Origin of the sequence: Wolinella succinogenes DSM 1740 (assembly GCF_000196135.1) — a bacterium.
Taxonomy (GTDB): domain Bacteria; phylum Campylobacterota; class Campylobacteria; order Campylobacterales; family Helicobacteraceae; genus Wolinella; species Wolinella succinogenes.
In genome coordinates, this window is record NC_005090.1 from 287,571 (window position 1) to 343,657 (window position 56,087).

Consider the following 56,087-nt stretch of genomic DNA (forward strand, 5'->3'; position numbering starts at 1 on the left):
GCGATGACCACACGTTCACGCTCGTGAGCGAATATCTGGACGAGCGAACCCCCTCCTCTTTTGAAAGCTATGTCAATAGCAAGGGAGAGCTAGTCGCTGATATCAAGACGATCATGTCGCATCCTGATGAGAAGTTTGACAAAACACAAAAAATCATCGGTTTTGATTTAGATAGCCGCTTTGGCACATGGAAGTCGAATCTCAAATATCGATATGTGGACTATCTAAGAGATAACTACAATGTCCACATCCCCTACGCCTATGTAGAAGCGACCAATCAAGTGAGGCGATTCTTTGCAACGCAGAAATATGACTTCACCGAGCACGCGCTGCAATACACGCTCAATAAAGAGCTGGAGATTTTCAATCTCAAAAACAAAATCACGATGGGCGCTGACTTTGGCCGTGCCTCTACGACTTTCACGGGATGGATGGATATGGGCACAATCTATGCGCTCAACCTCTCCAATCTCAAATATGAAGCCCTCACCGATCTCTCTGACCATCCAAGCGCGGTGACCTATGGAAACACAGGAGAGAAGATCACCACCACCAAGAAAGGAATCTTTGCGCAGGACAATCTCTATCTTTCAGAGAATCTCATCCTCAGCACAGGGGTGAGATACTCCACGGTCAAATCTGACACAAGCGATAAGAGTAGCGCTTGGACGCCTCAAATTGGGCTAGTCTATAAGCTCACGCCCGAAACCTCTCTCTACGCGAACTACTCCGAATCGTTCACGCCTCAAAGCGCCACGGATATCAACGGAAAGATTCTCGACCCTGAGGAGGGAGAGGGGGTGGAGCTTGGGATTAAGCAAAAGCTTTTTGGTGACAGGCTAGCGCTCACCGCTGCGGTTTTTAAAATCGAAAAGGTCAATGTCGCGATGCCCGATCCCATCAATCCCCTCAAATCAGTGGCTAGTGGCAAACAGGAGAGCAAAGGGTTTGAGTTTGATGTGAGTGGTGATATCACTTCAGATTGGTCTATGGCGGCCTCCTATGGCTACACTTCAACAGAAGACAAAGCAACCAATCAAGGCAAAGAGCTCTCAGGGATTCCTAAACACACGGCGAATCTCTTCACCACGCACTATCTTACGGCGTTTGGATTGCCGCATTTTTATGTCGGGGGTGGCGTGCGATATCTTGGCGAGCGATACGCCAATAGCACCAACACGATCAAGCTCGATTCAAGCCTCATCTATAGTGCGATGGTCGGATACAGAAAAGGAAACTGGAGGGGCGCTTTGAGTGTGCAGAATATCACCGATGAGGTCTATGTCGAGAGTGCGAGCAACTCAAGGGTGAGCGTGGGCACACCAAGAACAGTCGTGGCGACTCTGGGGTATCTCTTTTAATATCCCGCCAACAGAGCCACTCCTAAAAAACGCCCAATACGCCTCCTTAGCTTGTTTGTAAGAGCAGGACAGGGAGGCCCAACAAGACAAATCTGCACTCCTTAGCCAAATCAATCCAAAGAGGATGTGCTATTCTTATATTTAATATATTTTAATTTAAAATGAAAAATAAGATAGATAAAACCCTAGAAAATAGGCGATTTTTTGCTAAAAATTTTAAAAAATGCTCATAATAAAAGACCTATAGCAATATATTAAAAGTATAATTTGACTTACAAATGAAAGTGTATTAACATAAATTTGATAGCGTTAATTACTTTATTAATTTTAAGTATTTAATGCGATCTATTTATTTTAAGGATGGGTTTATGTCTAGATTCTTTTCTAAAATAACATCGGTTGTGTTATTAAGCCTGCTTCTTGTATTGGGTGTGCAAGCCGCCACGATTGAAGTGATCAGTTCGGGCGCATTCTATGCTACGATGGAGGAATTGAAGCCTCTTTTTGAGAAAAAAACAGGGCACGAAGTCCACCTTCAGTCTGGCTCCTCAATGGGTGCGTCTGAAACTTCTATACCCAATCGCTTAAAGCGTGGAGAAACATTTGATCTTATCATTTTAGCGAGTGGCCAGCTTGAAAAGATGATTGCCGATGGATATGCGACTAAGGGTAGCAGGGTTGATCTTGTCCACTCTTCAATTGGCATGATGGTTCGCAAGGGTGAACCAAAACCAGATATTAGCACGCAAGCAGCTTTTGATAAAGCTTTAAAAGATGCAAAATCAATTGGGTACTCTGCGAGTGCCAGCGGCACACATCTTGCTGAAAAAGTATTTCCAGGCTTTGGTGAGAGCGTCACTAGCAAAACAAAGCTGATTGTGGGGGATCGTGTTGCAACTTGGGTTGGGCGTGGTGATTTGGAAATAGGTTTTCAGCAAGTAAGCGAAATTACACCTTTTACAGGGGAAAAGGGTAGCGTTGATCTCGTGGGACCCATTCCTGCTCCCTATCAAAAAGTGACTATTTTTTCTGTCGGGGTTGCTAATGGTAGCAAGGAGCCACAAGCAGCTCGTGAGCTTGTAGAATTTCTCACTTCAAAGGAGAATTACTCTCGTTTGATGGAGCAAGGATTAGTTCCCGCTGCGATGGCTGTAGAAACAGCAAAATAAGCCCTGTTTTGATGCTGCATAAGCCCGATTCGATACTGGATTGGGCTTAAAAAGTTAGGTGTTTTATAGGTGTATGAAATTAATAAAAATAGGATGGAGCACGGCTAAATAACGCGGAAGAAAAAAGAGAAGATGAGTGGTGGAGTGTAGGGGGATCGAACCCCTGACCTCGACGCTGCCAGCGTCGCGCTCTCCCAGCTGAGCTAACACCCCAAAAACCGCCAAAGCGATTAAAGAGGCGTAATTCTACAAGAGAGAAGCTTAAAAATTCTTAGATTTTTCCTTGTTTTTTGAGGTAGATCCAGCCGATTCCTCCGAGCATGACTAAAAGAGCCGCCATGATAAGGTGGAGTGATTCTTGAATTAGGGCTTCATTTTGTCCAATAAAGTAGCCAAGAAGCGTGAGGATGATCACCCATATCCCCGCCCCAAGCCCTGTAAAAAAGAGAAAAATGGGCAGATTCATCCTCGCCAATCCCGCAGGAAGAGAGATGTATTGACGCACCACGGGGATGAGGCGACCGCTAAAGGTGGAGATATGACCATGCTTGTGGAAAAACTCCTCCATCTTTCTCATCTTGACCTCATCGAACATCACATAGCGACCATATTTGAGGAGGGTTTTGCGTCCTAGAGTGAGGGCAAGATAATAGTTGAGTAGCGCTCCAGCAAGGCTTCCAGCGATTCCCCAAAGAATCGCTAGCACGATATTCATCTCTCCTTGGTGGGCTAGATACCCCGCAGGAATCATCACCACCTCGCTAGGAAAAGGGAAAAAGCTGCTCTCTAGGAGCATCATGATGAAGATTCCCACATAGCCAAGCGATGAGACACCTTCCACGATAAAATCGATAATAGAGTGCAAAGAAAACCCTTTTTAAATGGAATTATAACAGAGCGTTCTGCTATAATTCAAACCAAAAAGAGGATGCGATGGCCAAGAAGTGTCCGCCTTGTGATTGCAAAAAAGGTCTCCCCCTTTGGCTTGGGACTTTTGGCGACCTCATGAGCTTGCTCCTCACTTTTTTTATCCTGCTCCTCTCCATGGCCACCTTCGAGAAGCAGAAGATTGAGCAGGCGATTGGCTCGATTCAAGGGGCGCTTGGAGTGCTGGAGAAGGGACAAATGACCGAGATCATGCCGCCTAAGAGGATTCAAGCCCTTCCCATCCAGCAAAATGTCGACACTCCCGAGGCAATCAACGCCTTTGCAAGTATGATCACTGAATATAGCGAAATGACAAAAATATCGGATGGCCCCGCGGTCAAGATGGAGGAGGCGGAAGATGGATTCATCCTTAGCATCCCTAGCGAGCTTCTTTTTGAGAGTGGGAGCGCGACCATCACCAATAAAGAGGGGATTTTATTTCTCAAACGCACGGCGCTAGAGATCAACAAACTCTCCAATGACATGCACATCAAAGTGATCGGACACACCGATAATGACCGCCTAAGACCCACCGCCACTTACAAGGATAACTGGGAGCTCTCTATCGCTAGGGGAGTGAATGTCGCCAAGATGCTTCTAGAGGAGCGTGTCAATCCCGCTCGAATCTCTGCAGGAGGCAATGGAGAGTTTGACCCAGTCGCCTCTAATGCGACGCCTGAGGGCAAGGCAAAGAATCGTCGTGTTGATCTCTACTTCTTTTCGGTTTCCAAAAACGAGGAGGAGATTAAGAAATCTCAAAAAAATTCAAACTAGGAGGCATACGACTGATGAAATCGCTCTTTGAAGGGGCCGTCAAGTTTAGGGAAGAGGATTTTAAAGAGCACAAAGAGTTGTTTGAACGCCTAGGCCAAAAGCAAGAGCCCCATACGCTATTTGTTGGATGTGCTGATTCTAGGGTCGTCCCTAATCTCATCACCAACACTCTCCCCGGAGAGCTTTTCGTCGTGCGAAATATCGCCAATGTCGTGCCCCCCTATCGAGAGGCGGAAGAGTTTTTGGCGACGACTTCAGCGGTGGAGTATGCGCTCAATGTCCTCAATGTGCGCAATGTGATCATCTGTGGACACTCCAATTGCGGGGGATGCTCAGCCCTCTATCTTGAGGAGAGCAGTTTCAAAAAGACGCCTCATGTGAAAAAATGGCTAGAGCTCCTAGAGCCCACAAGGAAGAAGGTGCTCTCTCTAGAGCCAGACACCATCGCCAAGCGTTCTTGGATGACCGAACAGATCAATATCGAAAAGCAGCTGGAGAATCTCTTCACCTACCCAGGGGTTAAGGAGCGATTTCTCAAAGGCGAGCTTGGGGTCTTTGGCTGGTATTACATCATCGAGACGGGAGAAGTATTTAGCTATGATTTCGACAAACATCAGTTTGTGCTGGTGGAAGAATCGCCAAAAATAGAACAGGAGAGATAGATGATTCTAATTGCAGGCCCTTGTGTCATTGAGAGCCAAGAGATGTTGCGCAAGATCGCCTCAGAGCTTCAGCCTTTGAGTGAAGACGCACGTATCGACTTTTATTTCAAGGCGAGCTTTGATAAGGCCAACCGCACGAGCCTAGAGAGCTATCGCGGACCGGGATTAGAGAAGGGCTTGGAGATGCTAGGGAGAATCAAAGAGGAGTTTGGCTACAAGCTTCTTACGGATATTCACGAGACTCAGCAGGTTGCAAAGGCGGCGCAAGTGGTCGATATTTTGCAGATTCCCGCCTTTTTATGCCGCCAAACTGATCTGATTGTCGAGGCGGCCAAGAGCCAGAGCATCGTCAATATCAAGAAGGGGCAATTCATGAATCCCGCCGATATGAGCCACTCCGTACTCAAGGCCATCAAGACCAGAGGAGGGAGTGAGGCGAGCTATGAAGAGGCAAAGCGTCTGGGGATTTGGCTCACTGAGCGGGGCAGTAGCTTTGGCTATGGGAATCTCGTCGTGGATATGCGCTCGCTCATGATCATGCGCCAGTTTGCTCCTGTGATCTTTGATGCCACACACGCAGTGCAGATGCCAGGAGCCGCAGGGGGCAAAAGCGGGGGCGATTCTCGTTTTGTGGCGCCACTCTCTCGTGCTGCGGCTGCGGTGGGGGTCGATGGATTCTTCACAGAGACTCATGTCTCACCCAAAGAGGCGCTCAGTGATGGGCCCAATATGATCACCCCTCAAGCGCTCAAAGTTCTCGTCCATCAACTGCTCGCGCTGAGCGAAATTTAAACCACGCCAAGGAGTTTTTATGAATGTCATTGAAGGAAAATTAAACCTCACAGGAAATGAGCGAGTCGCCGTGATCGCTAGCCGTTTTAACCATCTCATCACCGATCGCTTGGTCGAGGGAGCACGAGACTCTTTTGTGCGCCATGGCGGCAAAGATGAGCATCTAGATTTGATCTTGGTTCCAGGAGCGTTTGAGCTTCCTTTTGCCCTAGAGAAGGTGCTAGCACAGGGGGATTATGATGGTGTGTGCTGCCTTGGAGCGATTATTCGTGGATCCACTCCTCATTTTGACTATGTGAGCGCGGAGGCGACCAAGGGGATTGCCAATGTCACACTCAAATATGGTGCAGCGGTCACCTTTGGTGTACTCACAACTGATAATATTGAGCAAGCGATCGAGCGAGCAGGAACAAAAGTCGGAAATAAAGGCTTTGAAGCGATGACAGGTTTGATTGAGATGATGAATCTTTATAAGAATATTGGAGCCTAGATGGCGACTCGCGCACAGGCCAGAGAGGCCGTTGTTTCACTGCTTTATGCTTATGACATGGGTAACACCGAGATTCGGAAGTTTGCCATAGAGCTTTTAGAGGAGAAGAGAATCAAGAATCGTCAGCAGGAGTTTGCTCTAGAGCTCTTTGATGGCACGATTGCCCATCTTGGCGAGATTGACGAAGAGATCAAAAAGCATCTCAAGGAGTGGGATTTTTCTCGAATTGGAGATATGGAGCGGGCGATTCTTCGTCTTGGAACCTTTGAGATCGTCTATTCGGGCGTGGATAGGGCGGTCATTATCAATGAAGCGGTGGAGCTCTCTAAAACCTTTGGCAATGACAACTCACCTCGATTCGTCAATGGTGTGCTTGACGCCCTGCGCCCCGACCTAAAAAAAGGATAAACCATGCAGCTCTGCATCGCGCTTGACCTTCCTAGCCAAGAGGAGAATCTAAAGCTCTTGGAATCTCTTGTGGGGCTTCCTGTGTGGATCAAGGTGGGTTTGAGGAGTTATATTCGCGATGGAAAGGAGTTTTTAGGGAGAATCAGGCAGATTGATCCTCGCTTTGAACTCTTTCTTGACTTGAAGCTCCATGATATTCCTAACACCATGGGGGATGCAGCTGAAGAAATCGCCTCTTTGGGGGTGGGCATGTTCACACTCCATGCTAGCAGCGGAGGCGAGGCGATGAGAGAGGTGGCGGCTCGTTTGGCGCGATTCCCTAGGCGTCCCTTGGCTTTTGCGGTGACGGCGCTCACGAGTTTTGGCGAGGAAGGGTTTAGGGAGATTTATAACGCCTCTTTGGAGAGCAAAGCGTTGGATATGGCGATGTTGGCGGCTCAAAATGGAATGGATGGTGTGGTCTGTTCAGTTTTTGAAAGTCAGAGAATCAAATCCTATGTCGCCCAGGATTTTCTAACCCTCACTCCGGGAATCCGCCCCTTTGGAGAGCCAAGTGGCGATCAGAAGCGTGTGGCGGATCTCCATGAGGCTAAAAGCGCCTCCAGCGATTTTATTGTCGTGGGACGACCCGTCTACAAGCATCCTCGCCCTAGAGAGGCGGTAGAGAAGATTCTAGAGGGAATCGCCTAGAGGCGCGAGAACCAAAAGGGGAGATTTTTCTGCTCTTTAGCAATCGTGCTACTCTCTCCATGCCCCGGGAAGAGAGGTTTGTCATAGGTGAGTGCACCAAAGCGCTCTAAACTCTCTCTCATGAGCTCGCTAGAGGAGTAGGGGAAGTCGCTGCGACCGATACTGCTTTTGAAGATGAAATCCCCGCTGAACATCCACTCTCCAATCTCAATCGTGCTGCATCCGGGCGTATGTCCGGGAAAGTGGCGATAGAGCACCTTGATTCCTCCAAATTCCAACTCCACGCACTCGCCCTCCACCAAAAGATCAGGAATCGAAGGGGTTAGTCCTGTGCCAAAGCAGTCAGAGGCGAGCATGAAGGCGTCCTCTTTGGGAATCACCAAGGGAGTGTTGGGAAGCTGCTCTTTGAGGGCGTGGTTGCTCCAGACATGGTCGAAGTGGCCATGAGTGTTGAGAATCGCCAAGGGATTGGAGCAGTTCTCTAGCACCCACTCTAGGGCTCCTTTGCCTGGATCAATGATGATTTCGCCTTCGGGAGCTTGGATGAGATAGCAATGGGTGGCGTATTCGCCAAAGGGATGAGAGAGGAGTTTCATGATGCTAAAAGCCTTATTAAGGGTGGTTTTGTCTTCCCAATCATAGGCAACTTTGGATAAAATCATGCTAACAAGCTAGACTCAACCCAAAGGGAATGGATGCGGCCGCACGAGAGATTTCATGATTTTTTGGATGATTTTAGGAATCCCTACTCTAGGGATCGAGACCGAATCATCCACTGCTCCTCTTTTCGGAGGCTAGAATATAAGACGCAAGTCTTTTTGAACAGCTCAGGCGACTACTTCCGCACGCGCCTCACTCACTCTATTGAGGTGAGCCAAATCGCTCGGAGTATCGCCTCTCATCTAGGGCTCAATGAGACGCTCGCTGAGGCGATCGCGCTCTCCCACGATTTGGGGCACACCCCTTTTGGGCACGCAGGAGGTGATGAGCTGGATCGACTCCTCAAAAAACATGGCTTTGAGGCGGGCTTTGATCACAATTTCCAATCCTTTCGCGTGGTGAGCAAGCTAGAGAAGCGCTACCCAAACTTTGAGGGGCTCAATCTCACTTTTGCCACCCTGGAGGGAATCCTCAAGCACTCCTACCCCTACCAAAAATCTTTTTTGGATGCGGCGATGAATGAGATTTTTGCGCTGGATTATCACCCCAGTCTAGAGGCGATTGTGGTGGATCATGCCGATGAGATTGCCTATGTGAGCCATGATATTGATGATGGAATCAAGTATGGGCTTATCAGGCTTGAAGATTTGGAGGAGAGCGAGCTTGTGGGCGAGATGATTGATAAGGCGGAGCAAGAGGGGGTGAAGAGGAGTGAGAAGGTGTTTCGCTATCGCTTTGTCTCCAACCTCATCAATCATCTCGTCTATGGCTTTTTAGAGGGAAGCCAAGAGGCGAGGCTCCACCAAGGAGAGGTGAGGAGCGCGATGATTCCAAGTGGCGAGAGACTACCGCTAGGATTCTCGCCTGAAATGGGGCGAAAACTCAAAAAACTCAAAAAACTCCTCTTCACCAAGCTCTATCGCCATGAGCAGGTGAATCGGAAGATGTTCTTTGGCAGGGGATGCATTAGGGCTCTTTTTGAGGATTTTATGAATGAAAAAAATCTTCTCCCCAAGGAGCTTCAAGAGCGAATCAATCAAGGGGGCAAAGCGCATCGCGTGGTGGCGGATTATATTGCTAGCATGAGCGACCGTTACGCTATGAATCTCTATAAAGAGCTGCATATTGGCTAAAATCTTCTTCTGGATAGGAATCTGGCTAAGCCTTGCAAGCGCTCAAGGCGATTCTTATATGACACATGAGGTGAGCCTCGCCACACCCTATCTTCATGAGGGGATTGATTACACCGCTCGTTTTTACACCAAAGAGCAGGGAAGCTTGGAGGCGTTGGAGTTTAAAAAGCCTCTTTTTGAAGGCTTCAGGGTGGAGGAGCGAGGGATAAAGGAGGGAATCAAGGAGGGAAGCTACACGCGCTACGAGCTCCTCTATCGTCTCTACCCTCTTCAAATCGGGGAGCTGGAGATTCCCTCTCCTGTGGTGGCAGTGTTGAAACGCTCCTTGGAGAGCAATGCCTTTTTGCTCACCCAGACGCAATCCCAAAGGATAGAGTATCAAGCCAAACCTCTAAGAATCAGCGTCAAGCCTCTGCCTCCAGAGGCTCAAGGAATTACATTGGTGGGGGAGAGCACGATCGAGGTGAGAAGCGAGCGTGAGGCGTTTGCACCCTCTACTCCGGTGGGACTTTGGGTGAAGATTCGCTCTCAAGGATTCCTAGAGGCTCTGCCCGAGCCGCTCTTCTCTCTCCCCCATGCGACGCTTTACACCAAAGAGAGCTCTTATGCGCTTGGGGTGGATGAAGAGGGAAATGCGGTGCGAGAGTTTCACGCTCATTTGGAGGTCGTGGCCAAAGAGGCGGTGGTGATTCCCCCTCTGGTGATCCACTTCTTTGACCCCAAGGAGGCGCGATTGAGGGAGGCGAGAAGTGAGACCATCGAGCTTCAGCTTCAGCCCAAAGAGGGTGTCTCTCAAGAGGAGCCAAGAGCTAGTGCCTCTAAGCCTCTTGAGCGAGCCTCTTTGGCGTGGGGAGAGGGGATGCTCTTTTTTGGGATGGGGATGGTTTGGGGAGGATTCTTGCTCTTTTTTCTTCTTCGTTCAGTGCGTCACACCTCTTCCTCAAAGCGTTCTCCCTCCTCTTTGCGAGAATTTAGAGATGCAAAGGAGCTTTTGGGAATGATGTTGTCTTCTAAAGAGAAATCCACTCGTCTCAAAGAGGCGATAGAATGGCTAGAAGAGAGGCTCTATGGTCCTTTGAAGCGACCCTTGAGCCAGCAAGAGATTCGAAGCTATCTTAAAGAGAAAGGAATTTTATGAAAACCTCCTTGTTGGCTTGGCTGATTCTACCCCTTGCATTGATGGCACAAGGGCGCTCTTTTTACGCCAAGGTCGAGCCTTATGAGACTTATGAGATCAAAGCAGCCACTTCAGGGCTTGTTGTGAGTGTGCAAAAGAGTCTAGAAGGGAAGCTTGTTTCTCAAAGAGAAACGGTGATAAAATTAGATGATGCTTTGGAAAAAAGCCTATTGGCACTGGATAAAAAGAGTCTTCAGACGACCAGAGAGAGGGCGGAGGCGCTTCTAGCGGCCGCCAAGATCAAAGAAGAGAATTTCAAAGATATTCAATCGCTCAAAACCAAATCAAAATTTCAGAAAGACACCGAAGAGGTGAATGCCATCAGTGCGAAGATTAGCTATCTTCAGGCGCTAGAGCAGATATACTCTTTAGAGAGCCAGATCGCTCAAAGGGTGGATGTGATCCAAAAAAAGAGCCTAGAGGCGCACAATCGCTATGTCTATAAGATTCGCGTGAGTGAGGGTGACTATGTCAATGCAGGAACAGCCCTCATGGATCTCATGGATATTTCGCAGGCGAAGGTGGTCTTTTTTGTCTCAGAGGAGGAGGCCAAAAGCCTTCCTTCTAAGGTGCTCTATGTGGACGGAAAAAAGGGCGAGGCAAAGATTGAGAAGCTCTATCGGGTTGCTGATAGCGAACATGTCTCTGAGTATAGAGTCGAGGCGGTTTTGCCCTCGGCGAAATTTTTTTCCAAACTCGTGAAAATTGAACTAAAGGATGAATGAGATGATGGGCGAAGCCTTGGATAAGGAGTATGTTCTCCACTCTTATGGACGCAATTATGTCCAATTCACCCAAGGGAAAAATGCAACCCTTTGGGACAGCGAAGGAAAAGATTATATTGACTTTGCCTCGGGGATAGCGGTGTGCAGTGTGGGGCATGGGAATGAGCGACTCGCAGGGGCGATTTGTGACCAAGCCAAAAAGCTCATTCACACCTCCAACCTCTACTATATTGAGCCACAGGCGCGACTGGCTGAGAAGCTGGTGAAGTTGAGCGGCTATGATATGCGTGTCTTTTTTGCTAACTCTGGAGCCGAGGCGAACGAAGGAGCGATCAAGATCGCGCGGAAGTTTGGCGAGAGCCACGAGGGCGAGGTGAAGCGCTATAAAATCATCACACTAGAGAGCTCTTTCCATGGACGCACCATCACAGCACTCAAAGCCACAGGCCAAGAGAAGATGCATCACTATTTTGGCCCCTATCCTGATGGATTTGTCTATGCTAAGAATCTTGACCATGTCTTTAAGCTTGTGGATGAGAAGACCTGCGCAGTGCTTTTGGAGTTGGTGCAGGGCGAGGGGGGAATCGAGCCTCAGGATAGAGAGGGAATCAAAAAGCTAGAGCGATTCCTTAAAGAGCGAGGCGTGCTTCTTATGGTGGATGAGGTGCAGACAGGAATCTATCGAAGCGGCGAGCTCTTTGCTTCTCAGGCGTATGGAATTGTGCCTGATGTGATCACGGTGGCCAAGGGATTAGCAGGCGGTGTGCCCATTGGAGCGGTGATGACCACGCTTAAAGATATTTTTGCTCCAGGGGATCATGGGAGCACCTTTGGGGGGAACTTCCTCTCTACGCGCGCAGGACTTGAGGTGCTCTCTATTCTTGAATCGCTTTATCAAGAGGGGACGCTCCAAAAGAGTATAGATCGCTTTAGCGCTGAGCTTCGAGCCCTTTGTGTAGAGTTTCCCTCTCTCTTTGAGTGCGAGGTGGGACTCGGACTCATGCGAGGAATTCGCGCCAAAAGTGCTGAAATTCAAAAGAGCGTGATTGATGAAGCGTTTAAAAAAAGGGTGTTGGTGCTTCGATCGGGGCGCAATACAGTTCGATTCTTGCCCCCTTTGACGCTAAGTGAAAGAGAGATGCAAGAGGGATTTTCTCGATTGCGCGAAGCCTTAAAGGGAATCTGATGAAAAGAGGGGCGAGGGAGCTCTGCTGGGCACTTCTTTTAAGCGGTGGATTGCACGCCGCCTCTTTGGAGGCAGAGCGCTACTTAAGCCCGCTAAAACTAGAGAGTCTAGAGCTTTTAAAGGAACAGAATGAAGAGGATAGCCAGAAGCTCCTTTGGCAATGGGTGAATCCTCTCAATCTCACCTACAGTGAAAGCCGAAACTACGACTACTCGCCCTCCACTCGCACCAAAAGCTATGCTATTGGAGTGAATCAGCCTATTTTTAAAAGCGGAGCGATCTATCACAGTATTCGCTATGCCAAGAGCTCAAAGAGATATGGAGAGGCAGAGATTAGCCTTAAGGAAAGAGAGCTCATTGTTAAGGCCCTCAATGCGCTTTTCACACTTCAAAAACTAGATCGCGAGATTCAAAAGCAGAAGCTTCTTGTTGAAAACGCCGCGATTGATGTGGAGCGCAAAAAAGAGCAGTTTCAGGCAGGATTTGTAGATAGTGGGACGCTTGATAATGCAATTTTGGATAAGAATCAAGCCGAAATCAGGGCATTGGAGCTAGAAGATAGTCGCCTTGAGGCGTTAAAAAATCTATCGGATGTAAGTGAAATTAGAGATTATCGCACCATCGAACTTCCCCGTTTTTACTGGATCGACAAAGAATCATACCTCGCCCAAAACCTTGAGCTTGAGCGTCTGAGATGGGATGAAGAGCGTCAAGGAGCGAAATACAAAGAGACAGTCGCCTCTTTTTTGCCTCAAATCTCGCTTCAAGCGGACTACTATCATCAGCACAATCAAAATACCCGACTTCTATCGGATGGCTGGAATGATTATAAAACCGCAGGGGTGGTGCTCTCGATTCCCTTTTTTGATTTGACGATGAGTCATCAGGTGCAAAGCGCCAAGATTAACCATCTCAAAGCCTCACTAGAGCGCGCAGATGCAAAGAGGAGTGAGGAGAATCTTTATGAGCGCCAAAAGGCCAAACTGAACATTCTGGGAGAGCGAAAGAGAAACGCTAGCGAGGATTTAAAGCTCTATAATTCTCTTCTTCAAGACAGTATTGATCGCAGTGCGGTGGGTGATCTCACGGAGTATGATGTGAAGACGATGCAAAACTCAAAACGCTCCAGAGAGATGGATATTCAAATCTATGAGCTTGAGGAGCAGATACTCTTTTTGGACCTTTACGCCAAGATTCCGGAGGCCTCTTGAGGCCTTTTGGCGAGGTGATGCAAGAGTGGCTCTATGGGGAGAGCGGGTATTATCGCCACGCCAAAGTAGGTAGGGCGGGAGACTTTTATACCTCTGTCTCGATAGGGCGATACTTTGGAAGCACCATCGGGAATGGATTGGCTCGATTCTTAGAAGAGGGCGAGGCGAGCTTTGTGGAGATTGGCGCCTCCAGGGGGGAGCTAATCAGCGATGCGGCGCTTTTTTTGCGGCGCTTTTTTCCCGAAAAGATTCCTCTTTGTCGCTGGGTGATCATAGAGCCTTTGGAGGAGTTGCGTGCCCTGCAACGCCAGCATTGGGAGGAGAGGATCGGCGGGGCATTGCCCTTGGAGATTTTTCCCTCCTTGGAGGCGTTTAGGTGCTCTAGGGCTTTTTTTGTGGCCAATGAGCTTTTGGATGCTTTTCCGTGCGAGCTCTTTTGGGAGGGGAAGCAAGGATTTGTGAATCCTAGCGGCGAGGTGGTTTTTTTGGAGGCAGAGGAGTGGCTCAAAGAGCGCGCTCTGAAGGCTGGAGTGAGCAAAGGAGAGCTGGCTTTAGGGGTGGAAGAGCTAGTCTCTTCACTCTTTAAGTCTGCCTCTTCGTGGAGTTTTTTGACCTTTGATTATGGGCAGGATTTCCCTAGAAATGACTTCTCGATTCGACTCTATCAGAATCACCAGCCCTTTAACTTCGCCGACTTTAAGGGGGATATTCGACCCTTTTTTGCCCAGAGCGATATCACAAGCGATGTTAATTTTGAAGAGGTTTCGCGATATTTTAAAGAGCAAGGGGCTCAAAGAATCTACTTCAATCGTCAAAATCGAGCGCTTCTAGAGATGGGCTTGGTGGAGGTGGTGGAGAAGTGGAATAGTGAACTAAGCGGCGAAGCCTACGCCAAGGAGATGCTTAGTGTGCGGCCATTGCTTGATCCAAGTCTGCTTGGGGAGCGCTTCAAGTGTGCATGTTTTGCCACAGATGAGAGGCTTTGCTCGAAGCTTTTTTGGGGGCTTTAACCACCTCCAGCTCTCTAAGATCGAGCTCCAAAGTGGCAACCGTCCCTTGAGAATCGATACGGTTTTCAAGCTTGATGGTTCCATTGAGTGCGTCTGCGGCACTCTTGGCGAGGAAAAGTCCAAGGCCTGCGCCACTTTTGTTGCCTGAGCGTTTGAAAGGCGCAAAGATATCGATGCTTCCATCTAGCCCACACCCCTCATCAATCACCTCGATTCTGAGCTTGGTTTTGTAAAAAATTGCGCTTCTAAAAAGGACACTTTTCCCCTCAGGAGTAAATTTGAGCGCATTTTGGAGGAAGTTTTGGATGATCTGCGTCAAAAGCGTGGGCTGGAGATGCACCATCAGCGACTCAGGTTTGAGGTCAAGAATCAAAAATTTCTTCTCTTCTCGCGCCAAAAGCAAAAAATTTTCACCAATATTTCGCAAGAAAGCCATGATATCGAGGTCTTCACTCTTCTCAAATTGAGCCCCCTCTTGACGACCGATGTCAAGCACGCTTTTGATCATGCTGTTCATCTCGTTGATGCTTTGGATGTTGCTTTTGAGAGTTTCAACATATTTTTCAGTTTCACGCGGCTTGATGAGCACCACTTCGCACTTGGTCTTCATCACCGCTAAGGGGGTTTTGAGCTCGTGCGCCACTCCGATAAAGAGCTCCTTTTGGTAGAGCATATAGCGCTGAAGGCGAGCGATGAGGCTATTGAGCGACTGCCCAAGAGGAGTGAACTCCTCAGGAATCTTCTCCATCTCTAGGGGTTTTAGCATATTTTCGTTCATTTTTGCAAGCGTGTTGGAGAGCTCTAGGATGGGCTTGGAGAGGATTTTAGAGAGGGTGAAGGCGTAGATTTGAATGAGAATAAGCCCCCCAAAATTGATGATCATGATGCTATTGAGAATCATGCTAAGAAGCTTGTGAATCCCGCTCACATCCTTGGTGATGGAGACATAACTGTTTTCATGTTTGTCATAGGGATATTGAATTTGAAAATAGCTTTTTTCGCTATCTTTGAACTCTCTAAAAACCACACCGCTCTCGCGTTTGGGGGCTGAAGTGATAAGAATCGTGATCTCTCCCGCTCTCAAGGAGGCGATGCTGTAGGCGTTAATTTGAGTTCCGATGGGATATTTAGTGCCTGAGCTCGTCACATAAGTCGCCTCAGTGATGAGCTCCTCTTTGAGCTCGCCATAGAGCGAGCTCTTGATGTAGGCATAAAGAATAAAAGAGAATACCGCAATAAGCGCGACGGAAGAGAAGGCGAGCTGTTTAGCGTATTCGCCCTTTATACTCCTTTGGGATAGCAAAATCGATAGCCTCGTCTGCGAACGGTTTCAATCGTGGAGATATTGAGGGGTTTATCCATTTTTTGGCGGATTTGGTTGATGGCCACTTCAATGACGTTGGGGGTGACGAGCTCTGGCTCTTCCCAAATTGCGTCAAGGAGTTGCTCTTTGGAAACGATCTGATCGCGATGACGCGCTAGGTGGGTGAGCACTTCAAAAGGCTTGCCCTTAAGCTCAATCTCTTGGCCTTTATAGGTGATCTTCTCTTCGTCAGGGTTGATGATGAGGTCTTCGATTTCGATGAGATTGGTGCCACCGAATCGTAATCTAGCTTCGATTCTTGCAACCAATACATCAAAGTCAAAAGGCTTGGCGATAAAGTCGTCCGCGCCTCCACGCAATGCTTCAATTTCGCTCTCTTTGTCATCGCGCGCTGAGAGAATCACTACGGCCGTGCGAGGAGACTTGCTCTTGACTTGACTAATAATATCTAGCCCGCTACCATCAGGAAGCATCCAGTCAGTCAAGACCAGATCGTAGTTTCGAATGCTGATATAGTATTCGCCATCTTTGAGATTCTCGGCGACATCGGTTTGGTAGTTAAATTCGTTGAGGCCTTCGGCAAGGGTTTTATTGAGGGTGATTTCATCTTCAATGATGAGGATTCGCATACGCTTCCTTTGTGGGGTGTTTTAAGGAGAATTATAGCATATTCTTAGAAATTTTTAAAGAAAGTTTTATCGAAAATTAAAACATTTCTCCTCTTGCTTTTGACACCAAAAATCACTCAAGATTTTTGAGTGCCCCTACGACTCTGCCAATGACCTCGATTCCATCTCGCTCTAAGGTTTGCGTGGGGTAGAGGGAGTTGTCTGAGAGGATATCAACCCCGCCATCAAGACGCTCTTGAAGACGCTTCACAAAGATTCCATGAGGGGTTTGAATGACAAAGATTCCCCCTTTGGAGATTTGTCTTTTTTGGCGATGAATAAAAATGAGATCGCCATCCTCTAGTGTGGGCTCCATGGAATCGCCCGTGACAGCGATCGCCTCGATCTGCTTAATCTCTTTTTCGCCCCCTAAGCGCTCCACCCAAAAAGCATCCAGTTTGATTCTTTCACAAGCTTCGGTGTCATTGAAGGCTCCGCCCCCTGCGGAGGCATGGACTTGTGAAAAATAGCGAATGTAGCAATATTGATTGGTGGTATCAATGAGGCTTTCGGGGGCTTGATTGTAAAAGAGCCAGTTGGCAGAGATTTTTCGCTTAGCACAAAAGGCGAGAATCTCTTCATAGGGAATCTTTTGACGACTCTTCATGCAGGCAAAGCTTTGGGGGTGGATATGAAGTGCTAGGGCTACATCGCGATCCAAGACTTTCTGCCCCTCCTTCTCTTCTGAGAGAATATCTTTGAGCTTTTCAATGATCTCATTTAAATCCATGATTCTTCTCCTCTTGGGGCGAGCAATCTTTCAAATTGTAGTTTTTTATCCTATTACTTGGGGAATAAAATTACAATTTGCAATGTATTCTAGCAAAAAATTGGCAAATCGATAGAATTTTTGAAAAACCTAGGAGGAGCCAATGAAAAAGGTAGAGAAGATTTGGAATTCTTTGGAGAGACGCTTGGCGGAGATGGGGATGAGAATCTTTTGAGAGAGGGGGAGGAGAGGGGGGATTACATCATCCCGCCCATGCCTCCCATCCCACCCATGCCACTCATGTCGGGCATAGCAGGTTTGTCTTCTTTAATCTCACTGATAGTTGCTTCGGTAGTGAGGAGCAAGCTAGAGACTGAGACAGCGTTTTGGAGGGCGATTCTCGCGACTTTGAGGGGGTCAATGATTCCCTCGGCGAACATATCGACATACTCTCCATTGGCGGCGTTGAAGCCAAAGTTTTCATTGCCGTTTTGCTCTACATTGTTTGCAACGACACCTGCGTCAAAACCAGCGTTTTGAGCGATTTGCTTCAAGGGAGCAGAGATGGCGCGTTTGATGATCTCATAGCCGATTTTCTCATCACCGCTTAGCTCTAGTTTCACTTTAGCAGCGGCTCGAATGAGGGCTGCGCCCCCGCCGATAACAATTCCTTCTTCGACAGCTGCTTTGGTTGCAGAGAGGGCGTCATCCACGCGATCTTTTTTCTCTTTCATCTCCACTTCGCTAGCTGCACCCACTTTGATGACTGCGACACCGCCGCTTAGCTTGGCCAATCGCTCTTGGAGTTTCTCTCGGTCATAATCAGAAGTGGTGGCTTCGATTTGGGTTCGGATTTGAGCCACGCGAGCGTTCACTTCATCCTTGGAGCCTTTTCCATCCACGATAGTAGAGTTGTCTTTGTCGATTACCACTCTAGCGGCTTGGCCTAGATCAGCGATAGTTGCGCTCTCAAGGGTTTTGCCAATCTCTTCGCTGATGACGCTTCCACCTGTGAGGGTAGCAATGTCTTTGAGCATCTCTTTTCTTCGATCGCCAAAACCAGGGGCTTTAACCGCGGCCACATTGAGGACGCCTCGAAGTTTGTTGACCACAAGCGTGGTGAGAGCTTCACCTTCAATATCTTCAGCCACGATAAGAAGAGGTCTGCCGCTCTTCATGGTGCCCTCAAGAAGGGGAAGAATATCTTTCATGGAGGTGATTTTCTTGTCTGTGAGCAGGATATAAGGATTTTCTAGGACGGCCTCCATCTTGTCGCTGTTGGTTACAAAATAGGGAGAGAGGTAGCCTCGATCAAACTGCATTCCCTCAACCACATTGAGTTCATCGTTGATTCCTTTGGCCTCTTCAACGGTGATAACACCATCTTTGCCTACTTTTTCCATAGCTTCAGCGATGAGACTACCGATGTTTTCATCAGAGTTGGCGGAGATGGTAGCCACTTGTGCAATCTCTTTTTTGTCATTAACTTTCTTGGAGAGTTTCTTTAGCTCATCAATGATTGCAGCGGTGGCTTTGTCCATTCCTCTTTTGACTTCGATAGGATTCGCGCCCGCGGTGATGTTGCGCAAGCCCTCTTTGAAGATTCCATGAGCCAAAACGGTCGCTGTGGTGGTTCCATCACCTGCGGCGTCTGCGGTTTTGCTTGCTACCTCTTTGACGAGTTGAGCCCCCATGTTGCTGATCGCATCGGCTAGCTCAATCTCTTTGGCAACAGAGACGCCATCTTTGGTGATAGAGGGAGCACCAAAGCTTTTTTGGATAAGGACATTTCGTCCTCTTGGTCCCATGGTCACTTTGACCGCATCAGCGAGTTGTCGAACGCCTTCATAAAGCTTGTTGCGTGCGCTGTCAGAGAAGTTAATTTCCTTAGATGCCATGACAAATCTCCTTAAGATTTAATATTTTAGATGGTTTGAATCAATGGATAAAATCGAGAATCTAAATTGCTTCCAAATAGAAAGCGGAGAATCACTCGATGGTTCCGAGTAGATCTTCCACTTTTAGGATTAGATACTCTTTGCCCTCTAGCTTGACGTCAGTTCCTGAATATTTAGCGAAAACGACTTGGCTGCCTGCTTTGAGGAGACCCTCTTTAGCGACCTCTTCGCTGAGAGCTTTGACTGTACCCATGAGAGGCTTCTCTTTGGCGTTGTCGGGAATAATGATGCCAGACGCCGTTTTGGTGTCCTCTTCAAGCCTCTCGACTAGAACTCGTTGACCTAGTGGTTTGAAATTCATAATGAAAACCTCCTGAGATTGATTTTTAGCAATTGCTAAATTAAAGTGCCAAAATTTTACCCGCTCTCTCCAAAAATGTCAAGATATTATGGCTTAATGGAAAATTAATTGAGTCTATAAGACTAATGTATTATAAGTCTATATCTAGCAATATTAGCAGTCAAAAGCAAAGCTATTAGAGTGCAAAAGCTTATCTAAAGTTTTAATCCCCCCTAAAGCAACTTTGGAGTTAAATTCCCCAAAATTTTTGTCAAGGAAAAGCTGCTATGTATTCCCACCGAATCGAGTCTTTGTCAGAATCTATGACTATTGCTATCAGCACGCTAGCCAGAGAGCTTCAGAGCAAAGGGAAGGATGTAATCTCTCTTTCTGCGGGTGAGCCTGATTTTGAGACACCTCAAGTGATTAAAGACGAGGCAATCAAGGCGATTGAGGATGGCTTCACTAAATACACCTCGGTGGCAGGGATACCTGAGCTTTTGAAGGCGATTCAAGCCAAGCTGGCCAGAGACAATCATCTAGAATATGAAACTAAGGAGATTTTGGTGAGCAATGGAGCCAAGCACTCCCTTTTTAACATCTTTCAGGCCATTGTAGAGGAGGGAGACGAGGTGATTATCCCTTCGCCCTATTGGGTCACCTATCCCGAAGTGGTCACCTATTGCGGTGGAAAAAATATCTTTATTGAGACTTGTGATGCGTCAGGCTTTAAGATGAGTGCTGCCCAACTCAAAGCCGCTCTCACTCCCAAGACTAAGGCGCTGGTTTTGACCACGCCCTCTAACCCTACAGGTTCAGTCTACAGTCGCCAAGAGCTGGAGGCGATTGCTGAGGTGCTCAAAGGAACCAACGTCTGGGTGGTGAGCGATGAGATGTATGAAAAGCTTGTCTATGGGGTGGAATTCACCTCGGTGGCGAGCATCTCTGAGGATATGCTAAAGCGCACCATCACGGTGAATGGCCTGAGCAAATCGGCTGCGATGACAGGCTGGCGCATGGGCTATCTTGCAACCAAAGACAAAAAGCTCATCAAGTTGATGGATAATCTCCAGAGCCAATGCACCTCCAATATCTGTTCTATCACTCAAAAAGCCTCGATTCCTGGCTTGGATGGTCGCATAGATCCAGAGGTGGAAAAGATGCGACAAGAGTTTGAGAGGCGGCGCAATTTCGCCGTGGATGCGCTCAATGCCATCAAAGGGCTCTCAGTCATTAAGCCTGAAGGGGCATTTTATCTCTTTGTGAACACCAAGGCGCTAGAGCTTGATTCGATGCAGTTTTGCAAAGATCTTCTTGAAGAGGAGGGTGTGGCAGTTGTTCCAGGGATTGGCTTTGGGATGGAGGGGTATTTTCGACTCTCCTTTGCCACTAGCATGGAGAAGATAGAAGAGGGAATCAAGCGAATCGCTCGATTCTGTGAGAAGCGAGAGAGGGCTTAGATCAAGCCCACTCGCTCCTTGACTTCCTTGTAGGTCTTTTGAGCAATTTTTCTCACTTCGCTGGCTCCATGGGAGAGAACCTCCTCTAGATAGCCCTGTTCTTTGGTGAGCTTTGCGTAACGCTCTTGAATGGGCTTCAATCCTTCGATCACCGCCTCAGCAACCGCCACTTTAAAGATTCCATAGCCTTTGCCTTCAAACTCAGCTTCGATGACCTCTTGGGAATAGCCTGTGAAGATTTGATAGATCGTGAGGAGGTTGAAGATTCCTATCTGCTCTGGATTGAAGCGCACTAGATTCTCCGAATCGGTGGTCGCTTTTTTGAACTTCTTGAGAATCTCATCGGGCGTGTCCAAAAGAGCAATCCCATGATTAGGCTTGCCCTCGCTTTTGCTCATCTTTTTGGTGGGATCATCCAGCCCCATGATGCGTGCCCCCATTTTGGGGATCATGGGCTCTGGGATTTTGAATGTCTCACCATAGTCGCGATTGAATCGCTCAGCGACATCGCGAGTGAGCTCAAGGTGTTGTTTTTGATCTTCCCCCACGGGAACAAAATCGGTCTGATAGAGGAGGATATCCGCGGCCATGAGGGCGGGGTAGTTGAAGAGACCAATGTTAATATTTTTGGGATTTTTTTGGCTCTTGTCTTTGAATTGAGTCATGCGGCTCATATCACCCATGGGGATATTGCAGTCTAAAATCCACGCTAAAGCGGCGTGTTCGTCCACTTCAGATTGGATGAAGAGCTTTGATTTTTTCATGTCGATTCCACAGGCTAGCAAAACGGCGGCAAGCTCGTAGGTTTTAGCCCTAAGCAGGGCAGGGTCTTGCTTGATGGTGATGGCATGGGAGTTGACGATGCAGAAGATATTGTCAAATTCATCTTGAGAATCGACCCAATTCTTAACCGCGCCTAAGTAATTGCCTAGATGGATGTTGCCTGTGGGTTGAATACCAGAAAATACACGTTTTTTTATCATTTTTGATCTGCCTTTAGGGGTTTTCCAACAAAAAAGAGCACTTCAAAGGTGAGACGCTCAAAAGGAGCGCTTTGGATGAGTTTCTTGCTTTGGGCAAAGCCAAGCCGTCTGCCTCCAGAGATTCCACTTCCTTTGAGATAGGAGAGCATCGCGACTCTTGAGGGAAAAGAGAGAGGGTAGCGCTTGAGCTCAAACTCTCCTGCGAATCGCTCTTTAAGAAGCGATTCGATTCGCTCTTTAGAGGGGATGGGCGAGTGAGAATCCACATAGTCGTGAATCTCCCATAGGCTCTCTGAAGTGAAGATGGCAAAAGCCACGTTTTGAGCGCTTTTGGCGATCAAATCAAAGGATTGCGCCAAGTCTCTTGACCACTGCAAAGAGGAGGAAGCGGCGATAAGATCATAGGAGTGCTCATAGAGCGAGGGGTGATTAAAGTCACTTTGGATGAGTCGAATCGCAGGGTCTTGAGGGTGCAGATCAAGCATCTCCATGGAGAGATCGACCCCTGTGAAGAATCGGGGCTTGAAGCGCAGAGCCCTCCAAAGGGCTCCGGTTCCACATCCAAGATCAAGGATGCTTTCGCACTCCATGCCTTCGATCCAGCTCGCCAATTCGCGGGCAACAGTCTGCTGAAGATAAGCGTAGGCGTCATACTCTTTGGCGGCCCTAGAAAAGGATTGAGCGTAGCTAGCGGTTTTCATGGAGTGATTTTATCTTTCAATCAATAAAGTTTGGGTAAAATCCGACCACTTTTTATCGTCTCATCCTATTTGAAAAGATATTAAAACTTGAGGAATGACCCATGAGTGGAATTTTATTAATAACCCAATTCGTTTTTGCTGCGCTGATTGCCGTGGTGGTGCTTCTCCAGAAGAGCTCCAGTATTGGACTTGGAGCCTATAGTGGGAGCAATGAATCGCTCTTTGGAGCCAAAGGACCCGCGGGATTCTTGGCGAAGGCTACTTTTGTTTTGGGTTTTGTTTTTGTGATCAACACTATCGCCCTTGGATATTTCTACTCCCAAGAGAGCACTCGCTCGGTGATTGATAAGGTTGACACTAAGACTTTAGTTCCCTCTTCTGCGCCTGCTGCGCCTCTAGACAACTAAAGTCCTATCCATTTCAAGTCAAAAGGAGCCCCACTTATGGAACTAAATGAAGTTTATCAATACACTAAAGAGCACATGGAAAAGACCATTGATGCAATGAAGCGAGACTTTGCCACCCTCCGAACAGGAAAGGTTTCTACGGCGATTGTTGAGCCTATTCGCGTTGACTATTATGGTACCCCCACGCCCCTAAGCCAAGTGGGTTCAGTCATTGCTTCAGATGCAACCACTCTTGTGATCTCTCCTTGGGAGAAAAATCTTCTAAAGGGTATTGAGAAAGCGATTCAAGAGGCCAATATTGGGGTGAATCCCAATAATGATGGTGATGTGATCAAGCTCTTTTTCCCCCCTATGACAAGCGAGCAACGAAAAGAGATTGCCAAAGACGCCAAAGCTCTAGGCGAGAAAGCCAAAGTAGCGGTGCGAAATATTCGTAAAGAATCAAACGACAAGATCAAAAAACTAGAAAAAGATAAACTCATCACCGAGGATCAATCCAAAAAAGCCCATGATGAGGTTCAAAAATACACCGATGATTATGTTAAAAAGATTGATGACATGGTTAAAAGCAAAGAAGAAGAGATTCTAAAAGTATGAGTCGTCTCAACATAGAGCAGGTCTATAAAGAGGCTCAGGCGTTACTTGAAGGGCATTTTCTTTTAAGTAGCGGGAATCACTCCAACTTCTACCTCCAGTCGGCTAAAGTTTTGGAGAATCCTAAGGTAGCTGAGAGTCTGGCCAAGGCCTTGGCGGAAGAGATTCGCGCTTTTGGACTTACGATTGATACTGTCTGCTCGCCTGCTCTTGGAGGTGTTTTGGCAGGATATGAGTTGGCTAGAGCGCTTGGCGTTCGCTTTATCTTCACGGAGAGAGTGGAGGGGAAGATGACGCTTCGAAGAGGTTTTGAGGTCGCTTCGGGCGAAAAGATTTTGATTTGCGAAGATATCATCACCACGGGCGGTTCAGCGGTTGAATCGGCTATGGAGGTGGAGAGGCTCGGAGCTCAGGTGGTTGGCTATGCTGCCTTGGCTAATCGAGGCTTTTGCCAGCGTGTTGGCTCCTCTTTGGAGCGCAAGCCAAATGCTAAACTCCCCCCTCATCTTCCCTTTTTTGCTCTTGATGATTTTGTTTTTGATCTCTACTCCCCGCAAGATTGCCCCCTTTGCAAAACAGGAAGCAAGCCCATTAAGCCTGGTAGTCGGGGAAACTAAAAGGTTTTTTGGATGCAAAAGGGTCGCTGGAGGGATATCAAGCAGGGGAGAATCGCCCCGCCTTCAATGCCCTCTAGCTCTCCTTGTGGCGCTCCTGCTTCTTACTTCACTCGCTTTAAAGCTCAAGTGGTTGACACCTTCATGCTCTACACCCCGATTCTCTATCTGGTCACCTATGTGATTTTAGGAAGAGCGGAGGAGTTTCGCTCCAATGAATGGGGTCCTTTTCTTTCCGTGGCACTCTATGGAATCCTGAGCTCGATTCTGCTGGCTTTGCATGGGCAAACCCCTGGATGCAAGGCTTACAAAATAAGAGTGGTGGATAGGGAGGGGAAAAAGATAGGATTCTTGAGAGCGCTTGGGCGTTTTTTCCTTTTTCTCCTCTCCGCGCTCCTTCTTTTTGGAATCGCCCTTCCTTTCATTCGCCAAAAGGGAAGCACTCTTCATGATTGGATTCTTGACACCTCTGTGATTAATGACGATGCCCCTTCCTCCGTGGATTAGACTCTCCGGACTCTACTTCTTCTACTTCGCCTATATTGGCGTTTTGATGGTCTATCTGCCCAAGATTCTCATAGAGAGAGGCTTGAGCGCATTTGAGATTGGGCTTCTTTATGCGGTGATTCCCTTGATGCGTTTTATTGTTCCCTTTCTCTTTTGGCGATGGCTTCGTTTGGATGCTCGATTCTTTTTTGGGGCGCTTTGGGGCTTTTGGCTCTCGGTGATTCTCTTGATTCCCTTCATTGATAGCTTTGCGGCACTCTTGCTTATTCATCTGCTAATGGGTGTTACCACGAGCGTGATTCCTCCTTATGGCGATACAGTGGCACTCCAAGAGTTGGGCAAAGAGCGATATGGGAAAGTGCGGCTTTTTGGCTCGCTTGGCTTTGTCTTTACGGTTTGGTTTTTGGCGAGTCGATTTTTAGATTGGGACACAGTAAGTCTCTATCTTGTGCTGGTGAGTGGCTTGGCGGTGGCATTTGGGTATGGAGTGGGGAGGATTCCTATCCAAGAGGAAGAGTGTGTCAGCCTCAAGGAGTGCCACACTTTCACTCTCAAAGGACACGCCGCTCTCTGGATCTCGATCCTCTTTTTTCAGCTTAGTTTTGGAGGATTTTATAACTTCTTCACCGTCTATGGTATGGATAATGGTTTTAATGCCCTAGAGATGAGTCACTTGTGGATTTTTGGCGTGGTGTGTGAGGTGGTGATGCTCTGGTTTCAGACGGGAATCATGAAGCGTTTTTCCCTTTTGACGCTGATTCAATTTTCCACCTGGATGACAGTGATTCGATGGGCTCTGCTTTCCATTTTTCCGGGAGAGGCTTTTTGGTGGTATTTGGCTCAGTCTATGCATGCTTTTAGCTTTGCCCTCTATCACACTGCGATGATTGGCTATCTTTTCTCTCTCTATACGCCCAAAAAGCTAGCGCAACAGTTTTACTCGGGCATTGGATATGGAATTGGAATGTTTGCAGGGTCGATTCTAGCGGGGGCACTCTATGGGCCTTGGCTATTTCTCTGCATGGGAGGCTTTGCGCTTCTTTCGGGATTGGCACTTTATTGGCATGGGCGTGTCGTTTGGTAAAGTATCGTTTTTACTTTATAGACGATTAAATCTAATTTGGGCATAATCGCCCAACTATTTCTACTCTGAAGGATTTGGGTCGATGAATGATATATTCACTTTTGCGGGTTTGATTGATCACAGCCACGACTTCATTATTGGGTTTCATGCAGTCTTGACGGCACTGATCGCCCTCTTTTTGGCAAAAATGGCTACGCGTTCTCTGCAGGTCGTCCCTGGGGCGCTTCAAAATGTTTTTGAAGCGTTACTGGATGGGATTTTGATGATGGCACGAGATGTTATTGGAGAAGAGAAAGCGCGAAAATATCTTCCTTTGACAGGAACGATTGCGATTTTGGTCTTCTTTAGTAATGCTATTGGAATTATTCCTGGCTTTGAGTCTCCTACTTCTAGCCTCAACTACACTTTGACGCTAGCCCTCATTGTCTTTGTTTATTACAATTTTGAAGGCATTCGGACTCATGGCTTTATCAAATATTTTGCACACTTTGCAGGTCCTGTAAAAGCGCTTGCTCCTTTGCTTTTTCCTATTGAGATTATCTCTCACTGCTCTAGAGTGATTTCACTCTCGTTCCGACTTTTTGGAAACATCAAGGGTGATGATATGTTCTTGCTGGTCATGCTGATGCTGGCTCCTTGGATTGCCCCTCTCCCTGCGTTTGTTATCTTGACTTTTATGGCTTTCTTACAGGCTTTTATTTTTATGATTCTTACCTATGTATTCCTTGCGGGTGCGGTTTTGGCCGAGGAAGAGGCGGGGCACTAATGCGCTCTGTGACCTCTTTGGCTGCCTAGAGGATAGAGTGAGAGAGGTTTGGTTTGAGCGGCTCTTGGGATTCTTGCTTGGAGTCTCTTGGGCGATGGCTCTTGTGGGAGGCTTGTATGCCGCCCTTATTTTTAGTGCCCTTGGGTGGGTCATCTCCCTTGTGGCATTTCTCTTTGGCTCCATCTTTGGTTTTTTCTTCGTGATCCTCTTTGAATTCATCCATCGTTCCTTGCAAAACAAACAGAGAGAGTTAGCTCTTTTGGAATCAATTCTCGATTCTCTACAAAGAGCCTCGTCTTCTAAGAGAGATGAGGATGAAAAGCTATCTAATCACTGACCCCGCTCTCTATCCTTCAGCCCCTCCCCTGTTTCAAAACTATCTACGAGAAATATTTCACCTTCATCATCCCCATTGTGCTTGCCTGAGAGATTCCAAGGAGAGTCGGCGTGAGCTCTTGGCGCCTTTATTTGTGAAGGCTTGCCAAGAGTGCGGGGTGATTCCTTTGCTTAATAGTGATATCAAGATGGCGCTAGCGCATGGATTTGAAGGAGTCCATTTAAAAGGCAATCAGCTCGGAGAGATCCCCAAGCTCCAAGCCTATGGGCTTAAAAGCTTTTATAGTGCCCATTCGCTCCAAGATTTGCAAAGAGCCTCTAAGGAAGGGGTAGGGGTAGCAACCATCAGTCCTATCTTTGCCACTCCGAACAAGGGCGAACCTTTGGGGATTGAGTTCCTAGAGATTCTTGAAGAATACGCCTTTGCCTGTGAAATCTTTGCCTTAGGAGGAATTGTGAGCCAAAAAGAGATTGACTTTTTGAAGGGATTCTCTTCCATAAATGGGTTTGCCTCGATTCGATTCTTCCTCCCCCTCCCATCTAACTAAGAATTTATTAAGCCTCTTTCGCTATACTTCCACTCCCGATTGACAACGACCCCAACGGACTTTCAACCTCCTTGGATCTTCAATCACTTAGGGCCTTTTCATCTAGGATAAGATGAGTGTTTGTTCTTTAAACCAATAACTGTTTTGTTATCTCAAAGCACTTATCGGTTACGATCTTTGACAACTAAGCAAGATAGCGGTTATCTCTTCTTGTTCTTCCACTTGTCTTCTTTATAGAAGCTTGATGGACCTTTATACCTCTTTGTCTATCACGGACAAGAGTCTAAAAGAACATGAATTTTTCGCCATCCTTTTTTAAAGGTGGCAATTATAGCTTATAGCTAGAGATAACCTCTTATGTTAATTATATCTATTACGTCATTTCTTTGTCGTTTTTTTGATTGATTAGCTAAGGGTTATCCTCTCCTAATAACTAAACTATTATGGAGAGTTTGATCCTGGCTCAGAGTGAACGCTGGCGGCGTGCCTAATACATGCAAGTCGAACGGTAACAGGGTGTAGCTTGCTATACTGCTGACGAGTGGCGCACGGGTGAGTAATGCATAGGTTATGTGCCCCATAGTCTGGAATAGCCACTGGAAACGGTGATTAATACCGGATATTCCCGAGAGGGGAAAGTTTTTCGCTATGGGATCAGCCTATGTCCTATCAGCTTGTTGGTGAGGTAATGGCTCACCAAGGCTATGACGGGTATCCGGCCTGAGAGGGTGATCGGACACACTGGAACTGAGACACGGTCCAGACTCCTACGGGAGGCAGCAGTAGGGAATATTGCTCAATGGGCGAAAGCCTGAAGCAGCAACGCCGCGTGGAGGATGAAGGTCTTCGGATTGTAAACTCCTTTTCTAAGAGAAGATTATGACGGTATCTTAGGAATAAGCACCGGCTAACTCCGTGCCAGCAGCCGCGGTAATACGGAGGGTGCAAGCGTTACTCGGAATCACTGGGCGTAAAGAGCACGTAGGCGGCCTTGCAAGTCAGATGTGAAATCCAACGGCTTAACCGTTGAACTGCATTTGAAACTGCAAGGCTAGAGTATGGGAGAGGTAGGTGGAATTCTCGGTGTAGGGGTAAAATCCGTAGAGATCGAGAGGAATACTCATTGCGAAGGCGACCTGCTGGAACATTACTGACGCTGAGGTGCGAAAGCGTGGGGAGCAAACAGGATTAGATACCCTGGTAGTCCACGCCCTAAACGATGAATGCTAGTTGTTGCCCTGCTTGTCAGGGCAGTAATGCAGTTAACACATTAAGCATTCCGCCTGGGGAGTACGGTCGCAAGATTAAAACTCAAAGGAATAGACGGGGACCCGCACAAGCGGTGGAGCATGTGGTTTAATTCGAAGATACGCGAAGAACCTTACCTGGGCTTGACATTGATAGAATCCTATAGAGATATGGGAGTGCCAGTTTACTGGAGCTTGAAAACAGGTGCTGCACGGCTGTCGTCAGCTCGTGTCGTGAGATGTTGGGTTAAGTCCCGCAACGAGCGCAACCCTCGTCACTAGTTGCTAACGGTTCGGCCGAGCACTCTAGTGAGACTGCCTTCGCAAGGAGGAGGAAGGTGAGGACGACGTCAAGTCATCATGGCCCTTACGCCCAGGGCTACACACGTGCTACAATGGTGTGTACAAAGAGAAGCAATACCGCGAGGTGGAGCAAATCTTTAAAACACATCTCAGTTCGGATTGTAGTCTGCAACTCGACTACATGAAGCTGGAATCGCTAGTAATCGTAGATCAGCAATGCTACGGTGAATACGTTCCCGGGTCTTGTACTCACCGCCCGTCACACCATGGGAGTTGTATTCGCCTTAAGCCGGGACGCTAAACTGGCTACCGTCCACGGCGGATGCAGCGACTGGGGTGAAGTCGTAACAAGGTAACCGTAGGTGAACCTGCGGTTGGATCACCTCCTTTCTAGAGAGAGGCCGGAGTCATTCGTTTGGCTCTGGCGGGACAAGAAGATAATCGCTACTTGCTTAGTTTTCAGAGATTGTCACCCGATACGCACGCTTCAAAGATATAGGGGCTTATAGCTCAGGTGGTTAGAGCGCACCCCTGATAAGGGTGAGGTCAGAGGTTCAACTCCTCTTAAGCCCACCATTGGGGAATTAGCTCAGCTGGGAGAGCGCCTGCTTTGCACGCAGGAGGTCAGCGGTTCGATCCCGCTATTCTCCACCAAAGCCTTTAGAAGAAGAGTCGTATCGAGAGATAAGACAAAGTCAAAGAGATAAAAGAATAGAAATTAACACCGCTTAGAATCCCTTAGGTCTAATGCAAGCTCTTTTTTAAAGAGGGTTGGCATTAGACTTCACTCTTGAGTTGATCAAGAGAGATCTCTAAATGTTATTTAACAATTAATTGTCAATAGCCTAAAATAGTAAAAACTACAATCACGCAACTATCTTGTTGTAACGGAGACGTTCAGCAAGGCAGTGGCGCCAAAGAATAACTCATTGGAATAGAAGTAGAAATAAGCTTTTAAGGGCAGATGGTGGATGCCTTGGGTAGTAGAGGCGATGAAGGACGTACTAGGCTGCGATAAGCTTCGGGGAGTTGCCAAGAGACTTTGATCCGAAGATTTCCGAATGGGGCAACCCAATACATAGAGATATGTATTACCTTTAATGGAGCGAACCTAGTGAAGTGAAACATCTCAGTAGCTAGAGGAAAAGAAATCAAATGAGATTCCGCTAGTAGCGGCGAGCGAACGCGGAACAGGGCAAACCAGTAGCTTGCTACTGGGGTTGAGGACTGCAACATCCACTTGGAACATCTAGTAGAATCTTTTGGAAAGAAGAGCCATAGAGGGTGATAGCCCCGTAGATTAAAGATGTTTCATAGGTAGCAGTATCCAGAGTAGGCCAGGACACGAGAAATCCGGGCTGAAGCAGGGGAGACCACTCTCCAACCCTAAATACTCCTACTACACCGATAGCGAACCAGTACCGTGAGGGAAAGGTGAAAAGAACTGAAGCGATCAGAGTGAAATAGAACCTGAAACCATCTGCCTACAATCATTCGGAGCCCTATGGTTTATCCAGGGTGACGGACTGCCTTTTGCATAATGATCCTGCGAGTTGTGGTATCTGGCGAGGTTAAGCGAACGCGTAGCCGTAGCGAAAGCGAGTCTTAATAGGGCGCTTTAGTCAGATGCTGCAGACCCGAAGCTAAGTGATCTATCCATGGCCAGGTTGAAAGTGAGGTAACACTCACCGGAGGACCGAACTCGTGCCCATTGAAACGGGCTGGGATGAGCTGTGGATAGGGGTGAAAGGCCAATCAAACTTAGTGATAGCTGGTTCTCTTCGAAATATATTTAGGTATAGCCTCAAGTGATAGTAATAAGGGGTAGAGCTCTGATTGGGCTAGGGCTGCTCACCGCGGTACCAAACCCTGTCAAACTTCGAATACTTATTACCGTATCTTGGGAGTCAGGCGGTGGGTGATAAAATCAATCGTCAAAAGGGGAACAACCCAGACTACCAAATAAGGTCCCAAAGTCATACCTGAGTGGAAAAAGATGTGGAGTTACTCAGACAACCAGGAGGTTGGCTTAGAAGCAGCCATCCTTTAAAGAAAGCGTAACAGCTCACTGGTCTAGTGATTCTGCGCTGAAAATATAACGGGGCTAAGGTATGCACCGAATTTGTAGATTGTGCTGATGCACAGTGGTAGAAGAGCGTTCTAGTCAGCGTTGAAGGTATACCGGCAAGGAGTGCTGGAGCGGCTAGAAGTGAGCATGCAGGAATGAGTAGCGATAAAAGTGGTGAGAATCCACTTCGCCGTAAATCCAAGGTTTCCTACGCTATGCTCGTCATCGTAGGGTTAGTCGGGTCCTAAGTCGAGTCCGAAAGGGGTAGACGATGGCAAATCGGTTAATATTCCGATACCGACCGTGGTGTGCGACGGGGGGACGCATAGGGTTAAACGAGCCAACTGACGGAATAGTTGGTCGAAGGGCGTAGGTTGGGGGATAGGCAAATCCACCCCTGTATCCGAAACCTCACAGGCTCTTTGAAGTCTTCGGATGGATAGGAGAATCGTTGATACCGTCGTGCCAAGAAAAGCCTCTAAGTTTAGCCACGGTCGCCCGTACCGTAAACCGACACAGGTGGATGAGATGAGTATTCTAAGGCGCGTGAAAGAACTCTGGTTAAGGAACTCTGCAAACTAACACCGTAAGTTCGCGATAAGGTGTGCCCCGCAAGGGGTCTCAGCAAAGAGTCCCTCCCGACTGTTTACCAAAAACACAGCACTTTGCCAACTCGTAAGAGGAAGTATAAGGTGTGACGCCTGCCCGGTGCTCGAAGGTTAAGAGGATCTGTCAGCCGCAAGGCGAAGCTTTGAATTGAAGCCCGAGTAAACGGCGGCCGTAACTATAACGGTCCTAAGGTAGCGAAATTCCTTGTCGGTTAAATACCGACCTGCATGAATGGCGTAACGAGATGGGAGCTGTCTCAACCAGGGATTCAGTGAAATTGTAGTGGAGGTGAAAATTCCTCCTACCCGCGGCAAGACGGAAAGACCCCGTGGACCTTTACTACAGCTTGGCACTGCCGATGGGAGCATTATGCGCAGGATAGGTGGGAGGCTTTGAAATCTTCACTCTGGTGGAGATGGAGCCACCGTTGAGATACCACCCTTAATGTTTCTGTCTGCTAACTGGCTTGAGTTATCCTCAAGCAGGACAATGCCTGGTGGGTAGTTTGACTGGGGCGGTCGCCTCCTAAAAAGTAACGGAGGCTTGCAAAGGTTGGCTCAGAATGGTTGGAAATCATTCGTTGAGTGTAATGGCATAAGCCAGCCTGACTGCGAGACAAACAAGTCGAGCAGAGTCGAAAGACGGTCATAGTGATCCGGTGGTTCTGTGTGGAAGGGCCATCGCTCAAAGGATAAAAGGTACCCCGGGGATAACAGGCTGATCTCCCCCAAGAGCTCACATCGACGGGGAGGTTTGGCACCTCGATGTCGGCTCATCGCATCCTGGGGCTGGAGCAGGTCCCAAGGGTATGGCTGTTCGCCATTTAAAGCGGTACGCGAGCTGGGTTCAGAACGTCGTGAGACAGTTCGGTCCCTATCTGCCGTGGGCGTAGGAAAGTTGAGGAGAGCTGTCCCTAGTACGAGAGGACCGGGATGGACATGCCACTAGTGTACCAGTTGTTCTGCCAAGAGCACCGCTGGGTAGCTACGCATGGTCGTGATAACCGCTGAAAGCATCTAAGCGGGAAGCCGACTCCAAGATGAACTTTCCCTGAAGGTCGCAGGAAGACTACCTGCTTGATAGGTTGGGTGTGTAAGCATGGTAACATGTTTAGCTGACCAATACTAATAGACCGTTTGGCTTATTATTTATCTACTTCTATAAACGCCACTGCCTTGTTGAGCGTCGTTTTTACTAGGGCTATTGACTATTCATTGATCCTTCTTCACTAGCAAGAGGGAATAGAGGATATATTCTTATCTATCTTCTCTTCCCTTTTTCTCGTGCCTATAGAGGAGAGGCTACACCCAGCTCCATTCCGAACCTGGCAGTTAAGCTCTCCATCGCCGATAATACTGCATCTTTCAGGTGTGGAAACGTAGGTTGGTGCGGGGAGGGGGATAACACCTTCTTTGACCTCAATAGAGACTCTAATCCCTTCTGTTTTTATACTCTTTGAACTCAATCAAATAGATTTTAGAAATCAAATATAAACATCATTGCCTTCTTTTAATCCAATACTCGCTCAATTAAATCCAATAGAAACCCACTCCTTAAATCCAATGTTCAATAGAAGCCCGCTTATGGCTCTGCTGTTGTGATGGTTTGGATTGCAGATTCTCGAAAACCCCATGCTCTTTCAAGCTCTTTAGTCTAATTTTATTCTTTCTTGAACATAATAAGAATCTATCTTATGTTGATACCTAATCCAAAGGAGAGATGATGAAGAAGATTTTTATGGCTCTACTTTTATTGAGTGCTTGGTTGATGGCAGCGGTGAATATCAATACAGCCACCAAAGAGGATCTAATGAAGGTCAAGGGGATTGGAGAGAAGAAGGCGGAGGCAATCATTGAGCATCGCACCAAGAATGGAGCCTTCAAGAGCCTAGAAGAGTTAAAGAGTGTCAAAGGGTTTGGGGAGAAGAGTGTGGAGGGATTAAAGAGTGAGCTTAGTGTGAAGTAGGGGGAGGGTAGAATACACTCTATAATTTCAACAAAAGGACACTCCCTTGAATATTCTTCTCACGGGCGGCGGCACAGGAGGGCACCTCGCTATCGCCAAAGCATTAATGGAATCGCTGGCTTCTAAAAATCAGTCACTCTTTTTTATTGGTTCTCAAAGAGGCCAAGATCGCTCTTGGTTTGAACATGAGGAGGGCTTTAAGAGGCGATTCTTTTTAGAGACCCAAGGAGTGGTCAATCAGCGGGGAATTGCCAAAATTCGATCCCTCTCTTCGCAATTTCAGGCTATGCTGGAGGCGAGAAAAATATTAAAGAATCACCAAATCAAAAGAGTGGTGAGTGTAGGGGGCTATTCAGCCGCTCCCGCTTCTTTGGCGGCTCTGAGTCTAGGAATCCCTCTCTATATTCATGAGCAAAACGCTAAAGTGGGACTTCTCAATCGTCTGCTTAAGCCCTTTTCAAGAGCCTTTTTATCTTCGTATGACTCAAACTCACTGATTCGTGACTATCCTGTTAGAGACGCTTTTTTTGAAGTCGCTAGGGTGCGTTCTCGTGTGAAAAAAATCCTTTTTTTGGGTGGAAGCCAGGGTGCCAAGGCGATCAATGATTGGGCGCTAGAGCTAGCCCCATTGATTCATCAAAGAGGAATTGCAATCATGCATCAATGTGGCGAAGTCGATTATGAGCGAATGAAGAGAGGCTATGAGGAGCGCTCAATTCCTGTGGAGCTTTTTGCTTTTGATCGGGCGATCCATCAAAAGATGCAACAGGCGGATTTGGCGATCTCTAGGGCGGGGGCGAGCTCTCTTTGGGAGCTTGGCGCCAATGGGTTGCCTGCGCTTTTTATCCCCTATCCTTTTGCGGCGGGAGATCATCAATATTACAATGCGAAGTTTATTCTTGATCAGGGGCTTGGCTGGATGGTGCGTCAAGAAAACCTCTCCACTGAGGTGCTTTTGGAGATTCTAGAAGAGGATTTAAGTCAAAAGAGTGAGTGTTTGATGGCTTATGTGAAGAGAGGTGCGGCCGATAGGATGGCGGATTTTATATTGTCGTAACGACCAATTGGTTAGAATCCCGCGATTTGTCATACGCCATTAATAAGGTTTCACCATGGATATTCGAAAGCTCTTCCTTGACTATTTCGCCTCCAAGGGGCATGCGGTTTATGAAAGCATGCCCTTGGTTCCTGATGATCCGACCCTGCTTTTCACCAATGCAGGCATGGTTCAATTCAAAGATATCTTCACGGGTAAAGTCCCTGCACCAACCAATCCTAGGGCGACTAGCTGTCAACTTTGCATCCGCGCAGGAGGCAAGCACAACGACTTGGAGAATGTCGGCTACACCAGTCGGCACCATACACTCTTTGAGATGTTGGGGAACTTCTCTTTTGGGGATTACTTCAAGGAGCAGGCGATTGATCATGCGTGGGAGTTTGTCACGGAGGTGCTTGGATTCTCCAAAGAGGTGCTTTGGGTCACAGTGCATGAGAGCGATGATGAGGCGTTTGAGCTCTGGCAAAAGCACGTGGATGCAAGCCGAATCAAGCGCATGGGAGATAAAGATAACTTCTGGCAGATGGGCGACACGGGAGCGTGCGGACCTTGCAGTGAGATTTTTGTCGATCAAGGGGAGGAGAAGTTTCATGGAAGTGAGGACTATTTTGGCGGAGATGGAGATCGATTCTTAGAGATTTGGAATCTTGTTTTCATGCAGTATGAGCGCTCCAGCGATGGGACGCTCACCCCTTTGCCCAAACCTTCCATTGACACAGGCATGGGCTTGGAGCGTGTTGCGGCGCTCAAAGAGGGGAAGAGCAGCAACTTTGATTCGTCTCTCTTTATGCCTATGATTCGCAAAGTTGAAGAGCTCACAGGCAAACCTTATCACTACGAGAGTGGGGCGAGCTACCGAGTCATCGCGGATCATATTCGCTCCATCTGCTTTTTGCTAGCCCAAGGGGTGAATTTTGACAAAGAGGGGCGCGGTTATGTGCTTCGCCGAATCTTGCGCCGAGCGGTGCGCCATGGCTATCTCTTGGGGCTTAATGCTCCCTTTTTGCATGAGGTGGCCGAGGTGGTGTGCGGTCAAATGGGAGATCATTATGGGTATCTCAAGGAGAAGCGAGAGCACATCAAGCGCCTCACTTTCCAAGAGGAGGAGCGATTCTTCGCAACGATTGCTGGAGGGATGGAGGTCTTTAAAAAAGAGCTTGAAAAGACTCAAAGTGTCTTTAGTGGTGAGGCGGCTTTCAAGCTTTATGACACCTTTGGATTCCCGCTTGATTTGACAGAAGATATGTTGCGAGAGAAGGGAATAAGAGTCGATCTCGCGGCGTTTGAGGCTTGCATGAAAGAGCAGAGAGCGAGAGCAAAGGCCTCTTGGAAGGGAAGCGGTGATGAGCTCAAAGAGGGCGATTTTGCCTTGCTTCTTGAAGCTTTCCCTTCCAACTCTTTTGTCGGGTATGAAAAAGAGGCCCACACCTCTAAGCTGCTGGCGATTCTTAATAGAGACTACAAGCGCGTCTCTTCTCTTGGGGCGGGTGAGAGTGGTTTTGTGATGCTAGAGGAGACCCCATTTTACGCAGAGAGTGGTGGACAGTGTGGTGATGAGGGTGAATTGCGTGCCAGGGGTAGAATTGTTGCCCAAGTGCAGGGAACCAAAAAGTATTTTGGGCTTAACCTCTCTAGAATCGAGGCATTGGATGAGATTTGCGAGGGAGAGACTTTGGAAGCAGTCGTCTCTAGGGAGCGCTTGGAGGTTCAGAAGCATCACTCAGCCACACACCTTCTCCATGCCATCTTGCGCCAAAAATTGGGCGATCATGTCGCTCAAGCAGGGAGTTTGGTCGAGAAAGATCGCTTGAGATTTGATTTCTCGCACCCCAAGGCGCTCACTCATGAAGAGGTGGGGATGGTTGAGGAGGAGGTGAATCGACTTATCTCCTTGTCGATTCCTTCTAGGACTAGAGAGATGAGGGTCGATGAGGCTAAGGCTAGCGGTGCAATGGCGCTATTTGGTGAAAAGTATGGTGACTTGGTGCGTGTGGTCGATTTTGGCGAAGCGAGTGTTGAGCTTTGCGGAGGAACCCATGTCGAAAATAGTGCGCATATCGGAAGCTTTTACATCACTAAAGAGAGTGGCGTGAGTGCGGGCGTGAGGAGAATCGAGGCGGTCTGCGGAATGGCTGCTTATCACTATGGCAAGGAGGCACTCCAAGAGATCGCTGAGGCCAAGGAGATTCTCAAAGCCAAGGAGCTGAAGCTAGGAATTGAGAAGCTCAAGGAGCAGGTGCGAGAGCTAAAGAGTGAAATGAGTGCTCTATCGAGCTCCAAAAGCGGTGCTATCTCTGAGGGTGTGATGATGGGTGAGACGAGAGTGATCGTGGAGACCCTAGAGGCGGGCGACATCAAAAACAGTATTGATGAGATCAAGAATCGATATGAAAAGGTGGCGGTGTTGCTGCTCCAGGTCAAAGAGGAGAAGGTGATGCTAGCCGCGGGTGTTAAAGGAGAGGATCGAATCAAGGCGGGCGCTTGGATTAAAGAGATCGCTCCGATTCTTGGCGGAGGCGGAGGCGGTCGAGATGATTTCGCCCAAGCAGGAGGCAAAGATGCTTCCAAGGCCGATGAGGCACTCCAAAGCGCTAAAAATTATGCTCTAGAGAGGCTCGCATAGAACGCCCACTCCTTCGTCTCTGCTCGAGCTCAACCACTCGCGCAGAGATTCTTCGCTCCCACGTCATCTCCTTTATTCAATCAGAAAATGAGTTTGATGAGGAGAGCCTCAAGGTGACTTCTCCTAAAGAGTTTGTCTATAGGGCAACCATGGGCAAGTATGAAGCCGCGAGGATTCGCTATGGAGTGGAGACCCCTCTCTTGGTGGCCGATACGGTCATCTCTTGCCGTAACCAGATGCTTCGCAAGGCCAAAGACAGAGAAGAAGCTGCCGCTTTCCTCGCCCTCCAGAGCGGAGCAGAGCTTTCGATCCTCACCTGCATGGTTTTTGAGAATTCTTCGATGAAACTTATAGATTTGTCCTCAACCTGTTACAAATTTGCAAATTTTGAGAAGAATGCGTTAGAATCCTACCTCGAATCCAATTTATGGGTCGGCAAGGCCGGAGCCTGCATGGTAGAGGGCTTTTGCAAGCCTTATATTCTGGAATCCCGAGGTTTTGAGAGCACGGCCATGGGCCTATGTGTAGAAAAGTTACTTCCTTTTCTAACGCCAAGGAGGCGATCGTGAATAGCGGTATGGTGGGTGTGATGCTCGGGGTTTCCGTCTTTATTGGATTCTTGGGATTGGTCGCTTTTTTATGGGGTTTAAGAAGCGGTCAATTTGATGATGAGAAAAAAATGATGCAAGGCGTGCTTTTTGACGGGGAGGAAGAGTTGCAAGAGGCCGCCTTGATTGATAAAAAAAAGAGAGAAATGAAAAGAGAGCCATCCATGAAAGAAAACAACAACGGGGGAGAGGCGTGAAAAAAGTTTACAATATAGCCATCATTGGAGGAGGCCCCGGAGGGGTCGCTTCTGCGGTAGAGGCAGTGATTCTTGGAATCGATGATGTGATTTTGCTTGAAAAAGGAGAGAATCACTCCACTACTATTCGCAAATTTTATAAAGATAATAAGCGCGTGGATAAAGACTATAAGGGTCAAAGGGTCGAGCTCAATGGGAATATCTACTTTGTAGATGGCACCAAAGAGAGCACATTGGATCTTTTTGATGAGATTCTTAATCTCCACCGAATTGAAGAGCGCTTCAACACCGAGGTGGAATCGGTTGTCAAAAAAGGAGAGCTTTTTTTGATCACCACCACGCAGGGTGATGAAGTGTGGGCAAAGTTTGTCATCATCTCGATTGGTAAGATGGGGCAACCCAATAAGCCCTCTTATGAGATTCCTCTCGCACTCAAAGATCGAGTCCATTTTAACGTGAGCGATTGCAAGGAGAACGAGAAGATTCTTGTGGTGGGCGGAGGAAACTCTGCGGTTGAATACGCCTATTTTCTTGCCGATCTCAATAAGGTCACGCTCAACTATCGCAAAACCACCTTCACTCGTGTGAATGAGCCCAACATGGCTCTTTTGAATGAATATGCCCAAGGGGGCAAACTAGAGCTTAGGCTGGGAGTGGATATTGTGAGTTTAGAGGAGGCAGAGGGCAAACCCAAGGTGAACTTCTCTGATGGGAAATCTGAGATGTATGATCGTGTTGTTTATGCCATCGGAGGGATGGCTCCAATGGATTTCCTAAGAAAGTGTTCGCTTGAGGTGGATGAACATGGAGTGCCTCTCACAAGTGAAACACATGAGGGTTCTGTGTCAGGAATCTATATCGCAGGAGATATACTTTTTAAGTCAGGAGGCTCTATCGCCGCGGCGCTCAATCACGGATTTTCCATTGTCCAAGAGATTAAAAAACAATTAGTTTAAGAGTTCTTTTAAGATACTTTTGGGGAAAGATCGGCTAGAATCACGCCCAAAAAAGACCCTAAAAATTTATAAAAAGGTAAAATCCATGGCAAGAAAATGTTTTTTCACTGGCAAAGGACCAATGGTCGGCAACAACGTTAGCCACGCCAACAATAAAACCAAAAAGCGCTCCCTTCCCAATCTTCGCACCGTCAGGGTGAAGCTTGAAGATGGAACGACTGTAAAACTTCGTGTCGCCGCTTCCACTCTCAGAACGATGAAAAAGCGCTCATAAAACCCTTAGTCTAGGGTTTTTGTGAGATTCTTCACTAAGCTAGGGCGATTCCTCCACTGGGAAAAGTCCTCTAAGCCGGACATCGACCTCTCCGGCGAACTTTACGAACAGCTCAAACCTTTCCGCTTCCCCCTCATTCTTATTCAGCTTGGTCTTATTATTGGAACTCTTGGCTATGTGGTCTTAGAGGACTACACGCTCATGGAGGCCTTTTTCCAGACCTCTTACACCTTTACCACCACGGGTTTTGGTGCGCTTAAAGAGAGTGAATTTAATGGTCTCACCATCATCTTCACCTCGATGCTGATGTTGGCGGGTTCGGCGGTCTTGACCTTTTCAGTGGTCAGCATTATTGATGTCTTAAATCGCGGCAAGCTCATTGCCATCATCAAGGAGCGAAGAATGATCTATCGTGTCGCTAGGCTCAAAAATCACTTCGTGGTCTGCTATCACAACGAGTATACCATCCAGCTCGCCGATCAATTTAGAGAAGCGCACATCCCTTTTGTGGTGGTGGATCCTTCGCCAGATTTCGAGGGGTTCGCGCAACGCCATCGCTATCCCTATTACATCAACGAAGATCCCCACACCGAGATCGCTATGCTCAAAAGCCATCTCTCTAGCGCAAGGGGCGTGATCACCTTCTCTAAAAGTATCGCGGATAACATTGCGCAAATCGCTTCGGTGAGGCTTTTTGAAAAAGAGCTGGGGCGACGCCCTTTTTATATCATTAGTAGCGCTGAAAACGCTGAAGATGTGGAAAAACTCAAAAAGCTTGGCTCAGACACAGTGGTCTCAGCCACTCGCTTGATGGCTCAAAGGGTGAGTGCGATGGCGACTCGACCTGATATGGAGAATCTCTTAGAGCAGTTTGTCTATAAAAAAGACACGCCGCTTGACCTGGAGGAGGTGATTGTTCCAAAGTCAAGCTGGTTGGTGCTAAAGAAGCTCAAAGAGGCACATTTTAGAGAGGTGACGCGGGTCTCTGTGGTAGGAATCACCCAAAAAGATGGGAAATTTATCACGATGCCAACGGGTGACACGCTTATCACCAGTGAGTGCAAGCTTCTCATGATCGGCACCTCAAGCGGCATTAGAATGACCAAAAAATTATTGATGAAACGAGAAAAACCTGAGGAGTTGAAGTATGTTTGATCTTTTTCCAATTCATGGAGGGGTGTGCGCCCCTGAGGGATTCTCTGCGGATGGAATCGCGGCTGGATTAAAAAAAGAGGGAAAATTGGATGTGGCTTTTGTGCACTCTCTATTTCCCGCTAAGGTCTCAGCCCTCTTCACCACCAATCGTTTCGCTGCCGCTCCGATTCGATATTTTCAAGGATTGGGTGAGGTGTTTGATTGCAATTTTGTTCTCATCAACGCCAAAAATGCTAACGCTATGACTGGGGCGGAGGGAATCGAAGATATTGAGTGGCTGATGGAGCGCCTAAAGCATCGCTTTCCCTCTCTGGTTAATCCCGTGATGAGCTCTACGGGAGTGATTGGGGCTCGGCTTCCCAAGGAGAAAATCGAAGCCTCTTTGGGTGAGATTGTACTAGGGAAAAAAGAGGGTGCGCGTGCGGCTCAAGCGATCATGACCACGGATGCTTTTTCCAAAGAGGTGGCTTTTAAAGTGGAGCTCCCTGATGGCAGATCTTTTTGCATTGGAGCGATGGCTAAAGGCGCAGGGATGATTGATCCAGCGATGGCGACGATGCTCTGTTTTATCACCACAGATGCGGATGTTCCCGAGAATCGCATGAAAGAGCTCCTTCAAAAGGCAGTTCATACAACCTTTAATGCCATCAGTGTGGATGGCGACACTTCGACCAATGACACCGTGATGCTCTTTAGCAACAAAGCCAGCGGCGTTTATGAGGAAGAGGCTTTTTTGATGGCACTAGAGAGGGTGATGCACAAGCTGGCCACGGATGTAGCGCGCGATGGCGAGGGGGCGAAGAAGCTGGTGGCGTTTGAGGTGAGTGGAGCGGCGAGCGAGGAGGAGGCGATCAAAGCCGCTAAGGCGCTCACGACCTCCTTGCTGGTCAAGACGGCTATTTTTGGTGAAGATCCCAACTGGGGGCGTATTGCTTCAACTATTGGCTCTAGCGGGGTGGAGTGTGATGAGAATCGTCTTCGAATCTCTTTTGGTGAGGTGCTTGTTTATGATAGGGGGGCGATTCTCTTTGATAAAACAATCGAGGAGAAGGCCGCTAGCGTGATGCGCCAAGAGAGCTTTAAAATCCATTGCGATCTTGGCATAGGCAGAGGAAAGTTCACCGCGTATGGATGCGATTTGGGCTATGAGTATGTGAAGATTAATGCCGATTACAGGACATAAGAGAGGGAAGATAACAATCTCGGAATAAGGTTGTTTATCTTATAATTTTTTCATCCAACATTACATTTAAGGAGCAAGAATCATGCTACACGAATACCGAGAAGAGATTAGCAAGCTCAAAGTTGAAAACGCTCGATTTGCCAAGATTTTCGAAAAACACAATGAGCTAGATCAGAAGATTCTCGATGTCGAAGAGGGGAGAGAGCATATGGATCAATTCACCCTTGAAGGACTCAAAAAAGAGAAGCTCGCCCTCAAAGATGAAGCATTCACCATGATTCAAGCTTACATCAAAGGTCAGGCGTAAGGAGTCTCCTCCTTTTCGCCCTTTTTTCTAGCCTCTCACATAACTCCCCAGCCACTTAATCTCATCTCCTCGTCTTTTGAGCAACTCTTGAACGTTCTCATCATCAATATGCCCCTCAAAATCGATAAAGAAGCAAAAGGCAAAGTCTTTGGCTGCATCAATGCGTGGGCGTGATTCGATTTTGGTCATGTTGAGCCCTAGGCCGCTGATGTCTTTGAGCAGACCAAGGAGCGCACCTGGCTTATCGGTGTGGCTGATATCCGCAAAGATGGAGGTTTTATCCGAGCCACTCGCCTGATTCTTAAAATCGCTGATAATGACGAATCGAGTCTTGTTGTGCGAGGAATCCTCAATGTTTTCAAAGAGGATAGGCAGGTGATAGAGCTTGGCGGCAATATGTGAGCAGATGGCTGCGGTGTGGGGCTCGCTAGCGGCGAGCTGAGCCGCCTTGGCTGTAGAATCGACAGGAATGCGCTCCACCTCTTCAAGATTGTATTCACTGAGGAAGTTGAGGCATTGGCCAAAGGCGATATCTTTGGAGTAGATTCGCCTGATCTCTTTGAGCGAATCGCACTGCGTGGCAAAGGTATGATGGATGGGCATGGTGAGTTCTGCGACGATTTTGAGGCTCGATTTGCCCAAAAGATCGAGCGTCTCGCCCACGATTCCGTTTTTGTTGTTTTCGATGGGGACAACCCCGTATTTGGCGCGCTTGGATTCAACGGTTTTAAAGACAGAAGCAATGTTGTTCATGGAGAGGTATTCGCTCATCGCCCCAAAGCGACTCTCGGCGGCTTGATGGGTGTAGCTTCCCAGAGGTCCTAGATAGGCGACACGCTCAGGGAGTTCAAGATTGCGACTCACGGCAAAAATCTCTAAATAGATTGCCTCAATCGCTGCTTCGTTCAAAAGCCCTTGATTGAGGGAGTTGAGTCTAGCGATGATCTCGCGCTCTCTTTCAGGGCGGTAGATGACGCTTCCTTCCATTTTTTTGTGGCGGCCGATGAGCTTCACCACCTCCATGCGCTGATTGAGCAGTCGGAGAATCTGATCATCAACCGAATCAATCTCTTCACGAAATTTTTGCAAATCCATGGGAATCCCTCTTTAGTTTTGAAGTAGCTCTAGCTCGTTTTGCCACAGCGATTCGATCTCTTCTCGCGCTCGAATGAGGCGACTCTCTCCGCCCTCAAGTGCCACTTCAGCGGCTCTAGCGCGACTGTTGTATTGACTTGACATGGAGAATCCATACGCCCCAGCGCTCTTAATCACAATCAAATCGCCATGCTCCAAAGGAGGGAGCATCACCCCCTTGGCTAGCCAATCCCCGCTCTCGCATACAGGCCCCACGATATCCGCCTCACTAAACGATTCCCCGCCTTTGGGGGCAAAGGCCTCATGGTAGGCTTTGTAGAGGCTAGGGCGCAGAAGATCATTCATCGCGCCATCAACGATAACGAATCGTTTCTTTTCATTCTGCTTCTCATAAAGGACGCGAGTGAGAAAGCAGCCCGCATTTCCCACGATGAATCTTCCTGGCTCGCAAACAATCGTCACATCTAGTCCATGAAGTGCAGCGAGAATCCCTTGGGCGTAGTCGTAGAGATTGATGGGTGTCTCATCTTTATAGCGGATTCCTAGACCTCCGCCCACATCAAAAAACTTGATCTCGATTTTGAGCGCCAAAAGGCTTCGGGTGAGATCAGCCACTTTTTTGGCTGATTCAAGAAGGGGTTCAAGCTCGGTGAGTTGGCTTCCTATGTGGAAGTGAATCCCCACAGGATGGAGCGATTCGCTTTTGGCGCAGAGGATATAGAGGCGTTTGGCACTCTCAATGTCCACGCCAAATTTGTTCTCGCTAAGGCCCGTGGAGATATAGGGGTGGGTTTTGGGATCAATATCGGGGTTGACGCGGATGGAGATTCGTGCCACTTTGCCTAGACTTTTGGCGAGCGATTCGACGCGCAACAGCTCTGCCTCACTCTCGACATTGATCATGAGAATCTCTAAAGAGAGCGCCTCTAATATCTCCTCATCCCGTTTGCCCACGCCGCTAAAGATAATCTTGTAGGGGGGGATTCCTGCTTTGAGGGCGCGTTTCACTTCGCCAATGGAGACGCAATCCGCTCCGCTCTCCAGCTTTCCGAGGTGTTGAATCACTGAGAGATTGGAGTTGGCCTTGATGGCGTAGGCGATGAGGGATTTTCGACCCGCAAAAGCCTCTTTGAGTTGGAGGAATTGAGATTTGATCTGGTCAAAATCATAAACATACAAGGGGGTTCCATAGCGTGATGCGAGCGAGGAGAAGTCCATACAAATACCTTTGTGAGCTCTTTTTGTTTCAAAAATCTTAGCGCTAACTCTCTTCAAACTGTGTTAAAATGGGGGATTTTCAAGAGAAGGGGGGAGTGATGGGAGAGAATCTGCTATGGGTGATTGGGGTGCTAATCATTGGAGTGGCGTTGGTAGGGGTTTTGCTCTATTTTTTCAAGCCAAAGCCGCCTCTAAAAGCACCCAAGGTGGAGGTGAGCCTTGAAGAGCTGAAGAGGATTCTAAAAGACCGCTCCAAAACCTTCGAGGAGATAGAGCGTGCCACGGGGCTCTTTTTGGAGCATTTTGGGCGCTTGTCGCCAAGTAAAGAGGCGCGCCTTGAGGTGCTCTATTTGGTGGTCATCCATCCCAAGGTGAGCTCTAAGCTGGTGCTCTCTTTTGAAAAAGAGCTCAAAGCCAAAAACCCTGAGGATTCTAAAGAGATCGAGGCGGTGCTCAAAGGAGCGCTAGATAGCCGAAAGTAGTGTTTGAGTGAGCTCTTCTAACTCGCTATCTAGCCTAAAGAGCCGCTCAGGGCGCTCCTTCCAGTAAGGGGCACTAATCTCCTCAAAACTCCTCTTTTCCTCCTCCCAAAGGTTGAGCACCAGGGTGTAGCTCATTTGGCGGTGTTGGAGTGCCTCTAGGCTCAAAAGCGCTTCATTGATTCCTCCCAGTTTTCCTGAGATCACTAGCACCATATGAGCCTCTAAGGCCTCAGCAAGATCAATCATGAAATACTCTTTTAAAAGGGGCACCAAAAGCCCTCCAGCACCCTCAATGAGCAGAGGATCGGAGCGCTTTTGAAACTCTAATAGACGCCTTAAGAGGTGATCAACATCCACGCATCTTCCCTCTTTTTTGGCGCTCACCCATGGAGAGGCGGGTAGCTTATAGCGCTCTAGGCATATCTCCTCTAGGCTTAGCCCTTGATCTAGCTGGAGTTTTTGCATCAGTTGAAGATGTAAAAGCGCATCTTCTGGCGTGGGATTGGCCCCTGTTTCGATGGGCTTGAGGGCGAGAGGTTTCCTCCCGCTTTGATGCAGGGATTGGAGCAGTTTTTGGGTGGTGTAGCTCTTGCCAACCCCCGTCCCTGTCGCCGAGATAAAGAGGGGTTTCATATAGCTCCTTATAAGAGAATGTGGGTAAAATGAGTCCTAAAAAGCGACAAGGATTCTACTATAATCGTGAGTAAAGGAGAGAGTGGTGGCTAAGGGTAGCGACTTTGAGACAGAGATCAAAGAGGAGATCATCGTCGCAGAGCCGAGACGTTTTAAGGTGATTCTCCTCAATGATGACTATTCAACCATGGATTTTGTCGTGGAGGTGCTTATGGTCATTTTTAACAAGAATTTTGACGAGGCGCTTGGCGTGATGTTAAAGGTTCACAATGAGGGCAGAGGAGTGTGTGGAATCTACCCTTATGATGTTGCTGAGACCAAAGTGTCACAGGTGAAAAAGAAGGCAGAAGAGAGCGGATTCCCTCTTCGAGCGATTTTGGAGGAGTGCTAAAATGATTAGCGGTGAGCTTAATGTGGTCTTTAGCGAGGCGCTCGCATTGGCCAAAGAGAAGCGACATGAGTATTTGACGGTGGAGCATATCTTTCTTGCTCTTCTAGGGCATAAAGAGGCGATTGCCTTGCTTCGAGAGTGTGGAGGCAATGTCTCTTTTATGAAGCAGAAGGTGACGCGTTACCTAAGCGAGAATCTCAAATCCAGTGAAGAGGAGGTGACGCATGATCCTTTCGAGACGCTAGCGCTTAGCCGCGTGATCGAATCGATGCTGCGGCACACCCGAGGAGCTGAGAAAAAGGAAGCGGGTGTAGGCGATCTTCTTGCGGCTATTTTTGAAGAGGAGCACTCCTACTCCACCTATGTGCTCAAATCTCAAGGAATCAGCCGTCTTGATATTCTTGAGGCGATCACGGAGCAGATTCACAAAGAGGGCTCCAGCGCCAAAGAGGAGGAGAAGCGCGAAGAGAGCTTCTTGGAGAAATACACCAAGCCTCTTGCCCAAGAGGCTAAAAGGGGCAAGATTGACCCTGTGATTGGTCGAGAGATAGAGATTGAGCGCTCTTTAGAGGTGCTCTGCCGCCGCAAAAAGAATAATCCTCTGCTCGTGGGAGAGCCAGGAGTTGGAAAGACCGCGATTGCCGAGGGTTTAGCACTAAGAATCGCCCAAGGCAAAGCCCCAGAGATTCTCCAAAAGGCGGAGATTTTTGCTCTGGATATGGGAGCGCTGCTTGCAGGCACCAAATATCGAGGAGATTTTGAGAAGCGTCTCAAAGGGGTGATTGAAGAGCTAGAGGGGAAGCCTGAGGCGATCCTCTTTATCGATGAGATTCACACGATTGTAGGGGCGGGGGCGACTAGCGGAGGAAGCATGGATGCCTCCAATCTCCTCAAGCCCGCCCTGGGAAGCGGTCGACTTCGATGCATTGGGGCGACCACTTATGGAGAGTTTCGCAATTTTTTTGATAAAGACAAGGCGCTCAGTCGGCGCTTCGCCAAGATCGATGTGAAAGAGCCCACCATCGAAGATACGATCAAGATTCTTGAGGGGCTCAAGCCTCAATATGAAAAACATCACGAAGTGCTCTATCTGCCTGAGGCGCTAGAGGGGGCGGCCAAGCTCTCTAGCCGCTATATTCAAGATCGATTTTTGCCTGATAAGGCGATTGATGTGATGGATGAGGCGGGGGCAAGCTTCCGCATGGCAGGTAAAAAAGGGGGCAAGGTCGGCCTCAAAGAGATTGAGAGGATCGTGAGCAAAATGGCCCAGATTCCTGATATCACGGTGAGCGTGGATGACAGAGAGCACCTTAAAGGGTTAGAGAAGAGGCTTCAGGGGAGAATCTTTGGTCAAGACAGTGCAATCTCTCAAATCGTCTCAGCGATCAAGCGCTCTAGAGCGGGGCTCAATGCGCCCCATCGTCCCGTGGGCTCCTTCATCTTCGCAGGCCCTACAGGCGTGGGTAAAACAGAGCTCGCCAAGGAGCTCGCTAGAGCGATGGGGGTCCATTTTGAGCGCATGGATATGAGTGAATACATGGAAAAGCACACCGTCTCTAGGCTCATTGGTGCGCCCGCAGGCTATGTGGGCTTTGAGCAGGGAGGACTTCTCACAGAGACGATTCGTAAGCATCCCCACGCCCTTTTGCTCCTTGATGAGATTGAAAAGGCGCACCCCGATCTGCTCAATATTTTGCTTCAGGTGATGGATAGCGCCACGCTCACGGATAATAACGGGCAGAAGGCGGATTTTAGGAATGTGATTTTGATCATGACCTCCAATGTCGGTTCTAAAGAGCCCAGCGTGATGGGCTTTAAAAAAGAGCAGAGCCTCAAGCGCGAAGGAGCGATCAAAGAGCACTTCTCGCCAGAGTTTCGCAACCGTTTGGACGCTATTATTCATTTTGAGCCTTTGAGTCTGGAGCATCTAGAGCGAATCGCCCAAAAGCAGGTGGACGATCTCAACCTCCAGCTTGTCGAGAAGGGAATTGTCGTGAAGCTAGACAAAAAAGCGAAGCGCTACCTAGCCGAGAAGGGGTATGATGAGGAGCTAGGAGCTAGACCTTTGGGGCTTTTAGTGCAAAAAGAGATTAAAACTCCGCTAACGGATGAGATTCTCTTTGGCTCTCTCAAAAAAGGGGGCGAGGTGAAAGTGAGTGCAAATGAGCGGGGAATTTCCTTCCGCTTTCCTCTTTCCCGATCCAGCGCTAGCCGATAAGGAGGGGCTCCTCTGTTTTGGAGGTGACCTAGAGCCATCCACCTTGCTGGCGGCCTACTCACAAGGAATCTTTCCATGGTTTAATGCGGGAGATCCGATTCTGTGGTGGTCGCCCCATCCCCGATTCCTCCTCTTTCCTTCTGAGCTCCAATTCTCTAGGCGTACCCAAAAGCGCTTAGAGCAATGCGCCTTTGAAGTGCGCGCGGATGAGCGCTTTAAAGAGGTGATTGGCGGATGTCAAAAAGCGGTGCGGAAGAATCAGGAGGGAACTTGGATTTTGCCCAAAATCGTGAAAGCTTATGAGCACCTTTTTGAGGAGGGCTACGCGCACAGCCTTGAGGTTTACAAAGAGGGGGAGCTCGTGGGAGGGCTCTATGGAGTGAGCCTAGGGGCAGCCTTTTTTGGAGAATCGATGTTTTCGCGCCAAGATCATGCCTCAAAGGCGGCCATTAGGGAGCTTTGTCGTTTGGGGGTGGAGCGAGGCTGGAAGATGATTGATTGCCAGATTCACTCTGAGCATTTAGAACGATGGGGGGCGAGAGCAGTGGATCGAGAGAGGTTTTTAGTCCTTCTTAAAGAGGCGCTTAAAGAGAAGACATGGAGGGGAAGATGGAGCTTAAATTAGATATGCCATGGGAGGAGATTTACGCAGCGATCTATCGACCTATGGGGCGCTATTTACACGCGGTGAGAGAGATTGATGAGGTGAGGCTAGAGAATCTAGGGGGGATTGAGCGCCAAAAGCGTCTGCTGGTGAAAAACACGAAGCGCTTTTTGCGAGGAGAGCCCGCGGTGAATGCGCTTTTGTGGGGCGCAAGAGGCACGGGCAAATCTTCGCTGATTAAGGCGCTTTTGTGGGAATACGCCAAAGAGGGTCTGCGCGTGGTGGAGGTGGAGAAGGAATCGCTTGGAATCATCCCTGAACTCACCGATAGGCTCAGGGAGCTCCCCTATCACTTCATCCTCTTTTGCGACGATCTCTCCTTTGAGCGAGGCGATTCCTCTTATAAGCCGCTCAAAAGCCTTTTAGAGGGCTCTATTGAGCGACTGCCCCAAAATATCATTGTCTATGCCACCTCCAATCGTCGCCACCTTTTGCCTGAGTATAAAAGCGACAATGAGGGTGCTTGGGTGGGCGAAGGAGAGATACACTTGGGGGATGCAGTGGAGGAGAAGGTTTCGCTCTCGGATCGATTCGCGCTCTCGCTTGGATTTTATCAAGGAACGCTCAAGGGCTATTGGGAGTTGGTGCAGGGCTATTTAGGAGGAGAATCTTACCCTGTGGAGCTAGAGCAAAAGGCGATCAATTTCGCCACTCAAAAAGGCTCCAGAAGTGGGCGCACCGCTAAGCAATTTTATGACTTATATAGGAGCGGATTAATAGAATAACAGACATCAATTCAATCACAAGGATAACCAAGATGATCAAAAAGTGCCTCTTTCCCGCTGCAGGCTATGGGACGCGATTCTTGCCTGCAACCAAGGCGATGCCCAAAGAGATGCTTCCTATTGTGAATAAACCGCTCATTCAGTATGGAGTCGAAGAGGCGTTAGAGGCTGGAATCACCACCATGGCGATTGTCACGGGTCGAGGCAAGCGATCTTTAGAGGATCACTTTGATATTAGCTATGAGCTAGAGCATCAGATTCGAGGGACGGATAAGGAGATTTATCTCAAAGATATTCGAGAGGTGATGGAGCAGTGCACCTTCTCTTATACGCGCCAAATGGAGATGAAGGGCTTGGGACATGCGATCCTCACGGGAGAGACACTCATTGGCAATGAGCCTTTTGCTGTTGTTTTGGCGGATGATCTATGCGACAATCCAGAGGGTGAAGGGGTGCTTTCACAGATGATTGAACTCTATCACAAATACCGCTGCTCTATCGTTGCCATCGAAGAGGTGGAGGTGAGCGAGGTGGACAAATATGGGGTGATTAGTGGACGAGAGATTGATGCGGGTGTCTATATGGTGGATAATATGATCGAAAAGCCCTCTATAGCTGAGGCTCCTAGCAATCTAGCCGTCATTGGGCGTTATATTCTCACTCCTGATATTTTTGATATTTTGCGCGATACAAAGCCGGGAAAAAAAGGGGAGATTCAGATCACCGATGCGCTCTTGGAGCAGTGCAAAAAGGGGATGGTGCTCGCCTATAAATTCAAAGGGAAACGGTATGATTGTGGGAGTATTGATGGCTTTGTGATGGCGACCAATGTCTTTTATCAAAAACACCACCAAGGGTAGTGTCCTTTATGTATGACCTCAACTTCTACCTTTTTGTCTGGATTGCTCTTAGTGTTATTGCGATTCCCGTGGTGCTGATCTCGGCGCTTATGATGGTGATTGAGAGCATGGGAGATAAGAGAAAAGAGGAGGAGAGGAGGGCGTTGCAGTTTCAAAAGATCGATTTTCTCCTCTCGATTCTTGATAATCCTAAATCGGGAGTTAAGGATTATGAGGCTGCCCTTGAGGCATTCAAAAAGCATCATGCTAGCCTTGGGGCGCTTGATCCAAAAGAGAAGGAGTTTTTAAAGAGGCTTGATTTTATCGGTAAAATCTCCTTGATGGATTTTTGGGATATTGATAGCGTGGCAAAGTTTCGGGATGAGTTGGTGGGGCGCAATAAGAGTCTCAAAAAAGAGATCGAGCAGGCCATCGGAAAATCTCTCAAGAATCGAGAGAGCAAAGACAAAGGGAAAGGAAAAAAATAGCGCATGGATTTTTTATCAATCACAGGGGGAGAGAAGTTACAGGGGAGCGTGAGCGTTTCTGGAGCTAAGAATGCGGCTCTGCCTCTTATTAGTGCGACCCTGTTGGCCAAAAATGAGGCGTGCCTAAAAAATCTCCCTGATGTGGTGGATATCAAGACGCTTCTTTCGCTTCTAGAGATGTTGGGTGCAAAAGTGCAGAGAATCGATCCTCACACCGTCAAGGTGAACAGCTCGGAGATTTTAAGCACCAAGGCAACCTATGACATCGTGCGCAAGATGAGAGCTTCGATTCTAGTGCTTGGGCCTCTGCTCTCTCGATTTGGAAAGTGTGAAGTCTCTCTACCTGGAGGGTGTGCCATTGGGGCCAGACCCGTGGATTTGCACCTCAAAGCGATGGAGAAGATGGGGGCGATCGTGGAGATTAAAGGGGGTTATATCGTAGCCAATGCCCCCAAAGGGCTCAAAGGAGCCACCATCGCCTTTGATAAAATCACGGTCACAGGGACAGAGAATGTGGTCATGGCAGCGGCTTTGGCCAAAGGGGTGACCAAGATTCTCAATGCGGCTCAAGAGCCTGAAGTGGTTCAGCTCTGCGAGGTATTGCAGGCAGCGGGCGTGGAGATCAAGGGAATTGGGAGTAATGAGCTTGAGATCGTAGGCCAAGAGGGTGAGGCGCTGGAGTTTAAAGAGGTAGAGGTGATTCCTGATCGAATCGAGGCGGGAACCTATCTCTGCGCTGGGGCTATGACCAACTCCTCGATTCGATTGGAGCGGGTGGTTCCTGAGCATTTGAGCGCGGTGACGCAGAAGCTGGAGGAGATTGGATTTGGGATAGAGTATGGAGAGAATCACCTCACGCTTTTGCCTGCCTCCAAGCGGCGCGCCTTTGAGATCATCACGACAGAGTATCCTGGATTCCCTACCGATATGCAGGCTCAATTCATGGCGCTTGCCACGCAATGCGAGGGGGCGAGTATCATTGAGGAGAGGCTTTTTGAGAATCGCTTCATGCACGTGAGCGAGCTTCAGCGCCTTGGCGCGGGAATCCATCTAAGAGGCAACACCGCCACCGTCAATGGAGGCACCAAGCTTTTGTGCGCGGATGTGATGGCGACGGATTTGAGGGCTTCTAGTGCGCTGGTGTTAGCCGCACTAGCCGCAGAGGGGACAACCAACATCCATCGAATCTATCATCTTGATCGTGGCTATGAGCGCCTAGAAGAGAAGCTTCGTGCCCTTGGAGCGGTGATTGAGCGCGGGAGAGAGTGAGATGGCGGGCTACTTTGACCGACAGATCAAGCTCATGGGCGAAGAGGCCTTAAAGGGGATTCGCTCCAAAAAGGTGGCCATTATTGGCTCAGGAGGGCTGGGATGCTCTCTAGGAATCGCGCTAGCAGGGAGTGGAGTGGGCGAGCTCCACCTTGTGGATTTTGATACCGTCTCTTTGAGTAATATTCATCGCCAAATCGCCTTTAAAATGGAGGATATCGAGAAGCCAAAATGCAAGGTCTTGGGTGAGCTGCTCTTGGCTAGAAGTGAGGAGGGGCTTAAGATTTTGAGCTTTGAAGAGAGTTTGCAAGAGTATGCCTCTAGAGGGTTAGAGGTCGATTTGATCATGGATGCCACGGATAATCTTCCCTCAAGGGCGGAGATTGACAAGCTGGCTAAAGAGCGGAGGATTCCTTGGGTTTATGCGTCTGTGGAGGAGTGGCACGGGCAGGTCTGCTTCATGGATAAAGCGGACTTTTCAGCCTTTAGGGTGAGTGATCGAAAGCCCGGAGGGATTGCCACTCCCATCGTCATGAATATCGCCTCGCTCTCAGCGAATATGGCGCTACGCTTTTTGGCGGGTCTTGAGGTGAAGCGTGATTGCCTCCATTACTGCACATTAAATGAAGGTTATCTGAAGGTTTTTCACTACAAAATGGCTTAGCGGGCTTTGATTTTGAGCTTATAAAGGAGGCTTTAGTGGGCGAGTTCTCAAAAGAGGAGAGAGTGGTGCCAAGCGAGGATTTGCGCAAAATCAAGGTGCTCTATGTGGAGGATGAGGAGATCATTCGAGAATCGCTTGCCGCTTTGTTGCGCCGCTATGTTCCGCATCTACTTTTGGCTTCCAATGGACAAGAGGGGTTGGAGGTTTTTGAGCGGGAGCATCCAGAGATTGTCATTAGCGATATTCGAATGCCCAAAATCGACGGCTTGGAGATGGCGAGACAGATGAAAGAGAGCTTGCCTGATGTGCAGGTGATCATCACCACTGCCTTTGGGGATTCGGATTATCTTTTGCGGGCGATTGAGATTGGACTTAATGGCTATCTTATCAAACCCATCAACAAAAATAATCTTTTCAAGTTTTTGAACGAAAGCGCCCGTCATGTTCTTGCTCAAAAAGCCAAAGAGCGCTTCAATCGATACACCCAGCAGATTTTGGATTTTCAGCAGAATCTTGTGGTTGTGATTGATGAAAATTTTGCCATCAAGCGTGCCAATAAAAGTTTTTTAGACTATTTCGACTGCACCGTGGTGGAGGAGTTTGTTCTGACCTACGGAGATTTGACCAAGGTCATTTCGCTTAGCTACTCAAGGGAAGAGGCGAAGGGCTTTGATAAGTTCTTTTTGGAGGCAGTTATCGGAGATGTGGGGCATAGCCATTCGCTAATTTTGCACAGTCAAGGGGGAGAATCGGGGCGATTCTTCACAGTGAGTGCGAGCAAACTCGTGGGCGAAGGAGAGTGGGAGAGTGAGTATATTGTCTCTTTCACCGATATCACCTCTTTTGAAAAAGAAAACAAGAAGCTTCAGCGTCAAGCGACTACGGATACGCTCACAGGAATTGATAATCGCTTTAGGCTCCAAGAGATTCTAGAGGAGTGGAAGGCGAGAGATGAGAGCTATGGCGTCATCTTTTTTGACATCGATCACTTCAAGCAGATCAATGATGAGTATGGGCACGACAAAGGGGATGAGATTTTGGTAGGGCTGGCTAGACTCATCAAAACAGAATTGCGAGACGAGGATATCTTCGCACGGCTTGGGGGCGAAGAGTTTGTCGTGCTGCTCAAAGGCGCCTCGCTCCCTAAAGCCACCGAGATTGCCCAGAGGCTTCGTCAGGCTATCGAACAGCACCCTTTCCCTATGCAGCGCCGCGTGAGTTGTAGCTTTGGTGTGGCCAAGAACCAATTCAGGGAAGAGCCCGAAGAGACGATCAAGAGAGCAGACTTGGCGATGTATCTCGCCAAGCGTGCGGGAAGGAATCGAGTGGAGGTTGATCCTCGCTAAAGCGAGGTAATGAAGCGCGCCATATCGACTAGACGATTGGAGTAGCCCCATTCGTTGTCATACCACGCCATCACTTTGGCCATATCTCCTTCGATTACAAAGGTGAGATCTGAGGCAACAATGGAGCTTCGGGGGTCACCTTGGAAATCAAGCGACACCCCAAAATCTTTATCCATCCCTAAAATCCCCTTGAGTCGTCCTTGGCTAGCCTCCATAAAAAGCTCGTTGATCGCTTGGGCTGAGCTCTTTTGGGCAAGTTTGACATTCAGATCGACCATGGAGACATCAGGCGTGGGAACACGCACAGAGTGGCCGTGGAGTTTTCCTTGAAGAGAGGGGAGGACAAGCCCTAGTGCCTTGGCTGCGCCTGTGGTGGTGGGAATCATATTGATCGCAGCGGCTCTAGAGCGTCTGAAGTCGCTTCGGTGTGCCGTGTCAAGAATGTTTTGATCATTGGTGTAGGCATGAATCGTGGTCATGATTCCCTTCTCTATTCCAAAGGCTTCATCTAAAAGCATCGCAAGAGGAGCGAGACAGTTGGTGGTGCAACTTGCATTGGAGATGATGGGCTCGCCTTGGTAACGTTCATGATTCACCCCTAGGACATAGGTGGGAGTGGAATCTTTGGCGGGTGCGGAGAAGATGACTCTTTTGACCCCTTTTTGAAGGTGGTGCTTCACGAGCTCTTGGGTGAGGAAAAGACCTGTTGATTCGATCACCACCTCAGGTGAGGCGGCGGAGAAATCAAGCTTTTGGGGGTCTCTCTCCTGATAGAGGAGCACCTCTTTTTTTCCAATGTAGAATCGATTCCCCTCCCAAGAGACCTCATGGGGGAAAGCCCCATGGACTGAATCATGACGTAACAAATAGGCAAGCGTTTCGGGAGAGGCGAGGTCATTAATAGCCACCAGCTCTACATCAGAGCGCTGCGCAATGACTCTTGCCACGCTTCTGCCGATGCGTCCAAAGCCGTTGATGGCGATGCGTAAAGGGCTCACTCAAACTCCTTTTAACCGTTTTAAAACCAAAATGGTATATCATAGGGACTTTAATAACTTTAAAGATAACCCTAAACGGAGGTTTACCCTATGTCGCTTTATGACAGAAACTACCTAAATAGCTCCGCTCAAGATCAAGGCGCCTTTGGAGGCGCTAGAGAGAGCTTGAGCGAGAGTGCGTTAGTAGGTTTTGTGAAACAGACCTACCAGCTCTTCGCTGGCTCGTTGTTGGCCGCGACCGTTGGAGCCTATGTCGGACTCGGCATGGCTCCTGTGATAGCCTCTTGGTATTGGGGCTTGGTGATCTTGGAGTTTGCTCTTCTTTTTGGGATGTTCTTCCTTAAAGACAAGCCTGGCATCAACCTAGTGGTGCTTTTCGCCTTCACGTTCATGACAGGCCTAACGCTCACTCCTCTTCTCTCCAGAATTTTCAATATGCCTGGAGGCGCGAGTATTGTGGCCAATGCCTTCTTGCTCACCACGGCGATTTTTGGAATCATGAGCATCTTTGCGCTCAAAACCAAAAGCGATCTAGCGAGCATGGGCAAAATGCTCTTCATCGCCCTTATTGTAGTGGTGGTGGCTTCCATCATCAATCTCTTCCTTGGAAGCCCTCTTTTGCAGGTGATCATTGCAGGGGCAGGGGCGATTCTCTTTAGTCTCTATATCGCCTATGACACTCAAAACATTGTCCGAGGTGTTTATGATAGTCCCGTTATGGCGGCTATCTCGCTCTATTTGAGCTTCCTGAACCTCTTCATCTCTCTTCTTCAGCTTCTAGGAATTCTTGGAAACTCGGATGAGTGAGTCCAGAGAGATTGGTATCGAGAGAATCATCGATGCCAATCTCAACCGTTTGCGTGAGGGCATCCGCGTCATTGAAGACGTGATGCGCTACGCCAAGAACGATTCTCGATTCTCTCCTAAGCTGAAAATGCTACGCCATGAAGCGCGTCTAAGCCTCCCCGTGGAGCTTTTGGCTCACAGGGATGTGGTGAATGATGTCTCCAAAAAGAGCTTTGAGGATGATCTAAAAAGAGAGAATCTAGACTCGATTCTAGTGGCTAATTTCAAACGCGCCCAAGAGAGCGCGAGGGTGCTCGAAGAGACGCTTAAGCTCATGGATGAGCGCGAGAGCGAGCATTTTAAGGCGATTCGCTACGAGCTTTATGGCTTGGAGAAAGCGATCCT

Annotated in this window: 58 protein-coding genes, 3 tRNA genes and 3 rRNA genes (2 of these 64 cut by a window edge); 50 read left to right on the forward strand and 14 right to left on the reverse strand. The window is 48.3% G+C overall.

What is annotated here, in order from left to right; genetic code table 11:
• Together WS_RS01415 and WS_RS01420 are read left to right on the forward strand one after the other, a co-directional pair.
• A protein-coding gene (locus tag WS_RS01415; RefSeq protein ID WP_041571682.1) for a TonB-dependent siderophore receptor crosses the window boundary here: on the forward strand, window positions 1-1,361 show its 3' portion. The gene continues 706 nt to the left of window position 1, outside the view; 1,361 of the gene's 2,067 nt are visible here — the last part of the coding sequence; its start codon lies beyond the left edge, outside the window; it ends in the stop codon at window positions 1,359-1,361.
• A gap of 368 nt (window positions 1,362-1,729) precedes the next feature.
• Window positions 1,730-2,530 carry a substrate-binding domain-containing protein gene (locus tag WS_RS01420; protein ID WP_011138242.1) on the forward strand — a complete coding sequence of 267 codons (801 nt, stop codon included), beginning with the start codon at window positions 1,730-1,732 and terminating at the stop codon, window positions 2,528-2,530.
• A 137-nt stretch (window positions 2,531-2,667) separates the two neighbouring features.
• On the opposite strand, the gene WS_RS01425 is transcribed toward WS_RS01420, so the two are convergent.
• A tRNA-Ala gene (locus WS_RS01425) sits at window positions 2,668-2,743 on the reverse strand.
• Window positions 2,744-2,801: 58 nt separating this feature from the next.
• On the reverse strand, window positions 2,802-3,395 hold the full coding sequence (locus WS_RS01430) for a DedA family protein (protein ID WP_011138243.1): 594 nt from the start codon (window positions 3,393-3,395) through the stop codon (window positions 2,802-2,804).
• Between the two features lie 68 nt (window positions 3,396-3,463).
• Between WS_RS01430 and WS_RS01435 the strand changes: the two genes are divergently transcribed.
• Genes WS_RS01435 through pyrF form a run of 6 tightly spaced genes read left to right on the forward strand, consistent with a single transcriptional unit; the run spans window position 3,464 to window position 7,273 of the window.
• The gene (locus tag WS_RS01435; protein ID WP_011138244.1) at window positions 3,464-4,231 is read left to right on the forward strand and encodes an OmpA/MotB family protein; all 768 of its coding nucleotides are present in this window, start codon (window positions 3,464-3,466) and stop codon (window positions 4,229-4,231) included.
• A 14-nt stretch (window positions 4,232-4,245) separates the two neighbouring features.
• A complete protein-coding gene (locus WS_RS01440) occupies window positions 4,246-4,893 on the forward strand; it encodes a carbonic anhydrase (RefSeq protein ID WP_011138245.1) in 648 nt (215 codons plus the stop codon).
• Window positions 4,894-5,685, forward strand: a complete 792-nt coding sequence (gene kdsA, locus WS_RS01445; protein WP_011138246.1) for a 3-deoxy-8-phosphooctulonate synthase — start codon at window positions 4,894-4,896, stop codon at window positions 5,683-5,685. It begins immediately after the preceding gene.
• Between the two features lie 19 nt (window positions 5,686-5,704).
• Entirely contained in the window at window positions 5,705-6,175 is a 471-nt protein-coding gene (gene ribH, locus WS_RS01450) for a 6,7-dimethyl-8-ribityllumazine synthase (RefSeq protein ID WP_011138247.1), read from the forward strand.
• The gene (gene nusB, locus WS_RS01455; protein WP_011138248.1) at window positions 6,176-6,583 is read left to right on the forward strand and encodes a transcription antitermination factor NusB; all 408 of its coding nucleotides are present in this window, start codon (window positions 6,176-6,178) and stop codon (window positions 6,581-6,583) included. It begins immediately after the preceding gene.
• A gap of 3 nt (window positions 6,584-6,586) precedes the next feature.
• Window positions 6,587-7,273: an orotidine-5'-phosphate decarboxylase gene (pyrF, locus tag WS_RS01460; RefSeq protein ID WP_011138249.1), complete on the forward strand. Its 687-nt coding sequence runs from the start codon at window positions 6,587-6,589 to the stop codon at window positions 7,271-7,273.
• Here pyrF and WS_RS01465 read toward each other — a convergent pair.
• On the reverse strand, window positions 7,270-7,869 hold the full coding sequence (locus WS_RS01465; protein ID WP_011138250.1) for an MBL fold metallo-hydrolase: 600 nt from the start codon (window positions 7,867-7,869) through the stop codon (window positions 7,270-7,272). The two genes, pyrF and WS_RS01465, sit on opposite strands and share 4 nt — an antisense overlap.
• 99 nt (window positions 7,870-7,968) lie before the next feature.
• Here WS_RS01465 and WS_RS01470 point away from each other — a divergent pair, with 99 nt between their 5' ends.
• The 6 genes from WS_RS01470 to WS_RS01495 are packed head-to-tail and all read left to right on the forward strand — an operon-like array spanning window position 7,969 to window position 14,375.
• A complete protein-coding gene (locus tag WS_RS01470) occupies window positions 7,969-9,066 on the forward strand; it encodes a deoxyguanosinetriphosphate triphosphohydrolase (protein ID WP_011138251.1) in 1,098 nt (365 codons plus the stop codon).
• Window positions 9,059-10,204 (forward strand): BatD family protein, encoded by a 1,146-nt coding sequence (locus WS_RS01475; protein ID WP_011138252.1) that lies wholly within the window; start codon window positions 9,059-9,061, stop codon window positions 10,202-10,204. Before WS_RS01470 ends, WS_RS01475 begins: the two co-directional genes overlap by 8 nt.
• On the forward strand, window positions 10,201-10,968 hold the full coding sequence (locus WS_RS01480) for an HlyD family efflux transporter periplasmic adaptor subunit (protein ID WP_011138253.1): 768 nt from the start codon (window positions 10,201-10,203) through the stop codon (window positions 10,966-10,968). Before WS_RS01475 ends, WS_RS01480 begins: the two co-directional genes overlap by 4 nt.
• Before the next feature lies 1 nt (window position 10,969).
• Entirely contained in the window at window positions 10,970-12,154 is a 1,185-nt protein-coding gene (locus tag WS_RS01485) for an aspartate aminotransferase family protein (RefSeq protein ID WP_011138254.1), read from the forward strand.
• Entirely contained in the window at window positions 12,154-13,365 is a 1,212-nt protein-coding gene (locus tag WS_RS01490) for a TolC family protein (RefSeq protein ID WP_011138255.1), read from the forward strand. Before WS_RS01485 ends, WS_RS01490 begins: the two co-directional genes overlap by 1 nt.
• A complete protein-coding gene (locus WS_RS01495) occupies window positions 13,362-14,375 on the forward strand; it encodes an SAM-dependent methyltransferase (RefSeq protein ID WP_011138256.1) in 1,014 nt (337 codons plus the stop codon). Before WS_RS01490 ends, WS_RS01495 begins: the two co-directional genes overlap by 4 nt.
• Here the strand turns inward: WS_RS01495 and WS_RS01500 are convergent.
• From WS_RS01500 to groES, 5 genes are all read right to left on the reverse strand, one after another.
• Window positions 14,314-15,678: a sensor histidine kinase gene (locus WS_RS01500; RefSeq protein WP_011138257.1), complete on the reverse strand. Its 1,365-nt coding sequence runs from the start codon at window positions 15,676-15,678 to the stop codon at window positions 14,314-14,316. The genes WS_RS01495 and WS_RS01500 overlap by 62 nt on opposite strands.
• Window positions 15,657-16,328 carry a homeostatic response regulator transcription factor HsrA gene (gene hsrA, locus WS_RS01505; RefSeq protein ID WP_011138258.1) on the reverse strand — a complete coding sequence of 224 codons (672 nt, stop codon included), beginning with the start codon at window positions 16,326-16,328 and terminating at the stop codon, window positions 15,657-15,659. The genes WS_RS01500 and hsrA overlap by 22 nt, the downstream gene beginning before the upstream one ends.
• Window positions 16,329-16,440: 112 nt before the next feature.
• Window positions 16,441-17,097, reverse strand: a complete 657-nt coding sequence (locus WS_RS01510) for a S24 family peptidase (RefSeq protein WP_011138259.1) — start codon at window positions 17,095-17,097, stop codon at window positions 16,441-16,443.
• Window positions 17,098-17,333: 236 nt separating this feature from the next.
• The gene (gene groL / locus WS_RS01515; protein WP_011138260.1) at window positions 17,334-18,974 is read right to left on the reverse strand and encodes a chaperonin GroEL; all 1,641 of its coding nucleotides are present in this window, start codon (window positions 18,972-18,974) and stop codon (window positions 17,334-17,336) included.
• 91 nt (window positions 18,975-19,065) lie between these two features.
• Complete coding sequence (gene groES, locus WS_RS01520) at window positions 19,066-19,335, reverse strand: co-chaperone GroES (RefSeq protein WP_011138261.1); 270 nt, start codon at window positions 19,333-19,335, stop codon at window positions 19,066-19,068.
• 266 nt (window positions 19,336-19,601) lie between these two features.
• Here groES and WS_RS01525 point away from each other — a divergent pair, with 266 nt between their 5' ends.
• The gene (locus WS_RS01525) at window positions 19,602-20,774 is read left to right on the forward strand and encodes a pyridoxal phosphate-dependent aminotransferase (RefSeq protein WP_011138262.1); all 1,173 of its coding nucleotides are present in this window, start codon (window positions 19,602-19,604) and stop codon (window positions 20,772-20,774) included.
• Here WS_RS01525 and trpS read toward each other — a convergent pair.
• Window positions 20,771-21,757 carry a tryptophan--tRNA ligase gene (trpS, locus tag WS_RS01530; RefSeq protein WP_011138263.1) on the reverse strand — a complete coding sequence of 329 codons (987 nt, stop codon included), beginning with the start codon at window positions 21,755-21,757 and terminating at the stop codon, window positions 20,771-20,773. The two genes, WS_RS01525 and trpS, sit on opposite strands and share 4 nt — an antisense overlap.
• Window positions 21,754-22,458, reverse strand: coding sequence for a methyltransferase domain-containing protein (locus WS_RS01535; protein WP_011138264.1), 705 nt, complete (start codon window positions 22,456-22,458; stop codon window positions 21,754-21,756). The genes trpS and WS_RS01535 overlap by 4 nt, the downstream gene beginning before the upstream one ends.
• 101 nt (window positions 22,459-22,559) lie before the next feature.
• Between WS_RS01535 and secG the strand changes: the two genes are divergently transcribed.
• The 23 genes from secG (at window position 22,560) to WS_RS01650 (ending at window position 41,866) form a co-directional block, all read left to right on the forward strand.
• Window positions 22,560-22,865 (forward strand): preprotein translocase subunit SecG, encoded by a 306-nt coding sequence (gene secG / locus WS_RS01540; RefSeq protein ID WP_011138265.1) that lies wholly within the window; start codon window positions 22,560-22,562, stop codon window positions 22,863-22,865.
• 36 nt (window positions 22,866-22,901) lie between these two features.
• Window positions 22,902-23,462 carry a ribosome recycling factor gene (gene frr, locus WS_RS01545; RefSeq protein WP_011138266.1) on the forward strand — a complete coding sequence of 187 codons (561 nt, stop codon included), beginning with the start codon at window positions 22,902-22,904 and terminating at the stop codon, window positions 23,460-23,462.
• The gene (gene pyrE, locus WS_RS01550) at window positions 23,459-24,076 is read left to right on the forward strand and encodes an orotate phosphoribosyltransferase (RefSeq protein WP_011138267.1); all 618 of its coding nucleotides are present in this window, start codon (window positions 23,459-23,461) and stop codon (window positions 24,074-24,076) included. The genes frr and pyrE overlap by 4 nt, the downstream gene beginning before the upstream one ends.
• A gap of 12 nt (window positions 24,077-24,088) precedes the next feature.
• Window positions 24,089-24,580 carry an RDD family protein gene (locus WS_RS01555; protein ID WP_011138268.1) on the forward strand — a complete coding sequence of 164 codons (492 nt, stop codon included), beginning with the start codon at window positions 24,089-24,091 and terminating at the stop codon, window positions 24,578-24,580.
• Window positions 24,558-25,664 (forward strand): MFS transporter, encoded by a 1,107-nt coding sequence (locus WS_RS01560; RefSeq protein ID WP_041571684.1) that lies wholly within the window; start codon window positions 24,558-24,560, stop codon window positions 25,662-25,664. The genes WS_RS01555 and WS_RS01560 overlap by 23 nt, the downstream gene beginning before the upstream one ends.
• A gap of 82 nt (window positions 25,665-25,746) precedes the next feature.
• Window positions 25,747-26,430, forward strand: coding sequence for a F0F1 ATP synthase subunit A (locus WS_RS01565; protein WP_011138270.1), 684 nt, complete (start codon window positions 25,747-25,749; stop codon window positions 26,428-26,430).
• Window positions 26,431-26,467: 37 nt separating this feature from the next.
• Window positions 26,468-26,767 carry a hypothetical protein gene (locus WS_RS01570; RefSeq protein WP_011138271.1) on the forward strand — a complete coding sequence of 100 codons (300 nt, stop codon included), beginning with the start codon at window positions 26,468-26,470 and terminating at the stop codon, window positions 26,765-26,767.
• Complete coding sequence (locus tag WS_RS01575) at window positions 26,745-27,314, forward strand: thiamine phosphate synthase (RefSeq protein WP_011138272.1); 570 nt, start codon at window positions 26,745-26,747, stop codon at window positions 27,312-27,314. Before WS_RS01570 ends, WS_RS01575 begins: the two co-directional genes overlap by 23 nt.
• Before the next feature lie 440 nt (window positions 27,315-27,754).
• A 16S ribosomal RNA gene (locus tag WS_RS01580) occupies window positions 27,755-29,254 on the forward strand.
• A 109-nt stretch (window positions 29,255-29,363) separates the two neighbouring features.
• A tRNA-Ile gene (locus WS_RS01585) sits at window positions 29,364-29,440 on the forward strand.
• 2 nt (window positions 29,441-29,442) lie between these two features.
• Window positions 29,443-29,518: transfer RNA gene (locus WS_RS01590), tRNA-Ala, on the forward strand.
• A 290-nt stretch (window positions 29,519-29,808) separates the two neighbouring features.
• A 23S ribosomal RNA gene (locus tag WS_RS01595) occupies window positions 29,809-32,690 on the forward strand.
• A gap of 130 nt (window positions 32,691-32,820) precedes the next feature.
• Window positions 32,821-32,936: ribosomal RNA gene (rrf, locus tag WS_RS01600) — 5S ribosomal RNA — on the forward strand.
• Together the 16S, 23S and 5S rRNA genes with 2 tRNA genes alongside form the textbook arrangement of a ribosomal RNA operon.
• Window positions 32,937-33,263: 327 nt before the next feature.
• Complete coding sequence (locus WS_RS01605) at window positions 33,264-33,506, forward strand: ComEA family DNA-binding protein (protein ID WP_041571666.1); 243 nt, start codon at window positions 33,264-33,266, stop codon at window positions 33,504-33,506.
• Between the two features lie 46 nt (window positions 33,507-33,552).
• Entirely contained in the window at window positions 33,553-34,563 is a 1,011-nt protein-coding gene (murG, locus tag WS_RS01610) for an undecaprenyldiphospho-muramoylpentapeptide beta-N-acetylglucosaminyltransferase (protein WP_011138273.1), read from the forward strand.
• A 55-nt stretch (window positions 34,564-34,618) separates the two neighbouring features.
• Window positions 34,619-37,186 (forward strand): alanine--tRNA ligase, encoded by a 2,568-nt coding sequence (gene alaS, locus WS_RS01615; RefSeq protein ID WP_011138274.1) that lies wholly within the window; start codon window positions 34,619-34,621, stop codon window positions 37,184-37,186.
• Window positions 37,183-37,755 carry a septum formation inhibitor Maf gene (gene maf, locus WS_RS01620; RefSeq protein WP_041571686.1) on the forward strand — a complete coding sequence of 191 codons (573 nt, stop codon included), beginning with the start codon at window positions 37,183-37,185 and terminating at the stop codon, window positions 37,753-37,755. Before alaS ends, maf begins: the two co-directional genes overlap by 4 nt.
• A complete protein-coding gene (ccoS, locus tag WS_RS01625; protein ID WP_011138276.1) occupies window positions 37,752-37,991 on the forward strand; it encodes a cbb3-type cytochrome oxidase assembly protein CcoS in 240 nt (79 codons plus the stop codon). Before maf ends, ccoS begins: the two co-directional genes overlap by 4 nt.
• The gene (locus WS_RS01630; protein WP_011138277.1) at window positions 37,988-38,947 is read left to right on the forward strand and encodes an NAD(P)-binding domain-containing protein; all 960 of its coding nucleotides are present in this window, start codon (window positions 37,988-37,990) and stop codon (window positions 38,945-38,947) included. Before ccoS ends, WS_RS01630 begins: the two co-directional genes overlap by 4 nt.
• A gap of 85 nt (window positions 38,948-39,032) precedes the next feature.
• Window positions 39,033-39,221 (forward strand): 50S ribosomal protein L28, encoded by a 189-nt coding sequence (gene rpmB, locus WS_RS01635; RefSeq protein WP_011138278.1) that lies wholly within the window; start codon window positions 39,033-39,035, stop codon window positions 39,219-39,221.
• 21 nt (window positions 39,222-39,242) lie between these two features.
• Window positions 39,243-40,376: a potassium channel family protein gene (locus WS_RS01640; RefSeq protein ID WP_011138279.1), complete on the forward strand. Its 1,134-nt coding sequence runs from the start codon at window positions 39,243-39,245 to the stop codon at window positions 40,374-40,376.
• Window positions 40,369-41,559 (forward strand): bifunctional glutamate N-acetyltransferase/amino-acid acetyltransferase ArgJ, encoded by a 1,191-nt coding sequence (gene argJ / locus WS_RS01645; protein WP_011138280.1) that lies wholly within the window; start codon window positions 40,369-40,371, stop codon window positions 41,557-41,559. Before WS_RS01640 ends, argJ begins: the two co-directional genes overlap by 8 nt.
• An 82-nt stretch (window positions 41,560-41,641) precedes the next feature.
• Complete coding sequence (locus WS_RS01650) at window positions 41,642-41,866, forward strand: YdcH family protein (RefSeq protein WP_011138281.1); 225 nt, start codon at window positions 41,642-41,644, stop codon at window positions 41,864-41,866.
• A 27-nt stretch (window positions 41,867-41,893) separates the two neighbouring features.
• Here the strand turns inward: WS_RS01650 and pheA are convergent, their stop codons facing one another.
• Window positions 41,894-42,961 carry a prephenate dehydratase gene (gene pheA, locus WS_RS01655; RefSeq protein ID WP_011138282.1) on the reverse strand — a complete coding sequence of 356 codons (1,068 nt, stop codon included), beginning with the start codon at window positions 42,959-42,961 and terminating at the stop codon, window positions 41,894-41,896.
• A gap of 12 nt (window positions 42,962-42,973) precedes the next feature.
• Window positions 42,974-44,179: a diaminopimelate decarboxylase gene (lysA, locus tag WS_RS01660; protein ID WP_011138283.1), complete on the reverse strand. Its 1,206-nt coding sequence runs from the start codon at window positions 44,177-44,179 to the stop codon at window positions 42,974-42,976.
• A gap of 98 nt (window positions 44,180-44,277) precedes the next feature.
• On the opposite strand from lysA, the gene WS_RS01665 reads away from it, so the two are divergent.
• Window positions 44,278-44,661: a hypothetical protein gene (locus tag WS_RS01665; RefSeq protein ID WP_041571687.1), complete on the forward strand. Its 384-nt coding sequence runs from the start codon at window positions 44,278-44,280 to the stop codon at window positions 44,659-44,661.
• Here the strand turns inward: WS_RS01665 and bioD are convergent.
• Window positions 44,644-45,294, reverse strand: coding sequence for a dethiobiotin synthase (gene bioD, locus WS_RS01670; protein WP_011138285.1), 651 nt, complete (start codon window positions 45,292-45,294; stop codon window positions 44,644-44,646). The two genes, WS_RS01665 and bioD, sit on opposite strands and share 18 nt — an antisense overlap.
• A gap of 82 nt (window positions 45,295-45,376) precedes the next feature.
• Between bioD and WS_RS01675 the strand changes: the two genes are divergently transcribed.
• Genes WS_RS01675 through WS_RS01715 form a run of 9 tightly spaced genes read left to right on the forward strand, consistent with a single transcriptional unit; the run spans window position 45,377 to window position 53,898 of the window.
• The gene (locus tag WS_RS01675; RefSeq protein WP_011138286.1) at window positions 45,377-45,685 is read left to right on the forward strand and encodes an ATP-dependent Clp protease adaptor ClpS; all 309 of its coding nucleotides are present in this window, start codon (window positions 45,377-45,379) and stop codon (window positions 45,683-45,685) included.
• Window position 45,686: 1 nt separating this feature from the next.
• Window positions 45,687-47,903, forward strand: coding sequence for an ATP-dependent Clp protease ATP-binding subunit ClpA (gene clpA, locus WS_RS01680; RefSeq protein ID WP_011138287.1), 2,217 nt, complete (start codon window positions 45,687-45,689; stop codon window positions 47,901-47,903).
• On the forward strand, window positions 47,848-48,528 hold the full coding sequence (gene aat, locus WS_RS01685) for a leucyl/phenylalanyl-tRNA--protein transferase (RefSeq protein ID WP_011138288.1): 681 nt from the start codon (window positions 47,848-47,850) through the stop codon (window positions 48,526-48,528). Before clpA ends, aat begins: the two co-directional genes overlap by 56 nt.
• Window positions 48,529-48,530: 2 nt before the next feature.
• Window positions 48,531-49,292: an ATP-binding protein gene (locus WS_RS01690; RefSeq protein ID WP_011138289.1), complete on the forward strand. Its 762-nt coding sequence runs from the start codon at window positions 48,531-48,533 to the stop codon at window positions 49,290-49,292.
• 32 nt (window positions 49,293-49,324) lie between these two features.
• Window positions 49,325-50,152 carry a UTP--glucose-1-phosphate uridylyltransferase GalU gene (gene galU, locus WS_RS01695; RefSeq protein ID WP_011138290.1) on the forward strand — a complete coding sequence of 276 codons (828 nt, stop codon included), beginning with the start codon at window positions 49,325-49,327 and terminating at the stop codon, window positions 50,150-50,152.
• Window positions 50,153-50,160: 8 nt separating this feature from the next.
• Window positions 50,161-50,619, forward strand: a complete 459-nt coding sequence (locus tag WS_RS01700; protein ID WP_041571688.1) for a hypothetical protein — start codon at window positions 50,161-50,163, stop codon at window positions 50,617-50,619.
• Between the two features lie 3 nt (window positions 50,620-50,622).
• Entirely contained in the window at window positions 50,623-51,888 is a 1,266-nt protein-coding gene (gene murA / locus WS_RS01705) for a UDP-N-acetylglucosamine 1-carboxyvinyltransferase (protein WP_011138292.1), read from the forward strand.
• A 1-nt stretch (window position 51,889) separates the two neighbouring features.
• Window positions 51,890-52,552, forward strand: coding sequence for a HesA/MoeB/ThiF family protein (locus WS_RS01710; protein ID WP_011138293.1), 663 nt, complete (start codon window positions 51,890-51,892; stop codon window positions 52,550-52,552).
• Window positions 52,553-52,587: 35 nt separating this feature from the next.
• A complete protein-coding gene (locus tag WS_RS01715) occupies window positions 52,588-53,898 on the forward strand; it encodes a GGDEF domain-containing response regulator (protein WP_011138294.1) in 1,311 nt (436 codons plus the stop codon).
• On the opposite strand, the gene gap is transcribed toward WS_RS01715, so the two are convergent.
• Window positions 53,895-54,896 carry a type I glyceraldehyde-3-phosphate dehydrogenase gene (gene gap, locus WS_RS01720; protein ID WP_011138295.1) on the reverse strand — a complete coding sequence of 334 codons (1,002 nt, stop codon included), beginning with the start codon at window positions 54,894-54,896 and terminating at the stop codon, window positions 53,895-53,897. The two genes, WS_RS01715 and gap, sit on opposite strands and share 4 nt — an antisense overlap.
• Before the next feature lie 90 nt (window positions 54,897-54,986).
• Between gap and WS_RS01725 the strand changes: the two genes are divergently transcribed.
• Entirely contained in the window at window positions 54,987-55,703 is a 717-nt protein-coding gene (locus WS_RS01725; RefSeq protein WP_011138296.1) for a Bax inhibitor-1/YccA family protein, read from the forward strand.
• Window positions 55,696-56,087, forward strand: partial view of a hypothetical protein gene (locus tag WS_RS01730; protein WP_011138297.1) — the 5' portion only. The gene runs 25 nt beyond the window's last position; only the first 392 of its 417 coding nucleotides appear in the window; its start codon is at window positions 55,696-55,698; the stop codon falls past the right edge of the window. Before WS_RS01725 ends, WS_RS01730 begins: the two co-directional genes overlap by 8 nt.

What these genes read in the sequence shown, in the direction of transcription:
- WS_RS01420 (WP_011138242.1), top strand. Translation starts at nt 1,730, where the DNA reads ATGTCTAGATTCTTTTCTAAAATAACATCGGTTGTGTTATTAAGCCTG.
- WS_RS01435 (WP_011138244.1), top strand. Translation starts at nt 3,464, where the DNA reads ATGGCCAAGAAGTGTCCGCCTTGTGATTGCAAAAAAGGTCTCCCCCTT.
- WS_RS01440 (WP_011138245.1), top strand. Translation starts at nt 4,246, where the DNA reads ATGAAATCGCTCTTTGAAGGGGCCGTCAAGTTTAGGGAAGAGGATTTT.
- kdsA (WP_011138246.1), top strand. Translation starts at nt 4,894, where the DNA reads ATGATTCTAATTGCAGGCCCTTGTGTCATTGAGAGCCAAGAGATGTTG.
- ribH (WP_011138247.1), top strand. Translation starts at nt 5,705, where the DNA reads ATGAATGTCATTGAAGGAAAATTAAACCTCACAGGAAATGAGCGAGTC.
- nusB (WP_011138248.1), top strand. Translation starts at nt 6,176, where the DNA reads ATGGCGACTCGCGCACAGGCCAGAGAGGCCGTTGTTTCACTGCTTTAT.
- pyrF (WP_011138249.1), top strand. Translation starts at nt 6,587, where the DNA reads ATGCAGCTCTGCATCGCGCTTGACCTTCCTAGCCAAGAGGAGAATCTA.
- WS_RS01465 (WP_011138250.1), bottom strand. Translation starts at nt 7,869, where the DNA reads ATGAAACTCCTCTCTCATCCCTTTGGCGAATACGCCACCCATTGCTAT.
- WS_RS01470 (WP_011138251.1), top strand. Translation starts at nt 7,969, where the DNA reads ATGCGGCCGCACGAGAGATTTCATGATTTTTTGGATGATTTTAGGAAT.
- WS_RS01480 (WP_011138253.1), top strand. Translation starts at nt 10,201, where the DNA reads ATGAAAACCTCCTTGTTGGCTTGGCTGATTCTACCCCTTGCATTGATG.
- WS_RS01485 (WP_011138254.1), top strand. Translation starts at nt 10,970, where the DNA reads ATGATGGGCGAAGCCTTGGATAAGGAGTATGTTCTCCACTCTTATGGA.
- WS_RS01490 (WP_011138255.1), top strand. Translation starts at nt 12,154, where the DNA reads ATGAAAAGAGGGGCGAGGGAGCTCTGCTGGGCACTTCTTTTAAGCGGT.
- hsrA (WP_011138258.1), bottom strand. Translation starts at nt 16,328, where the DNA reads ATGCGAATCCTCATCATTGAAGATGAAATCACCCTCAATAAAACCCTT.
- WS_RS01510 (WP_011138259.1), bottom strand. Translation starts at nt 17,097, where the DNA reads ATGGATTTAAATGAGATCATTGAAAAGCTCAAAGATATTCTCTCAGAA.
- groL (WP_011138260.1), bottom strand. Translation starts at nt 18,974, where the DNA reads ATGGCATCTAAGGAAATTAACTTCTCTGACAGCGCACGCAACAAGCTT.
- groES (WP_011138261.1), bottom strand. Translation starts at nt 19,335, where the DNA reads ATGAATTTCAAACCACTAGGTCAACGAGTTCTAGTCGAGAGGCTTGAA.
- WS_RS01525 (WP_011138262.1), top strand. Translation starts at nt 19,602, where the DNA reads ATGTATTCCCACCGAATCGAGTCTTTGTCAGAATCTATGACTATTGCT.
- trpS (WP_011138263.1), bottom strand. Translation starts at nt 21,757, where the DNA reads ATGATAAAAAAACGTGTATTTTCTGGTATTCAACCCACAGGCAACATC.
- WS_RS01535 (WP_011138264.1), bottom strand. Translation starts at nt 22,458, where the DNA reads ATGAAAACCGCTAGCTACGCTCAATCCTTTTCTAGGGCCGCCAAAGAG.
- secG (WP_011138265.1), top strand. Translation starts at nt 22,560, where the DNA reads ATGAGTGGAATTTTATTAATAACCCAATTCGTTTTTGCTGCGCTGATT.
- frr (WP_011138266.1), top strand. Translation starts at nt 22,902, where the DNA reads ATGGAACTAAATGAAGTTTATCAATACACTAAAGAGCACATGGAAAAG.
- pyrE (WP_011138267.1), top strand. Translation starts at nt 23,459, where the DNA reads ATGAGTCGTCTCAACATAGAGCAGGTCTATAAAGAGGCTCAGGCGTTA.
- WS_RS01555 (WP_011138268.1), top strand. Translation starts at nt 24,089, where the DNA reads ATGCAAAAGGGTCGCTGGAGGGATATCAAGCAGGGGAGAATCGCCCCG.
- WS_RS01560 (WP_041571684.1), top strand. Translation starts at nt 24,558, where the DNA reads ATGCCCCTTCCTCCGTGGATTAGACTCTCCGGACTCTACTTCTTCTAC.
- WS_RS01565 (WP_011138270.1), top strand. Translation starts at nt 25,747, where the DNA reads ATGAATGATATATTCACTTTTGCGGGTTTGATTGATCACAGCCACGAC.
- WS_RS01575 (WP_011138272.1), top strand. Translation starts at nt 26,745, where the DNA reads ATGAAAAGCTATCTAATCACTGACCCCGCTCTCTATCCTTCAGCCCCT.
- WS_RS01605 (WP_041571666.1), top strand. Translation starts at nt 33,264, where the DNA reads ATGAAGAAGATTTTTATGGCTCTACTTTTATTGAGTGCTTGGTTGATG.
- alaS (WP_011138274.1), top strand. Translation starts at nt 34,619, where the DNA reads ATGGATATTCGAAAGCTCTTCCTTGACTATTTCGCCTCCAAGGGGCAT.
- rpmB (WP_011138278.1), top strand. Translation starts at nt 39,033, where the DNA reads ATGGCAAGAAAATGTTTTTTCACTGGCAAAGGACCAATGGTCGGCAAC.
- argJ (WP_011138280.1), top strand. Translation starts at nt 40,369, where the DNA reads ATGTTTGATCTTTTTCCAATTCATGGAGGGGTGTGCGCCCCTGAGGGA.
- WS_RS01650 (WP_011138281.1), top strand. Translation starts at nt 41,642, where the DNA reads ATGCTACACGAATACCGAGAAGAGATTAGCAAGCTCAAAGTTGAAAAC.
- pheA (WP_011138282.1), bottom strand. Translation starts at nt 42,961, where the DNA reads ATGGATTTGCAAAAATTTCGTGAAGAGATTGATTCGGTTGATGATCAG.
- lysA (WP_011138283.1), bottom strand. Translation starts at nt 44,179, where the DNA reads ATGGACTTCTCCTCGCTCGCATCACGCTATGGAACCCCCTTGTATGTT.
- WS_RS01665 (WP_041571687.1), top strand. Translation starts at nt 44,278, where the DNA reads ATGGGAGAGAATCTGCTATGGGTGATTGGGGTGCTAATCATTGGAGTG.
- bioD (WP_011138285.1), bottom strand. Translation starts at nt 45,294, where the DNA reads ATGAAACCCCTCTTTATCTCGGCGACAGGGACGGGGGTTGGCAAGAGC.
- clpA (WP_011138287.1), top strand. Translation starts at nt 45,687, where the DNA reads ATGATTAGCGGTGAGCTTAATGTGGTCTTTAGCGAGGCGCTCGCATTG.
- aat (WP_011138288.1), top strand. Translation starts at nt 47,848, where the DNA reads ATGAGCGGGGAATTTCCTTCCGCTTTCCTCTTTCCCGATCCAGCGCTA.
- WS_RS01690 (WP_011138289.1), top strand. Translation starts at nt 48,531, where the DNA reads ATGCCATGGGAGGAGATTTACGCAGCGATCTATCGACCTATGGGGCGC.
- galU (WP_011138290.1), top strand. Translation starts at nt 49,325, where the DNA reads ATGATCAAAAAGTGCCTCTTTCCCGCTGCAGGCTATGGGACGCGATTC.
- WS_RS01700 (WP_041571688.1), top strand. Translation starts at nt 50,161, where the DNA reads ATGTATGACCTCAACTTCTACCTTTTTGTCTGGATTGCTCTTAGTGTT.
- murA (WP_011138292.1), top strand. Translation starts at nt 50,623, where the DNA reads ATGGATTTTTTATCAATCACAGGGGGAGAGAAGTTACAGGGGAGCGTG.
- WS_RS01710 (WP_011138293.1), top strand. Translation starts at nt 51,890, where the DNA reads ATGGCGGGCTACTTTGACCGACAGATCAAGCTCATGGGCGAAGAGGCC.
- WS_RS01725 (WP_011138296.1), top strand. Translation starts at nt 54,987, where the DNA reads ATGTCGCTTTATGACAGAAACTACCTAAATAGCTCCGCTCAAGATCAA.